The sequence below is a fragment of the Kluyvera sp. CRP genome, assembly GCF_019930565.1.
GTDB lineage: Bacteria > Pseudomonadota > Gammaproteobacteria > Enterobacterales > Enterobacteriaceae > Kluyvera > Kluyvera georgiana_A.
This window is the reverse complement of sequence record NZ_CP082841.1, coordinates 2,931,023-2,988,693: the sequence shown is the minus strand read 5'-3', so window position 1 is coordinate 2,988,693 and position 57,671 is coordinate 2,931,023. Positions and strand designations below refer to the sequence as shown.

The 57,671-nt window shown below is 55.5% G+C and carries 42 protein-coding genes and 1 tRNA gene (2 of these 43 running past the window's edge); 19 read left to right on the top strand and 24 right to left on the bottom strand.

Annotated elements, in window-relative coordinates:
* The 4 genes from K7B04_RS13905 to K7B04_RS13890 all read left to right on the top strand — a co-directional run.
* Window positions 1–183, top strand: partial view of a 3-ketoacyl-ACP reductase FabG2 gene (locus K7B04_RS13905; RefSeq protein WP_163447893.1) — the 3' portion only. It extends 549 nt beyond the left edge of the window; only the last 183 of its 732 coding nucleotides appear in the window; its start codon lies off the left edge, out of view; it ends in the stop codon at window positions 181–183.
* Complete coding sequence (locus K7B04_RS13900; RefSeq protein WP_163447892.1) at window positions 180–1,409, top strand: beta-ketoacyl-ACP synthase; 1,230 nt, start codon at window positions 180–182, stop codon at window positions 1,407–1,409. The genes K7B04_RS13905 and K7B04_RS13900 overlap by 4 nt, the downstream gene beginning before the upstream one ends.
* A 1-nt stretch (window position 1,410) precedes the next feature.
* On the top strand, window positions 1,411–1,995 hold the full coding sequence (gene acpT / locus K7B04_RS13895) for a 4'-phosphopantetheinyl transferase AcpT (RefSeq protein WP_223802271.1): 585 nt from the start codon (window positions 1,411–1,413) through the stop codon (window positions 1,993–1,995).
* 129 nt (window positions 1,996–2,124) lie between these two features.
* The gene (locus K7B04_RS13890) at window positions 2,125–2,361 is read left to right on the top strand and encodes a hypothetical protein (protein WP_064548925.1); all 237 of its coding nucleotides are present in this window, start codon (window positions 2,125–2,127) and stop codon (window positions 2,359–2,361) included.
* Between the two features lie 49 nt (window positions 2,362–2,410).
* Here the strand turns inward: K7B04_RS13890 and dsbG are convergent, their stop codons facing one another.
* Genes dsbG through K7B04_RS13870 form a run of 4 tightly spaced genes read right to left on the bottom strand, consistent with a single transcriptional unit; the run spans window position 2,411 to window position 6,373 of the window.
* Window positions 2,411–3,169 carry a thiol:disulfide interchange protein DsbG gene (dsbG, locus tag K7B04_RS13885; RefSeq protein ID WP_163447890.1) on the bottom strand — a complete coding sequence of 253 codons (759 nt, stop codon included), beginning with the start codon at window positions 3,167–3,169 and terminating at the stop codon, window positions 2,411–2,413.
* Between the two features lie 43 nt (window positions 3,170–3,212).
* Window positions 3,213–3,935: a DsbA family protein gene (locus tag K7B04_RS13880; protein ID WP_223802270.1), complete on the bottom strand. Its 723-nt coding sequence runs from the start codon at window positions 3,933–3,935 to the stop codon at window positions 3,213–3,215.
* A gap of 3 nt (window positions 3,936–3,938) precedes the next feature.
* Window positions 3,939–5,963 (bottom strand): protein-disulfide reductase DsbD domain-containing protein, encoded by a 2,025-nt coding sequence (locus K7B04_RS13875; protein ID WP_223802269.1) that lies wholly within the window; start codon window positions 5,961–5,963, stop codon window positions 3,939–3,941.
* A gap of 47 nt (window positions 5,964–6,010) precedes the next feature.
* Window positions 6,011–6,373 (bottom strand): hypothetical protein, encoded by a 363-nt coding sequence (locus tag K7B04_RS13870; RefSeq protein ID WP_223802268.1) that lies wholly within the window; start codon window positions 6,371–6,373, stop codon window positions 6,011–6,013.
* 154 nt (window positions 6,374–6,527) lie between these two features.
* Between K7B04_RS13870 and K7B04_RS13865 the strand changes: the two genes are divergently transcribed.
* Window positions 6,528–7,481: a hypothetical protein gene (locus K7B04_RS13865; RefSeq protein ID WP_223802267.1), complete on the top strand. Its 954-nt coding sequence runs from the start codon at window positions 6,528–6,530 to the stop codon at window positions 7,479–7,481.
* A gap of 23 nt (window positions 7,482–7,504) precedes the next feature.
* On the opposite strand, the gene surE is transcribed toward K7B04_RS13865, so the two are convergent.
* A complete protein-coding gene (surE, locus tag K7B04_RS13860; RefSeq protein WP_223802266.1) occupies window positions 7,505–8,380 on the bottom strand; it encodes a 5'/3'-nucleotidase SurE in 876 nt (291 codons plus the stop codon).
* Window positions 8,381–8,881: 501 nt separating this feature from the next.
* Between surE and K7B04_RS13855 the strand changes: the two genes are divergently transcribed.
* Together K7B04_RS13855 and K7B04_RS13850 are read left to right on the top strand one after the other, a co-directional pair.
* A complete protein-coding gene (locus K7B04_RS13855) occupies window positions 8,882–9,673 on the top strand; it encodes a histidine phosphatase family protein (protein WP_223802265.1) in 792 nt (263 codons plus the stop codon).
* Between the two features lie 60 nt (window positions 9,674–9,733).
* A complete protein-coding gene (locus tag K7B04_RS13850; protein ID WP_223802264.1) occupies window positions 9,734–11,062 on the top strand; it encodes an OprD family outer membrane porin in 1,329 nt (442 codons plus the stop codon).
* Window positions 11,063–11,106: 44 nt separating this feature from the next.
* Here K7B04_RS13850 and ansP read toward each other — a convergent pair whose 3' ends face one another.
* The 7 genes from ansP to K7B04_RS13815 form a co-directional block, all read right to left on the bottom strand.
* Window positions 11,107–12,549 carry an L-asparagine permease gene (gene ansP / locus K7B04_RS13845; protein WP_163448603.1) on the bottom strand — a complete coding sequence of 481 codons (1,443 nt, stop codon included), beginning with the start codon at window positions 12,547–12,549 and terminating at the stop codon, window positions 11,107–11,109.
* A 421-nt stretch (window positions 12,550–12,970) separates the two neighbouring features.
* A complete protein-coding gene (locus K7B04_RS13840; RefSeq protein ID WP_223802263.1) occupies window positions 12,971–13,564 on the bottom strand; it encodes a transporter in 594 nt (197 codons plus the stop codon).
* Between the two features lie 163 nt (window positions 13,565–13,727).
* Window positions 13,728–14,414: a hypothetical protein gene (locus tag K7B04_RS13835; protein ID WP_223802262.1), complete on the bottom strand. Its 687-nt coding sequence runs from the start codon at window positions 14,412–14,414 to the stop codon at window positions 13,728–13,730.
* A 120-nt stretch (window positions 14,415–14,534) separates the two neighbouring features.
* Entirely contained in the window at window positions 14,535–15,584 is a 1,050-nt protein-coding gene (locus K7B04_RS13830) for a DUF4056 domain-containing protein (protein WP_223802261.1), read from the bottom strand.
* Window positions 15,585–15,640: 56 nt separating this feature from the next.
* Window positions 15,641–16,771 (bottom strand): BamA/TamA family outer membrane protein, encoded by a 1,131-nt coding sequence (locus K7B04_RS13825; protein ID WP_223802260.1) that lies wholly within the window; start codon window positions 16,769–16,771, stop codon window positions 15,641–15,643.
* Window positions 16,771–17,709 carry a porin family protein gene (locus K7B04_RS13820; RefSeq protein ID WP_163448593.1) on the bottom strand — a complete coding sequence of 313 codons (939 nt, stop codon included), beginning with the start codon at window positions 17,707–17,709 and terminating at the stop codon, window positions 16,771–16,773. Before K7B04_RS13820 ends, K7B04_RS13825 begins: the two co-directional genes overlap by 1 nt.
* A gap of 33 nt (window positions 17,710–17,742) precedes the next feature.
* Window positions 17,743–18,876, bottom strand: a complete 1,134-nt coding sequence (locus tag K7B04_RS13815) for a BamA/TamA family outer membrane protein (protein ID WP_223802259.1) — start codon at window positions 18,874–18,876, stop codon at window positions 17,743–17,745.
* A gap of 293 nt (window positions 18,877–19,169) precedes the next feature.
* Between K7B04_RS13815 and K7B04_RS13810 the strand changes: the two genes are divergently transcribed.
* Window positions 19,170–20,231 carry a membrane-associated sensor domain-containing protein gene (locus K7B04_RS13810; protein WP_223802258.1) on the top strand — a complete coding sequence of 354 codons (1,062 nt, stop codon included), beginning with the start codon at window positions 19,170–19,172 and terminating at the stop codon, window positions 20,229–20,231.
* Window positions 20,232–20,430: 199 nt separating this feature from the next.
* Complete coding sequence (locus K7B04_RS13805) at window positions 20,431–20,820, top strand: hypothetical protein (protein ID WP_163448588.1); 390 nt, start codon at window positions 20,431–20,433, stop codon at window positions 20,818–20,820.
* Window positions 20,821–20,866: 46 nt separating this feature from the next.
* Here the strand turns inward: K7B04_RS13805 and ompA (K7B04_RS13800) are convergent, their stop codons facing one another.
* The 7 genes from ompA (K7B04_RS13800) to K7B04_RS13770 all read right to left on the bottom strand — a co-directional run bounded on the left by ompA (K7B04_RS13800) (window position 20,867) and on the right by K7B04_RS13770 (window position 43,579).
* Complete coding sequence (ompA, locus tag K7B04_RS13800) at window positions 20,867–21,886, bottom strand: porin OmpA (RefSeq protein WP_167576268.1); 1,020 nt, start codon at window positions 21,884–21,886, stop codon at window positions 20,867–20,869.
* A gap of 133 nt (window positions 21,887–22,019) precedes the next feature.
* Window positions 22,020–23,276 carry an HlyD family efflux transporter periplasmic adaptor subunit gene (locus tag K7B04_RS13795; protein WP_163448584.1) on the bottom strand — a complete coding sequence of 419 codons (1,257 nt, stop codon included), beginning with the start codon at window positions 23,274–23,276 and terminating at the stop codon, window positions 22,020–22,022.
* Window positions 23,257–25,434 (bottom strand): type I secretion system permease/ATPase, encoded by a 2,178-nt coding sequence (locus tag K7B04_RS13790; protein ID WP_223802257.1) that lies wholly within the window; start codon window positions 25,432–25,434, stop codon window positions 23,257–23,259. The genes K7B04_RS13795 and K7B04_RS13790 overlap by 20 nt, the downstream gene beginning before the upstream one ends.
* The gene (locus tag K7B04_RS13785) at window positions 25,431–26,876 is read right to left on the bottom strand and encodes a TolC family outer membrane protein (protein ID WP_163448580.1); all 1,446 of its coding nucleotides are present in this window, start codon (window positions 26,874–26,876) and stop codon (window positions 25,431–25,433) included. Before K7B04_RS13785 ends, K7B04_RS13790 begins: the two co-directional genes overlap by 4 nt.
* A 228-nt stretch (window positions 26,877–27,104) precedes the next feature.
* Complete coding sequence (locus K7B04_RS13780; RefSeq protein WP_223802256.1) at window positions 27,105–40,889, bottom strand: BapA/Bap/LapF family large adhesin; 13,785 nt, start codon at window positions 40,887–40,889, stop codon at window positions 27,105–27,107.
* 838 nt (window positions 40,890–41,727) lie between these two features.
* Window positions 41,728–41,815 (bottom strand) — tRNA-Ser (locus tag K7B04_RS13775).
* Window positions 41,816–41,959: 144 nt separating this feature from the next.
* Window positions 41,960–43,579, bottom strand: coding sequence for an ABC transporter substrate-binding protein (locus tag K7B04_RS13770; protein ID WP_223802255.1), 1,620 nt, complete (start codon window positions 43,577–43,579; stop codon window positions 41,960–41,962).
* Between the two features lie 224 nt (window positions 43,580–43,803).
* On the opposite strand from K7B04_RS13770, the gene yccA reads away from it, so the two are divergent.
* Together yccA and tusE are read left to right on the top strand one after the other, a co-directional pair.
* Window positions 43,804–44,463 (top strand): FtsH protease modulator YccA, encoded by a 660-nt coding sequence (gene yccA, locus K7B04_RS13765; protein ID WP_064548883.1) that lies wholly within the window; start codon window positions 43,804–43,806, stop codon window positions 44,461–44,463.
* Window positions 44,464–44,552: 89 nt separating this feature from the next.
* On the top strand, window positions 44,553–44,882 hold the full coding sequence (tusE, locus tag K7B04_RS13760) for a sulfurtransferase TusE (RefSeq protein WP_064548881.1): 330 nt from the start codon (window positions 44,553–44,555) through the stop codon (window positions 44,880–44,882).
* Here the strand turns inward: tusE and yccX are convergent.
* Window positions 44,879–45,157, bottom strand: coding sequence for an acylphosphatase (yccX, locus tag K7B04_RS13755; protein WP_163448574.1), 279 nt, complete (start codon window positions 45,155–45,157; stop codon window positions 44,879–44,881). The two genes, tusE and yccX, sit on opposite strands and share 4 nt — an antisense overlap.
* A gap of 129 nt (window positions 45,158–45,286) precedes the next feature.
* Between yccX and rlmI the strand changes: the two genes are divergently transcribed.
* The gene (gene rlmI / locus K7B04_RS13750; protein ID WP_163448573.1) at window positions 45,287–46,477 is read left to right on the top strand and encodes a 23S rRNA (cytosine(1962)-C(5))-methyltransferase RlmI; all 1,191 of its coding nucleotides are present in this window, start codon (window positions 45,287–45,289) and stop codon (window positions 46,475–46,477) included.
* A 71-nt stretch (window positions 46,478–46,548) separates the two neighbouring features.
* Window positions 46,549–46,866: a heat shock protein HspQ gene (gene hspQ, locus K7B04_RS13745; RefSeq protein ID WP_064548889.1), complete on the top strand. Its 318-nt coding sequence runs from the start codon at window positions 46,549–46,551 to the stop codon at window positions 46,864–46,866.
* Between the two features lie 58 nt (window positions 46,867–46,924).
* Here the strand turns inward: hspQ and K7B04_RS13740 are convergent, their stop codons facing one another.
* Entirely contained in the window at window positions 46,925–47,338 is a 414-nt protein-coding gene (locus K7B04_RS13740; RefSeq protein WP_064548875.1) for a CoA-binding protein, read from the bottom strand.
* Between the two features lie 133 nt (window positions 47,339–47,471).
* On the opposite strand from K7B04_RS13740, the gene mgsA reads away from it, so the two are divergent.
* Window positions 47,472–47,930, top strand: coding sequence for a methylglyoxal synthase (mgsA, locus tag K7B04_RS13735; RefSeq protein WP_064548873.1), 459 nt, complete (start codon window positions 47,472–47,474; stop codon window positions 47,928–47,930).
* Between the two features lie 46 nt (window positions 47,931–47,976).
* Here mgsA and helD read toward each other — a convergent pair whose 3' ends face one another.
* Complete coding sequence (helD, locus tag K7B04_RS13730) at window positions 47,977–50,031, bottom strand: DNA helicase IV (protein WP_223802254.1); 2,055 nt, start codon at window positions 50,029–50,031, stop codon at window positions 47,977–47,979.
* 122 nt (window positions 50,032–50,153) lie between these two features.
* Here helD and K7B04_RS13725 point away from each other — a divergent pair, with 122 nt between their 5' ends.
* Together K7B04_RS13725 and yccS are read left to right on the top strand one after the other, a co-directional pair.
* Window positions 50,154–50,600: a YccF domain-containing protein gene (locus K7B04_RS13725; protein WP_223802253.1), complete on the top strand. Its 447-nt coding sequence runs from the start codon at window positions 50,154–50,156 to the stop codon at window positions 50,598–50,600.
* Between the two features lie 18 nt (window positions 50,601–50,618).
* Complete coding sequence (gene yccS / locus K7B04_RS13720) at window positions 50,619–52,745, top strand: YccS family putative transporter (RefSeq protein WP_167576274.1); 2,127 nt, start codon at window positions 50,619–50,621, stop codon at window positions 52,743–52,745.
* Here yccS and K7B04_RS13715 read toward each other — a convergent pair whose 3' ends face one another.
* On the bottom strand, window positions 52,746–53,351 hold the full coding sequence (locus K7B04_RS13715) for a TfoX/Sxy family DNA transformation protein (protein ID WP_223802252.1): 606 nt from the start codon (window positions 53,349–53,351) through the stop codon (window positions 52,746–52,748).
* Window positions 53,352–53,569: 218 nt separating this feature from the next.
* On the opposite strand from K7B04_RS13715, the gene sulA reads away from it, so the two are divergent.
* Together sulA and ompA (K7B04_RS13705) are read left to right on the top strand one after the other, a co-directional pair.
* On the top strand, window positions 53,570–54,079 hold the full coding sequence (sulA, locus tag K7B04_RS13710; protein WP_163448561.1) for an SOS-induced cell division inhibitor SulA: 510 nt from the start codon (window positions 53,570–53,572) through the stop codon (window positions 54,077–54,079).
* 355 nt (window positions 54,080–54,434) lie between these two features.
* Window positions 54,435–55,490: a porin OmpA gene (ompA, locus tag K7B04_RS13705; protein WP_167576276.1), complete on the top strand. Its 1,056-nt coding sequence runs from the start codon at window positions 54,435–54,437 to the stop codon at window positions 55,488–55,490.
* Between the two features lie 90 nt (window positions 55,491–55,580).
* Here the strand turns inward: ompA (K7B04_RS13705) and matP are convergent, their stop codons facing one another.
* Entirely contained in the window at window positions 55,581–56,036 is a 456-nt protein-coding gene (matP, locus tag K7B04_RS13700) for a macrodomain Ter protein MatP (RefSeq protein ID WP_167576277.1), read from the bottom strand.
* Window positions 56,037–56,220: 184 nt separating this feature from the next.
* Between matP and K7B04_RS13695 the strand changes: the two genes are divergently transcribed.
* Window positions 56,221–57,671: the 5' portion of a Lon protease family protein gene (locus K7B04_RS13695; protein ID WP_223802251.1), read on the top strand. It continues 310 nt past the right edge of the window; only the first 1,451 of its 1,761 coding nucleotides appear in the window; its start codon is at window positions 56,221–56,223; its stop codon lies beyond the right edge, outside the window.

The window sequence follows — 57,671 nt, the reverse complement described above, 5'->3', positions numbered from 1 at the left end:
GGCCTTATCGATACCGGCATGCTGCAGATGGAAGAGACGGCGCTGAAAGAGGCCATGGCCGCTATCCCGATGAAACGCATGGGACAGGCGGACGAAGTGGCCGGGCTGGCCGCTTATCTGATGTCAGATATTGCCGGTTACGTGACTCGCCAGGTTATTTCCATTAATGGAGGGATGCTATGACGCGCCGCGTGGTGATTACCGGGATGGGCGGCGTCACCGCCTTTGGCGATAACTGGCAGGACGTTTCCACCCGGCTGCTGGCCTACGAAAACGCCGTACGGTATATGCCGGAATGGCAGGAATTCGACGGGCTGCAAACGCTGCTGGGCGCGCCGATAGAAGACTTCAGGCTGCCGGACCATTACACCCGTAAACGCATCCGCGCGATGGGCCGCGTGTCGCTGCTGTCGACGCGGGCCACCGAGCTGGCGCTGGAGCAGGCGGGTTTGCTCGACGATAAGGTGCTGACTAATGGTGAAACCGGGATTGCCTATGGTTCCTCAACCGGCAGCACCGGCCCGATGAGCGAATTCGCCACCATGCTGACCGAGAAGCACACCAATAACATTACCGCCACCACCTACGTGCAGATGATGCCGCACACCACCGCCGTGAATACCGGCCTGTTCTTTGGCCTGCGCGGGCGGGTTATCCCCACCTCCAGCGCCTGTACCTCGGGCAGCCAGGCGATTGGCTACGCGTGGGAAGCCATCCGCCACGGTTACCAGACCGTGATGGTCGCGGGTGGCGCAGAGGAACTGTGCCCCTCAGAAGCGGCGGTCTTTGATACGTTGTTCGCCACCAGCCAGCGCAATGACCAACCGAAAACAACTCCCTCCCCGTTCGACGAGAAACGCGACGGTCTGGTGGTGGGTGAAGGTGCCGGAACGCTCATTCTTGAAGAACTGGAGCACGCAAAAGCGCGCGGCGCGACCATCTTCGGCGAGATCGTCGGCTTTGCCACCAACTGCGATGCCGCCCATATCACCCAACCCCAGCGCGAAACCATGCAAATCTGTATGGCGCAGTCGCTGAAAGTGGCAGGCTTAAGTCCGCAGGATATCGGCTATATTTCGGCCCACGGCACCGCAACGGATCGCGGCGATCTTGCCGAAAGCCAGGCAACCGCCGCGCTGTTCGGCGACCGCGTCCCCTTTTCCTCGTTGAAAGGTTATTTTGGTCACACCCTCGGCGCCTGTGGCGCGCTGGAGGCCTGGATGAGTCTGCAGATGATGCGCGAAGGCTGGTTTGCGCCCACGCTCAACCTGCGGCATCCGGATGAAAACTGCGGTGCGCTGGACTACATCATGGCGAAGGCCCGCCGGGTGGATTGTGAGTTCCTGCAGAGTAATAACTTTGCCTTCGGCGGCATCAACACCTCGATGATTATTCAACGCTGGCCCTGAAATGTACCGGCTTTATCTGGGGAACATTCCGGCCTTAAGCGCCATTCCGCTCGCCGCAGAAATTATGGCGGCGGCACCGCCGGGCGCAAGACGCGCCGCCTGGCTGGCGGGTCGGGCGCTACTTTGCCACGTCTGCTCGCCGCTGCCGGAGATTATCTATGGCGAGCAGGGAAAACCGGCGTTTGGGGGGGAGCAGGCGCTGTGGTTCAACCTGAGCCACAGCGGCGACAACATCGCCCTGCTACTCAGCGATGAAGGGGAAGTGGGCTGCGATATTGAGGTTATCCGCCCGCGCCCGCGCTGGCCATCGCTGGTCAGCGCGTTTTACAGCGACCGCGAACAGGCGGAAATTGCCGCCGAACGCCCGGAACACCAGCTCGCCGCCTTCTGGCGCATCTGGACTCGGAAAGAGGCTATCGTGAAGCAGCGCGGCGGCGGCGTATGGCGGATGGCCGACATCGACAGTACGCAGCCTGCGACGCATTTTATTGCTCATTGCCAGCAAAATGCGCTCAGTCTGGCCGTCTGTACGCCAACACCGCTCAACATTCAGGACATAATTGTCGACATCAGCCCACAACGTTGATTTTGGTCAACTCCACGCCTACGCATAAGCTGCATTTTATGCGCACTTTATATTTACAGGGTGAATAGTTCATTGGTATTACGACTCGAACAAATGTTTGTCCGGCCCGCCAGCCTGTGGGGTTGGCTGATGTGCAACGCGCTTAACGGCATTGCTATCGTGCTCTGTTTTAGCGCCGTCAGCGCCTGTGTTGGCATCCGGGAATCGGTATGGCATATCGTCGTCACGCTGGCGATTATTGTCTCCACCTTTTACAGCGCCAACTATTTCTCCGCGCTGGAATCTCGCAACGACAAGCGGCGCTATTTTTTGTTAGCCTGGGTCATCGTGACCGTGTTACTGAATTTTATCCACGTCTGGGGCTAAATGGGCGCCGGAGGGGTCACCCCCGCCCCAGCGCGCATGTTGCTATGACTTAGGGGCGTGGGCCGAACATGTCAATCAGTTGCTTTTCATCCGGCATGCCGACCACCTGCTGCAGCTCATTTTTATCATTCATATAATAAATGGCCGGTGTCGCGCTCGCCCCCAGATCATCCATCAGCTTCTGGTGCTGCTGGAGCAAATTGAAGGTTTCACGCGGCGTGGTGCCCGTAAACGGCGGCAGTTTTTTGCCGCCAGAGAGCTCATACTCCCGCCAGGCCGCCACCGGGTCATCGGCGTTCAGAATGGCCGTGGCGTTACGCCCGCTTTGTGGGTTGAGGAACGCCACCAACAGCGTATTGAGCTGCACTTTACCCGCCGCCACCCAGGGCTGGGCCGCCGACCAGAACGTTTTGCAATACGGACAGAACGGATCGGCGAAGACCACCACCTTGCGTTCCGCCGTATCGGCCCCCTCTTTCAGCGCGTGAGCGCTGTTGAGCTTTTGCCACATCTCCCGGCCCATCGGGATATAAATTTCGCTTTTGAAATAGTCTTCACTCAGGTTTTTACCTTTATCGTCATAAAGATAACCGGACACCACGTGCTTGCCATCCGGCGTCAGAAACAGCGTCACGCCCATATCCTGATACTGACCGACCCAGCTTTTCATGCCGCCGGGGGCGTCTATCTCTTTGACTATCGTGATGTTCTGCTGCTCGCTAAAGCGTTTTACAATGTCGGGCAGCGGCGCGCTGGCAAAGGCCAGCGTCGGGATTAAGGATAACGCCATCAGCGCGATCGGTTTCATACTCGTCTCTCCTTAACGCGGGGGAGTCCCCCCGCGAGTCAATTTACTGTTTTTTCAGCGCTTCGCTGACCATTGCGTCAAATTGTTCATACGGGATCCAGCCCGACAGCAGTTCGCCGCCAATCAGCGTGGCGGGCGTGCCCTGAATCCCAAGCTGCTGCGCGACCGCCAGGCTTTTCTTCAGCGTTTCCAGGCTTTGTTCATCGGGCTTATCCACCACCACTGCGGCTTTCTTTTTCGCTTCAGCAATACTGGCATCATCGTGATAGCCCTTTCTCGCCATCAGGATATCGTTGAAGCGGAGGAACTGCTCAGGGTGCGTACGCCACACGGTCAGCGCATCGCGTGCCGAGGTGACCGAACTTTCAGCGCGGTAAGGCAGAAACTTAAACACCACCGCCACGTCGGGGTATTTCGCCACGATCTTTGCCAGATACGGGTCAAATTTCTTGCAGTAAGGGCAGTTGTAATCGGTAAACACGACCAGCGTCAACCGGGGATGCGTCGCCCCGAAGCGCGGAGAGTTCGGGTCATTGAAGAGAAAGTCCTGGTGTTGCTTAAGGACCGTCTGCAACTGCTCGCGATCGGCCTGCGCGCTCTGCTGGTCGAGCTTTTCCGCCGCCGCGGCGAGGATTTCCGGATGGTTAAGCAAGGTCTCCTGCACCAGTTCCTGGACGCGCGCTTCCTGTGCGGGCGTCAGCGGCGGCGCGGCGAAGGCGCGCAACGAAGCAAGGAGCAGTAAGCCAAAAATCAGCGTGTTTTTCATGGGTTATTCACCTTTAACAGGGTTCAGGGCGCTCAGCAGGATCTTTTTGTCCAGCAGCGGCGGGAGGATCTCGCCGGTGGTTTGCCCCGGCCTGTAGACTTCATTGAAGGGGATGGCGAAGCGGTTACGTTTTTGCAGGAAAGCAGCGATGGCATCTGAGGGTTGGCTCCAGTCACCGCGTAGGGCTACCACATCAGGCGCATTCAGCGCGGCGATAATCTCCGGCTGATTCAATACCCGTATTTCATTCACTTTGCAGGTCACGCACCAGTCTGCCGAGATATCGACAAAGACCCGCTTCCCGTCCGCGACGGCCTGTGCAATTGCCGCTTCACTCAAGGGTTGCCAGCGGATCGCCGTTTCAGCCCTGGCCGCAGGCGAAGCCTGGAGGATCCCATGCAGCTGGTAACCGCTTAAGGCCGCCAGCAAAACCAGAACCACAAAGAAACTCGCTCCCCGACGTTGGGTTACGAAGATAAAAGCGAACAGCGCCAGCAGCGTGAGCGTCAGCACCATAACCCCGCTGATTCTGTCGCCGATATGCTGGGCAAGCAGCGTCGCCAGCCAAAGGCTGGAGGCCAGCATCATCAATGCGAGCAGCGTTTTCACCCCGTTCATCCAGCGTCCTGGGCGCGGCAGCAGCAAGGCGATTTTCGGCACCATTGCCACCAGCAGCCACGGGAGGGCCATACCGATACCGAGCGCGATAAAAATAAGCCACAGCGTCGTCAGCGGTGCGCCCAGCGCAAAGGCGACAGCGGTACCGAGAAACGGTGCCGAACACGGCGTCGCCAGCAGCGTGGCAAAGACCCCTTCAAAGAAGCTGCCCAGCGTACCGTTGCCCCCTGCCGTCGCCATTCTGTCCGTCATCGTCGATGGCAACAGCACGTTGAACACGCCGAACAGATTGAGCGCAAACACAAAGGTGACGGCCACCATCAGGCCGATAAACCACGGGTTCTGGAACTGAATGCCCCAGCCGAGTGCCGCCCCCGTCAGCTTCAGCGCGGAGACCATCGCCGCCAGCAGCGCAAAGGAGAACAGGATCCCCGCGCTGGTCGCCAGAAAGCGTAGCCGGATCTTGCGCCTGTCCGTACCGGCATGCAGCACCGCGCTGAGCTTCATCCCCAGTACCGGCAGCACGCAGGGCATCAGATTGAGGATCAGACCACCGAGCAGCGCAAACAGCAGCATCTGGCTCAGGCCGGTCGCCGTGTCATCGTGCAATGCAGCGCTATCAGGGCCGACTGTGAGGGTCGTTTGCTGTGCCCGGTCATGATTGGTGAGCACAAAGGAGAGCGTTTTCCCCGCCAGCGTCGCGGGAACTTCACCCCATTCGTCGGTGACCGGTACGGTCACGGTCAACGCCTTGCCGCGCGTTTGCACCTGAGGCTCTCCGGGCAAAATGCCCCCGTCCAGCGGGTCGAAATAGATTTCCGGCGAGCGCCATTCGTCCGGCGTTGTTCCGCTAATCACCAGCTGCTTCCCTGCCAGATGTGCGCTGAGATCGGCGGAAACGCCGCTGCTGGCCGGAACCGTCCGCATCGCCTGTTCGAAGTCGTCCTGGAAGGTTTCGTCGGTAGGATGATTAAGATTAAGTTGCAGCGGGTAGTCTGTTAACAAGCAGACGTTGCTACAGGTGGACAGCGTGAGCGTTCCAGCCAGCGTATCCCCGAGGTTCCCGGTGATGATCATCGGAATCGCCACCCGCCGATGGTAGCCTTGCGTGGTGAGCCCGGAAATGTCAAAGCGCGACGGCACCGGCCAGTACCACTGCGCCTTCTCGCCGTTCTGCCAGACTATCTCGGGCGCAACGCCCCCTTCCCCCGGCGAGCGCCAGTAGGTTTTCCAGCCGGACTGAAGTTCAACGGTCAGCAGACCGTACACTCGGCCCTCGCCTCTTTCGGCCTGGAAACGAATGCGAGCGTGATCGTTTTGCGGGGAGGTTAACCACCCGCTATCCGCTGCGTGGGCAATGCCCGCGCAGCTGAGCAACAGGAGGAGGAATCCCCTGAAGATATTCAACATGTGTTTTCTCCGTAAATGAAAAATTAAATCGCTAAGACGACGATGTTTTATTCACGGAAAACGCAGTTTTTGAGGTGTATTCGTAAGGTTGGCGGTCGCCGTGGCACGTCGCGAAAGACAAACGCGCGCACTTCGACAAACAGCGGCATCAGGGCCAGGAAGAGGATAACGGCGGGGAGCGCGCCGTCAAAGAACATCGGCTGGGCGCACAGTAGCGAGCTGGCGCTCAGCTGACACGGCGACGGGCCAAGTTCCGCTTCCGGCGTCACCGGGCTGGAGAAGACCTGAACCGGGTTGCTGGCCTGCGCAAGAAAATGGTGCAGATAGACAGCCCGTTGGACCAGGCAGATAGCCATCGCCAGACAGGTCATCATCAACAGCCATTTTGCTACCAGCGGACGATTATGCATTATTCACCCAATCAATCAGGACCGACGAATCATAAACAATACTCAATGATCCGCAAGGGGGTGAGTGTAAGGTTTTGTCTGCTCCACCGCTGCGCTGAGCAAGAAATCCTGCTCTATAGTTAATCTATCTTCTCTGGTTGAGGCTGCTCGCACCATGATTGCAGCATATCCCGTCATCACCCTACTCCTGCTCGCGTCGCTGACATTCAGCCCGGATGCCGTAGCGGCGGAGGGCCAGCGGATCAAGCAGCGCGCCGACGCGGTGCTGACCTTAATGAGCTTTATGATCGTGCCAGATATCACCGCCAGCGATCTCAATATTGGCTCCGGTTCCGATGATAAAACCGAGCTCTCCATTACCCAGTTTGGCGGCGGCGCGACCATGGGGGAGTCCTTTCCATTGTATCTGGAAGGCGCATTGGGCTACAGCCGTTATGATCCGCAGTTTGTGATCAGCGACGGCGACCAGAGTCGACGTATTCCTACCAAATGGAACAGCCTGACCACCACCGGCGGTATCGGCTGGGATTTCAACCTGCACCGCGACCGCTGGGGAGGCAATCTGGTGCTGCGTCCCATCGCCAACGTCATGCTCGGCACCATGGCCAGCGATCTGCGCGTGGGCGCCTGGGCGCTGGAGCGGCATAAAAACGCCGATTACGATTTCCTCGACGGCGGCCGACTCAATGCCTACGGGCTGGGCGGTTCGTTGATGCTCGACTATGAACTTCTCTCCCCTGCGCAGGATATCGATGTGGAGTTGCGCTACACGGGAATGAATCTGCAAACCTTCGGCAGCACCTCTCGTGCCGTTGAAGGAAGCGCCACGGCGCAAAATCTGGGGCTGTATCTGCGCCGCCGTGCGCCATTGTTCGACTGGACGCTGCTGAAAAGCCCGGTGCGCTATGTGCTGGAGGGCGCGCACACCGAATACCTCGGCGAGCAGCGCGGCAAGCTCGGCTTCGATAGCCTGAGCTCGGTGGGACTGGGCATTGAAATGGACAGCAGCAAGTACCCGGTCTTTATTACCCGAACGCGGCTGGTGGCGCGCTATATGTTCGGCAACGGCACCAGCGGCTATGGCGTAGGGCTGGCAATGAGCTTTTAATGACCATCGCCACCCGCCACGTTTCAGGGATTCAGCAATGCCTTATATTGGGCTTCATACTGCGGCGCATTCCATGAACCATCGAAAATGGTGTAGGTGATATAACCTTTATTCAGCCAACCAGAATCACTGTCGTCGAGTACCGGTTTTAACGACTGCGGATTCATCGTCTGTTTCGCCGTACCGTCGGGCAGAATATCGTAGCCAATTTGGGCGACCGGGAAACGCTGATTATCGACATAGCGCACGCCTTTAATATCCGCCGACGCCAGCGCCGGATAGTTAATACTTAACCCGGTACCCACAGGTAATAACGGCTGCCCTTTCACACGCTGGCTATTCAGTTTATCCACAACGCCAACGACATAATCGACGGAGTCGGGCCAGTATTTATGTGTACTTGGCCATTTATTTTTCATCTCTTCGTCGGTAAATCGATAGCCAATACTGGCGGCAATGGCCGGGACGCCGTAGCGAACTGCGCGAGCGGCGGCGCTGACGGTTCCGGAATTCACCTGTGCCATCCCGGTATTCGGGCCGTCGTTGACGCCGGAAATCACTAAATCAGGCGCGGCCTCTTTCAGCAGGCCATGAAGTCCAAAGTCGACCGAGTCCGCTGGCGTGCCCGGGAAGCAATAGCGCTGCTCGGCGACCTTTTTCACATCAAAGATTTTTCCCGTTTTGAAGGTAATGGCCGAGCCAATACCGCTTTGATTCGTGGCCGGAGCGACCATCCAGACATCATAGCCTTTTGCCTTAAGTTTATCCTGAAGCGATGTACTGCCCGGCGATTCACAGCCATCATCGTTGACGACCAATATTTTCAGCGGTGCCGCTCCGGCCTGAGCAGAAAAAGCGCATATAGCGAACAACGGGGCAATAACTTTCAGTAAATTCATCGTAACTCCTCGGATAAGGGGAACAGGTGCTTATGACAAGCAAAAAAAAACCTAAGACACCCGCCGCCCATGCAGAGCAACAAGTGTCTTAGGTTTTGCCTTATTTCAGTAACAATCCTGAGATGGCTGTGAAAATACCGTCTAAGCCGCTCAAGATCCAGAGGGGCTATTCCTTTTCTGTGACCAGCATCATAATATCATGCCAGATGAAGCTGACATCCTCCCTGTTTTAATTTCACGCATAAGCCATTCTTTGGTTAAGCAGAGAAAAAATCACCTGACTAAATCATCCAAAAAAAAGACTTGAAGGCGATCACAAATATAAGCCCGAGATAAAATAATTACTGCCATTTAAAATTGATGGTGCTATTGTCCGGCAAAACTGGATTGTTACTGTTTGCAACAGGCAAAACCTGCGTCATTTCTCAAGCATGCTATTTTGATGATTGAGAAGGGGCGCGGGTTTTTTGTTTTTAATTAAAAATATAAAAAGGATACCCAATGAAAAAATGGCTGATTGCTTTAATGGCGCTTGCCAGCGCAGCGACCTGTTCTGCGGCAGATATTGCCCCCTCTGCCCACGATGATACCGTCACCCTCTATTTTGCCCGTCATGGTAAAACGCTGTTTAATACCTTCGATCGCGTTCAGGGCTGGGCCGATACGCCACTGACCGAAGATGGCGTCCGGGTCGCCCGTTATCTTGGCGAAGGGTTAAAAGGGATCGCATTTGACCGCTATTACTCCAGCGACGCGGGACGCCAGCGCGAAACCATGGCGGTCATTCTCAAGCAAATGGGGGTCGCAAACTACCAGCTCAATGAGCTTCCTGGCCTGCGTGAAGCCTTCTTTGGCGGTTTTGAGGGCGGCTTCAATAAAGATATGGCGGAAGCCGGCGCACATGCGCTCGGATTAGCCGATAGCGCCGCGCTGTTCCAGGCGATGAAGGCGGGAACCCTGCCCGTGAAGGATTCACAGGACGCGCTGGCGAAAGCCGACCCGAAAGGGCTGGCAGAAAACTATGCGCAGGTAAAAGCCCGCACCCAGGCCGCGCTGGCGACTATCGTCAAGCAGGCGCAGGCGAACGGCGATAAAACCGTGCTGGCTATCTCGTCGGGCACATCGATGCAAATTATGATCTCCGATCTCACCGATTCGCCAGACAAAAATAAGCCGCTGGCTAACGCCGCCGTGGTCAAAATTATCTATAAAAACGGTCACTACAGCGTGCCGGAAATTGGCACATTACACTACGTCGAAGCCGGTAAACAGCGTCTGAATAATCAAAAATAATAGCTACATTGATAATACCGCGGGGATTCTTGCCCCCGCGAATCTATTCTGGGATCACACATGAAAATAACACCATTAGCAACAGCATTGCTTATGCTGATGCAAGGCTGCGCCATCTCAGCATGGGCCGCCGACAATCAAAATGAATACGCGTATCTGGATAACGCTTTTTTTCGTGATTCGTCGATGACCCTGTCATTAAAGAATTACTGGAAATATCTGAAGGAGGAGAATGCAAACCCCACACACGTGCACAATGCCTGGGGCCAGGGCGTGGCGGTGGATTATCAATCGGGCTATTTTGCCGATTTCATTGGCGTTGATGCCGTTTATTATGGCGCGGTTAAGTTAGGCGCCAGTGATTATTTTAATTCCCGAGGCGTACTGTATAATAACGGCGAGGGTAATAAAAAAAGCAATGCTGAGGGATATTCTAAATTCGGCCAACGTAATATTAAGCTGAAATATAACGTTGCGGATACCCAGTTGAACGCCCGCTGGGGCTGGCAGGTACTGAAAAATTACGGCGTTATCTCCACCTCCAATCGCCTCTCGCCCACCACCTATTCGGGGATTAGCGGCGGCATCAGCGGTGAGCATTTGACGCTACGCGGCGCCTATATCGAGAATTCAATGGACCGTAACTCGCCGGATAAAAAACAGTTGCAGACCAATACCGGAGAGAAAATCAACCATCTGGCGAGCGGCGAACTGTTGTGGAACAGCCAGTTGTTCAGCGCGCAATATGGCTACGGTGAGAGCGAAAATTATCTGCGCCGGCATCTGTTGTTTACCCAACTGCGGCCCGTCGAGCGTTTGAATATCGGCACGCAAATCTATGCAACCGAAGCGCTGGATAACTATCTGGCGATGCCCGCCAGCAAACGCGACTTCGATCATAACGCCTGGCATTTCGCCATCGACGCCAGCTGGCAGGCCGACCGCTGGAGTACGAAATGGGGTGTGGGCTATACCAGCGCCAAAAAAGAGAATGAAGTCGGCTTCTATCCCCGCCATATGAGTAAAAACTCACGCGGCACATTTATCTCAATGGCCTATGCCGGCGATGACTATATGCGCGATGGCGAACTGGTGCTGGCAAATATTTCCGACTATAAACTGACGCCGGATCTGGCTGTCGGGCTGGCGGGAAATATCGCGCAGTTTAACTACAAGAATAACCACGTACGTACCGGCGAAATTAGCGCCTTTACCCGCTGGACGCCTTCCGCGCCGCCGCTGAAGAATTTAACGGTTTGGCTGATGTTTGGCCCCGGCTGGTCGTATAAAACCAGCGGTAAAACGCCGGTGCTCACTAACGGCCACTATACGCGCACGCAGACGCTGTCCTCTGAAGCCATTATTGAATACCGTTTTCGGATGTTCTGAGAAAAGCAGGCCTGATAGGTTCACTATCAGGCCTGCAGGAGAGATTACGGCGCGGTGCGGTGAATTTCCGCCACGCGCTTGCGAACGCCAAACCAACCGGCGACCAGCAGAATAGCAATCAGCGGCAGCGCGGCGATGGTGTAGGTACCGTTCGGGTAGTCAAACGCCATCAGCACCAGCACGCTCAGCAGGAACAACAGCGTCAGCCAGGAGGTAAACGGCGCTCCCGGCAGCTTAAAGCTGACGTCAGCGGCTTTGCCCTCTTTAATGGCTTTACGCAGACGCAGCTGGCAGACCATGATAAAGCCCCACGAAGCAATAATCCCCAGCGACGCGAAGTTCAGGACGATTTCAAACACCTGAGACGGCACCAGATAGTTGAGGAATACGCCCACCACGTAAACCACCAGCGTGGCCATAATCCCGGCATACGGCACCTGCTGACGGCTCATTTTGCTCATAAACTTCGGCGCGGATCCGCCCATCGCCATCGAGCGCAGAATACGCCCGGTGCAGTACAGGCCCGAGTTCAGGCTGGAGAGTGCGGCGGTCAGGACCACGATGTTCATAATGCTGCCGATGTACGGCACACCCAGCTTCGAGAAGAAGGTGACGAACGGGCTTTGCCCCGCCTGGTAGGCGGTCCACGGCAACAGCAGGACCAGCAGCACCACGGAGCCGACGTAGAACAGACCAATACGCCAGATCACGCTGTTGATGGCGCGCGGCACCATGGTCTGCGGATCTTTACATTCGCCGGCCGCGGTACCGACCAGTTCAATCGAGGCAAAGGCGAAAACCACGCCCTGTACCAACACCAACGCGGGCAGCAGGCCATGCGGGAAGAAACCGCCGTTGTCGGTAATCAGATGGAAACCGGTCGCATTGCCGTCCAGCGGCTTGCCGCTGCCCAGATAGACGGTACCCACCACGAGGAAGACAACAATGGCCAGCACTTTGATGAGCGCAAACCAGAACTCCATTTCGGCGAACCACTTAACGCCAATCATGTTCATGGTGCCCACCACCGCCAGCGCGCCAAGCGCGAAGACCCACTGCGGAACGTCGCCAAATGCGCCCCAGTAGTGCATATAGAGCGCCACGGCGGTGATATCAACGATGCCGGTCATCGCCCAGTTGACGAAATACATCCAGCCCGCCACGTAGGCGGCTTTTTCGCCGAGAAACTCACGGGCATAGGAGACGAAGCTGCCGCTGGAAGGACGATGCAGCACCAGTTCACCAAGGGCGCGAAGAATAAAGAATGAAAAAATACCGCATACCAGATACACCAGCGCCAACGCCGGGCCAGCCATCTGTAGGCGCGCGCCAGCCCCGAGAAACAGGCCGGTACCAATGGCCCCGCCGATCGCAATCATCTGCACCTGACGGTTTCCCATGGCCTTGTGGTACCCCTCTTCGTGGGCATTCAGCCAGCGTCGTTTCGCCGCGTGTTGCTCCGCGGCTTGAGTGTTTTGTGTTTCCATTTTCCCTGTTACCTGTCTGATTTAAGGAGATTTCAGGTCGTCGCGAACGGAACGCGAGCCACGACGATCAATGCGATTTTTCCCGTCATTCTGTGTAGAGATAAAATCGCCGCGAAGCATCCTACCTGCAATTAATAAGCGGTGCAAAACATACGCGGTCGTCAGAGCGCTCCGGGACGAACAAAGCGTCGTCATCAGCGGTCATGGCAGCGGTTTTAACTGTGCGAAAGAGAAAAACAGGAAAATATCGGGAAGGTAAACACTTCGTGCTTAACAATGAAGGGAAATATTGATTCCGCCTGCTTCCGCCTGTCGGTAAGGCGAAACGGCCTCGTCATCGAGGCCGTTGCATAAAAGAGATGAATCACATCATTGAGTTAATTTCGTGACAGGTAATTTTTACGGAAAGAAATATTCCGCATCAGGATTTGCGACGTTCAGGAAGAATATTTACCGATGCCATCAGACAGATAATATAACCAAACAGCTCGCTCCCCTCTTCCACCATATTTTTGACAATACGGACGTAGCCATCCTGCAAAATAGACAGCCAGAGTATCGACATACCGAACAAACGGGAAAAGACGAGAATCGCCAGTAGACCGGCAATCATTAATCCATATGACGGCGTCGTGGTATATTCAGCCAGCTGTGCCAGCACCCGTTGCGGCTGACGAAATGCGTAGTAGAGGGTCGCCAGGCTTACCGCCAGCGCGAACCACAGCCAGCTCCCATGCCGGATGAGGTCAAACACCGCGTCAAGCTCACGGATCAGCATGGCAAGGAAAAAACCGGCGATCAGAATATTGCACTGACGCATTGCGCTGTGTTTCCACCCGCGTACAAGGTGCACCATGATAATGATAAAGAGAATACTTTCCTGAACAATTTCAGTGAATGAGTCTTCGGTCAGACCGTTTTTGATTATATTCACATCAACATGCAGGCACAGTACGACAACGACTACCGCCAGGGCTAAAAATACAACACGAAAAAGTAAGCTAACTAAAATCATAAAAGTCACTGCATCTTACCAAAACTTTATTTTACAGTGAGGTTTATCTGACAACTTGTCCATCTGTGCCACATAGCCGCGATATTTAACAATTATTGCGCTATTGCCGGCGAACGTTTATTTCCCGACCTTGTTAAAATAATAGCCGACGCGCGGCCCGGCATTATATTGCGCTATTTTCGTACTCGTAGCGGCAGATGGTGTTAATCCCACGTTCGGGGCTTTTGACTCCCGTGTGCAGGTACAGCGCTTTTGCTTCGTGTACCCAGAAGCTGCCGCCGGCTCGCGCCTGCGCGTTAAACAGCGTTGCCTGCGGATACATCGTACGCAAATAGCCTTTACTGAAACCAAACCATTTACGGGACACGTCCCTCAGTTCGCGAGTGGTAAGCAGCCGCCCGCCCTGGCGCGCGCAGCGCTCACGAGCCTGCACAAAGTTATCATCCACCGCGCCGTCGCCCATAAGCCAGGTGGAGACCGTAAAGTCGTAGCGCTGGGAATTGCCGCTCTTACGGTTATGCAGCGTCAACGTCCCCGCCCTTTCATGCGCCAGCGGCTGTCGTACCATCCGCAGCGTAACCCGCCCTTCATGATGGGGGTCGATTTTCAGCCAACTGTGATTAAAGCTGAAGACCACGTCATTAAGATTCAACGCCTCGTGGTTGCTGCTCATGGTCACGATCGCACCGGTAAATCCGGCGCTCAGTATGCTGGCCGTGCGAAAACCTGGCGTGCTGGGGGCATGAAAGCTGATACGCTGAAAATAATCCGTCTGCGCTTCAGGCGCGGCATAACCGGCGAGCGGCGATATCAGCGAGATAAGGGCCGAAGCCCGAAACAGGGTTTTCATCTGCATTCTTACCTTTGTCACGGATGGCAGTGGCAACGTTGCAGAAAGAATAATGTGAGCAATTGATAAATAAAGAAAATTTACACATTCTGACGGTAATGCGCGGTGTTTATCGCCGGATTACTTCTGAATGCGCTCAAGTTGCACTTTATCCGCCGCCTGCGCCTTATCGGCCAGCCCCTGGAACTGAGACGGATCGTAGTAGGAGGCGGGGGCCGGAAGTTGCTGCATATCATCACCGGGGTAGATTTGCAGCGCCCCCAGACGCGACAGCTGATACCCCTCAACCACTTTCGGCATCGTTAGCTGGTACGGCGCGGTTTTCTCAGCTGGCACAGGCGTGGGTAATCGGTTGTTCTCCAGGTTGTAGTTGCGCTTCAGCACCAGGAATTTATCCGGTACCCGCCGTTTACTGTTCCACCAGTAACCATCGAGTTCACGGAATTTCTGCTCCGTTTCGCTTTGCGTCGCCACATCTAACGCCAACAGGGCGCGATGCAGCTCATCGGTCATGGCGGCGTTGAACGCCTCCACGGAATGGCCCTTGCCCTGTAATATCACCGTGATCGCCATTCGCGCGCCCAGGAGATTCGAGTAGAGATCCTCCGGCGAGAATGCCGAAATTTCTTCCGGAAACCCGGGGACAGACTCAAAACCGTACCACTGGGCGATCTCATGCCACTGTGCCAGCTCGAAGGCCAGATGAGCGGATAGCCACGCCGCCAGGGTATACCGCGAGATCATTGAGGCCGGAGGGGTGAACGCGTTCAACTGCAACCGGCGAACTCCCAGTTCGTTGCTATAAAAATAGCGCCAGCGCTGGCCCAGCTTGGGGTAGAGCTGGCTGAAGATGAAGAAAGTGTTATCCGCCGTATCGCGCACGTGGGCAATATCAATAAACCCACCGCGATGAGTATAGATAAGCCCATTTTGCTCATCGCTCAGCCCGACCAGATTTTTCACCGCCCCCAGCGCGCTGTCGTTGTAACGGTGCTCGCCCAGCGTGTCTAACGTCAGCACGTTGCCAATCTGATAAAACGGCACCGGTACACCAACGGCTCTGACGTGCAGGTCATGACCAAAAGCGCAGCACGGGCGCAGTGACTCCGGCGGCGAAAGGCTTGCGGCAACCGGAGCGATTTTCCTCGCCTGCTGGACAGGAAAAAGCATGTCATTCGCCTGCGCGCCCGTAACCGCAAGCGTAAGAAGAAGTAGCCATTTCATCATCAGAATGCCTCCGCCACCTGGAAATAAAACCCGGCGCTCTCTTTGCCAAAACCGAGATCCAGCCGAATGTTCATGGCGGGTTTCACCTCAAAACGATAGCCCACGCCCGCGGTCGGCAGCAGCGGATGGTGGCTTAAATCACCAATATCGCTGCCCAGCGCGCCAGCGCCCAGCCACACCACGTACCCGTGACGCCAGTTCAGCTTTCGTCGGTATTCTACCTGCCCGCTCACAACATCATTGTCGCGATAACGCCCCTGATAATAGCCGCGCAGTCGGCGATCATCGCCGGCCATCGACAGCATATCCCAGGGAACATTACCGCGAGTAAAGCGCCCCCAAACGTCAAATGCCAGCACCGCTTTTTCATTCAACAGGTGATAGACGTTATATTGCAGCTCGGTGGCGGTAAAGTGGCTGTCTGAGCCAACGGAAGGATCGAACCAGGTATACTCGGCTTTAAAAAACTGCCCGTGCTCCGGGCGCGTCACCACATCCCGCGAGTCGTAGTTAACGCTGACGCTCCCCCCCGAAGAGAGCGGCGAGGTTGATGCATCGTAATGAGAAAATCGGTCGCCTTCGTGCGGCGAGTCAACGCTGGCCTGCATCGAAGAAAAATCCCACCCGGCGCCAATATAGAAATTGTCGATCACTTCGCGCATCAGTACCGGACGCAAACGTACCGAATTATTGGTGTAATCCTGCGCGCTCCCCTGCGCCGCGTCGTAGCCAATGCCCCAGAACCCCGTCGGAACTTTGGTTATCGCCCCATCGACAAACAGTCGCCAGCGATCATCGGTAAAAAAGGTATAATTGTTGACCCCCATACCCAGTGCGCCGCTGGCGCTGATAAAACCGGTGAAGGAAAGCGAGGAGTTCTGCGTGCGGCTATCGTGGGGATCCACGCGGTAAAGCCCCGCGACGGCCATTCCCAGGCCCAGTTTCAGTTCAGGCGTATAAAAGGGGCCGGGTAGCACGCTCCAGTTAATGCCTTTGGCAGGATCGTATTGGTTATCCGCGCCAAGCGATGAAAGCAATTCATCCACTGATTTTTGGTCGAGCGATACCGCGCCTGCTGGCAGAGCCATCAGCATCAGCGTGCTGGTCAGCAACAGGCGGCAGCTGTTCATCAGAAGCGATATTCACCGGCAATGAAAAAACTATTGCGCTCGTTAAAGCCAATCTCGGTCAGGAGATTGAAGTGCGGCGTCATTTCATACTGCGTGCCGACCAGCATATTCCATGGCGAAGTGAGGCGCTGCTTGACGCGAAATCGTCCCTCCCCGTTCTGGTTCACCGCGTTAATCAGCGGCTGAAGCGTGGCGGGCATCTTCAGGTCTTCCAGGCTGCCTTTAAACTCCTGCTGGACATCCTGATACATGCTGCCCAACCAGAGACTCAGATGTGATGGCCCCACCGGCCCTTCGAAACTAAAGCGATAACCTACGCGCGGAGAAACCGTCAGGGCAGAGATCTTACCGTCCAGAATATCGAAATCGGTGCGCGTATAGTTGGTATCCACCAGCGCGAACCAGTTCTGGTAGCCACCGGCCAGGGTAATTCCGGTTCCCCAGGTGGTGCCTTTGAAATCGAGGGTGAAATCAATATTCTGCAACTGACCGCTCTCGTAAAGCTGATGCACAGACCCGGCGATAAGGCGATCCAGTCCGCGGTAACGCGAGGGATCCGCATTGACGGAAACGTTCGAGACCGACGAGCCGCGTGAGTGCCCCACCAGCCCATAAACGTTGAGGAATGGGAATACCCACATATCCAGACGCAGCGTTTCCGTTTTACTTTGCTCACGCGTGTGCCCGGCATCAATATCGAACATGTCGACAGGAATGGGGTGATCGCCTAACGCCAGTCCCGAAAAACTGATGCTCTGGACATCAATATTCTGCCGCATATTCATATAGTTGAGGTTGACGCCAAACGGCAACGGAATCGCATAGCCTCGCGCCCGCGCCTCGTCGCCCCAGATAGGAAAAGTTCGCTCCTCGCTTTCGGCTGCGGCGGCCAGGCCGGAGAACAAGATTAGCGGCACTACGGTGTTTATCCATCTCATCGGTCTTCTTCCCATTTGTTCAAAGGCCCCCATTTACAGACCCGAGCCCACGTTGAAATAGACGGCCTGCTCGCTATCGCTAAAGGCCACATCAATACCGGTGTGCAAACCATATTCACGCGCAATCAGATAGCGGAACCCGGTGCCCCACGCCACCTCGGCGCTGCGGTACAGGTCAGCACTGCTACTGGCGGCGCTGCCCGCGCCGATAAAACCCTGCACTATCCAGCGCGGCGTAACCCGCCAGGCAAGCTGCGTCTGTACGGTACTGACGTCATTGCCCTGATAGCGATAGCGGGAAATGCCGCGCAGCGCGATGTAGGGTCGCGCCATCGGCGGCAGGTGGTTATCCTGAGGTGAGAGTGTTTGATAGTTTCCCGCCAGAGAGAGCGTCCATTCCGGGTTAAGCGGAATAAAAAACTTGCCATCCAGAGTCAATAAGTCGTAACGATAATCGCCGCCAAGCGCGCTACCGTAAAATTGATACTCGCCGTTCAGCGAGACGCCCTCTGACGGCCAGAAGAAGTTGTCGGTGGTATCATATTCCGCGACCACGCCAAAGCTCGATGAGATACTGCTGTCACCCAACACGCGCTGCCAGGCACGATCAATCAGGGGATTATTTTTGGCGGAAATGTCCATTCTGGCCCAAAATTGCGATGCGCCGAGAAACATCGGCGTATCGCCGAGTCGAAACAGCAGTTTCTGCATACCACCGTAGCCTTGAGTGGCGGTGTTGATCGCGCGATGCGAGTCAAAACCCGCAACGTCGCCAGTATAAATATCAAGATTGATATCAGCGTACCCACCGGCAACAAGGTAGCGAATATGGTCATCCTGCCAGGTGCGTCGGTGCCCACCGCCGACAAACCAGCTGCCGTTTTGCGTTCCGCCGCCGCCAAAGGCGCTTATCGCCGGTGGCGTATAGCGGCCATTATTCACCTTGCCTTTCCCGTGTAAAAACAGGCCGAATAGTCCGCCGCCGTAGCCGACGGCCGGTTCAGTAATCACCACGGGGACCGGAAGAAAACCATAGGGGTTATCCTGCAGATAGCGGCTCATATCGAGCATGCCATCTTCGGAATCGAAAAGAGTGCTGGCTTCAGCCGGGCAAAGCGCCAAAGACAATAGCAATATTATCCATCGCCGCAATTGCGCCATAGCCATCACCCAGAAGAAATAATTATTGTTATTTTTCAGCGCAGAAGACAGCCAGAGCCCTCTGCTCTTCTGAGCTTAGACCAGACTTTGGTTAATTCAAGCAGGGCCAACAGAAGAGATGAACCCAGGGGGAATATAGCGTTCATCTTATATGTAGAAGGTTCATCGCCCGAACTGTGGACACGCTATTTTATGTTTATTATTGGATTCATAATAAAATCAAAAGGTAGCGATTACGCAGTAAGATGTTTATATTTCTATAATTCAATAAGTCCCCTTATCCAGGCAGAGAACGGAACATGACGAAAACCCTTTCAGGGGATAAGCAAAACCTCGACATCGTTAACTCGTGGGGCTATATCTGGTTTCTTACGCTGAACGTCGTGTTCTGTCTGTGGCTGCTCGCCAGCGATACGCTCAACTCTCTGTGTATGGCGACGATTTTTTTCTCCGTCATCGGGCTAGTACTCAGGCAGGTCATTCACCGCGAGCAACTGGCGACGATACTGCCGCTCCATGTGCTGACTTTAGGCCTGTTGTGGGCCGGTATGTTTTACCTGATGGTGAAGCAGAACAACACGCCGGCGCTGTCGCTCTCACTGCTGATCATCATACTGCTCCCGGCGACCATATCATTTTACATTTCTGGTAAGATACTGTTGTTATTCAGTATTCCTATCGCCACTTCCATGTTGTTGAGCGAGCTTGCGACATTTGAGAAATTCAATATGCTGCAAATTGCAGGCTCCATTATTATTTTTATCGTCGTGATCACCGCACGCTACATTCTGCTGGAATGGTATCTGCGTACCCAAAGAAGCGAGTACGCAAAAAATCTGTTAATCAAGAAGCTCACCCGCCTGGCACATCGTGACGCATTAACAGGGTTGTTTAATAAAGGCAGCCTGGCTGTTCATTTCGCCGACCACGCGAAACGGCTCTCTTTATCCGATGAGAAGCTGTTCATGATCATTATGGATATTGATTTTTTCAAACAGTACAACGATCTGTACGGCCATATTGCGGGTGATGCCTGCTTAATCAAGACGGCAAAATGCATTAGCCAGTCCTTACGTCAATCTTCAGATACCGCATTTCGTTTTGGCGGCGAGGAGTTTGTTATCCTGGCCCGTTGCCATCATGCAGACGATGCCGTCAATATTGCAGAACGTATCCGCAACGCTATTTCCGCAGCAAAAATCCCGCATAAGGGATCACAGATTTCGGCGTATCTGACCGCCAGCTTTGGTGTCGCGCAATGGTCTGCGCAGGATTCACTGGAGACGTTAACGGAACATGCCGATAAGGAACTCTACAAAGCCAAAAAGGCCGGGAGAAACCGCGTGTCGTTTGCTCGTTAAATCAGTTGATACTCCAGACGCACCAGGCAAGATAATCATGGGGAAATGCTCCCCACATCTTTTCTTATTTCAGAAGAAACTCATGCCTATTCCCAAAAGTATAAAATTACGACGTTATTTTTTTATAAACAATAAAAGACTCGAAGCCATTACGCATCAATGATAATAAATTGCGCATTGTAGCAATAAAGGTAATACGATGCGAAAACTCCACAAACTCATACTCTCCGGCGCGCTTATCCCACGAAAGAAGTCAGGCCATAGCCTGTTGCGAACGATTGATTTACTCCAGGTGCCCATCGTTCAAAATCAACCGCAAGAACTTCCGGCAAACAAAATCAGCTTTGGCTATTTACATTATGACAACAGATGTACTCTCGACGACCTTTCTTTCTATTTGAAACAAACGTTTTTACAGGATGTTAATATTCAAGATATGTTTGACAGCAGTAGCCAGACATATCGGGTTTATACTTCCCTGAGCAAACTGGATAAAATTAAACTGATTAATAACTACTACCTGGAAGAGCGCAATATTTCAGGTTTAAGACAGTTGAGAGACTCGTTAAATACCATCATCTATGAATAAAAAAAGCCTCCTCATAGCGATATGAGGAGGCTTTTGGCTGTTGTTATTAGTGCTTATCGGTTATCTCAATCACAACATGACGGTCCGGCGCCAGGCAGCTAATCAACTGCGCTCCCGACTGGCTGTCACACTGAGAACCGGTCACCGAGTCACTGGCGCCACGACCTTCCGCGCGAATGTTGGCCGCGGGCATACCTAACGCCACCAGTTCATCCGCCACCGCCTGCGCGCGCTGCGCTGACAGCTGCTGGTTATAGTCCGCTGCGCCAAGGCGATCGCTGTAGCCAATCACCACGGTAGCCTTCGCAGAGGCTGGCTGTAGGCCCGGATTTTGATACAGCTGCGCGATGGCCGCTTTCCCCTCGGGGGTTAACGCGGCGGAGTCATAGCCAAACATCACGTCAGATTTCAGATTAAAACGCTGCGGCGCGGGCTGTGGCGCCGGGGCGGCAATCGGCGCCACGGCTGGCGTATCGTCGTGCTGGCCGAAACGATAAGAGATGCCTGCGGTAACGGAACTGATGTCGCTGCTGACGCCAATCTGATTTTCGTTACCCACGTTGCTAACCCACTGATACTCCAGGCGGCCTGCCCAGTTTTTATTAAAGGCATACTCGGTGCCCACGGCGACCAGCGGACGAACGCCGGTTTCAAAGCGGTTATGACCCTGAATATCCGACTCCGCACGATAGCCCATTGCCCCAGCGCGGCCATACAGATCCCAGCTGTCGGTTAAACCGTAGCTGGCTTTCAGCGACAGCTGCAAACCCTGGCTCTTCATCTGTGAACCTGAGGCACCGTTTTTACCGTTGATCTGCATATTACCTAAATAATCGTAGCCGCCTTCAACCGCCAGCCAGGGATTAATCTGGTAGCCGGTGAATACACCGCCGCCAACGTTATCGCTGTCATAACCGACATTAGCGCGTGGCGTGGTGCTGGTGTCAAAATAATGCGACCAACCCAGTTTCCCGCCGGTATACCAGGTGCCAGCATCTGCCGCCGCAAAAGCGGTGGTGGCGGTCAGCGCATTCGCAATAATTAAAGTGATCAGCGTCTTCTTCATAATTTTCCTATTATTAGCGTCCCATCAATCGACGGGTTGGATGCAAAGTGGCGCTACAATAGGTTTTTTACTCGACGCTGATAATCGTTTTTTTGTTTATTTTTGGATAGCCATCGGCCATCGCTGTAATAGCTTACCGCTCTCGTAGTGCCTCTTTCACCTTGTTAAACGGCTTCACCAGATAATCCATAACCGTCTTCTCGCCAGTTTTAATATCAACGTTAGCAATCATCCCTGGGACAATATTGAAGCGTTTCCCGGCTTTATTTTGCAGATAATCATTCTCAGTACGGATAAACACGCGATAATAATAGACTTCAGGCTTAGCCTCATCCTGAATGGTATCGGGCGAAATACTGTCTACCACCCCTTTCAGACTGCCGTAAATGGCATAATCATAGGCCGTTATCTTCACCAGCGCCGACTGGTCCGGATGGATAAAGGCAATATCGCGGGGCGACAGGCGCGTTTCAATCAGCAGATGGTCATCGCGCGGCACAATTTCCATCAATTCGCCGTTGGGTGGGATCACGCCGCCCAAAGTATTGACCTTGATTTTTTTGACAATACCTTTCACCGGCGAGCGCACCGTCATACGCGTGACGCTGTCGGTACGGCCACGAATAATCTCGGCCAGCGAAGCCGCCTCGGCGGTGGCTTTAGCCAGTTCTTCGCGAGCCTGAACCAGGTACTGCGAACGCAGGTCGAGAATTTTGAGCTGAAGATCGGAACGCTGGCGCTCAAGACGGAGCACTTCCACGTTGCTGGCCGCACCGGTTTTCGCCAGGCGACGGGTTATCGCCAGTTCACGATCCACCGCCGACAGTGAATCAGCCACCCTTGCCTTTGAGTCGGAGAATTGGCTCCGGCGCAGGTTGTACAACCGGGTTTCGGAGGCCACCAGTTGCGGCGCATCGTTGAGCGCAGGCGGGAAAGTCAGCGGTAACTCGTTCACTTCGGCAGACAGACGCGCGCTGGCCGCGAGCGCTGCCTGATAGCGCGCCACGCTCTCACCGACGTTAGACTGTGAACGCGTTGGGTCAAGACGAGCAACCACTTCCCCCGCTTCAACTCGCTGCCCTTCGCGGACATTCAGCGCCACCAGAATGCCGCCGTCCAGCGATTGCAGCACCTGCTCGCGCGAGCTGGGGATCACTTTGCCGGTCCCTGTTGAAACCTCATCCAACGTGCTAAATGACGCCCATCCCCAGGCCACCAGTAATAGCGCGCCGCATAAGGTCACGATTCGCCCGGAACGCGCCAGGCTCTCGTTATCCAGATCGTTTTCCCCATGATCGCCGTTCCAGTTCAGCGGCTGGGCATTCGCTGGTGTCGGTATCGGAGCCTGTTCTGCAAGCGCAATATCGGTCTCAGGCTGGTCGTCTTTCATCGTTCACCTCCGCTGCCTCGGCGTTTCTGCGCGCCATCGCCTTCTCTTTCGGCATATCCATCACCAGCGCGCCGTCCTTGAGTACCAGCACGCGGTCGACCACGGAGAGCACCGCGCTGCGATGAGTGGCGATAATCAAGGTCCGGCCCGCCAGCCAGTGGCTGAGACGGTCAAGAAAGTCACGCTCGGTGTGTTCATCCAGCGAGGCGGTCGGTTCGTCCAGCAGCACGATATTGGGATCGCGTAACATCAGGCGCGCCAGCAGGATCGATTGCCGCTGGCCGCCGGACAGACCGAGCCCGCCCTCCATGACCACATGATCCAGCCCGTGGGGCAATTTGCTGACTAACACATCCGCGCCGCACATCTCCAGCGCGGCATAGATTTCGTCATCGCGTGCCTGCGGCGCGCCCAGCGTCAGGTTGTCGCGCAGCGAACCGTGAAATAGCCTGGCATTTTGCGTCATCAGCCCGGTATTACGCCGTAGATCGGCCACATCGATATGCGGCAGGCTCAGGGAGTCGAGCCGCAGCTCGCCCTGTTCCAACGGCACGCCGCCGATGAGCGCCTGTAGAAAGGTCGATTTCCCGGCACCGTTGCGTCCCAGCACAGCGATGCGTTCCCCGGCGCTAATATCTAATTTTGCGACCCGCAGCGGGACGATGGGCGAGTCCTGGCGATAGCGAAACGCAGTATCGGCAAAGTGGTAATTGCCGTGCAGCACTTCACGATGCAGCCGCTGGGAATCCCCCCCGTTTTCCACCGGCAACTGCATAATGCTGTCGATGCCGCCCTTTGCCGCTTTGGCCTGCTGCCAACGGGCCAGCACCCCGCACAATGCCGCCATTGGGGCAATCATGCGTGACGACAGCTGTGAGGCAGCAACAATCGCCCCGGTGGTAATGTCGCCATCGATGACCAGCGGCGCGCCCACGACGATTACCACCGCGTACACCAGCCCCTGGATTGTGTTACCCCAGGCCAGGAGCCCTTGCGTGAGCCGTCGGCTTTTCATCCCGGTTTGGGCGGTAATGCGGATATAGCTGTTCCACTGTTGCAGGAAGCGATTTTCAGCCTGCATCAGCTTGATATCCTCCAGCCCCTGCACGCTTTCAACCAGCACGGCATTACGCAGGGTCGACTCTTTCACGTTCTCCTGCGCCAGGTCGGCCAGTTTCTTCTGTAGCAGAATACCTGGCGCGATCATGATCAGCGCCGCCACCGGCGGGATCCATGCCAGCTGCGGCGCGATGATCGCCATGACCAGTAAAAACAGAAAAAAGAACGGCAGATCGGCGATCACCGAAACCGTGGTCGAGGTGACCATTTCACGAATCGATTCCAGCTCTCGCAGTTGGGAGATAAAGCTGCCGGTGGATCGCGGTACCACGTGCGTGCGCAGCCGCAGCGCATGGCCAAACACCCGGTCTGAGATGCGCATGTCGGCCTGTTTACCGAGAATGTCGCTCACGTGGCTGCGCATCAGCCGCATCGCCAGACCAAAAAACGCGGCAATCAGCACGCCAATAAACAGCACGTATAGCGTTGGGTAAGACTGGGCGGGAATAACCCGGTCGTAGACCTGCATCGAAAAAAGGATCCCGGCCATCGAAAGGACGTTGATAACCAGCGAAGCCAGCATCACGTGCCAGTAGGGTTTCATTTTGGTCATTGCCAGCTGACGTAACCAGCCGGGGTTAAAATCAGCCAGATACTCCTCAGTCCGGCTATCGCGCGCCATCGCCGCCGGACGAAACGCCACCACGACCTGTATCATCTCAAGCAGTTCAGGCAGCGGCTGGCTGGCTATCAGGCTGGCGTCACGGGGAAAGCTAATGCCGACGCTGGCGTTACCGTCAAAGCTGTGAATGATGCCTATTTGCCCCGTTTTAAGCTGTACCACCAGCGGCAAACGCCAGCCGGAAACATCGTCCTTTTTTTCGTGCAGCCGCCGTGCCGTCAACCCAACGTGGCGCGCCATATTATTGAGCGCCACGCTCAACGGTTTAGCCAACTGCCAACGAGCCATCGCCTGCAGCCCACCGGGTGAAAACGGCAAGCGATAGTGCGTCGCCACCTGACTGATAACGGTAATCCAGTCGTTGAGCGCGTGGGCTTCCAGCGTTTCCTGTTCGGCAATCCGGGCTTTTCCCGTCATGGTTGAATCTCCACGCCCTGAATGGACTGATTATTGAGCGTAAACTGCTGGCGGGTTCGCCCGGTGTTGTACAGACAATCAAGCTGGAGGGTACGCAGCTGGCTTTCGGTTTCCTGCTGTGTAAAGCGCGCCTGATAAACTTCCTGCTCAGCGTTCAGCACATCCAGAAACGGGCGCGATCCGAGGTCGAGGTACTGCTGCTGATACAGTTCACGGGTCTTTTGCGTCAGAATCTGCTGGCGAGCCTGGATTTGCAGCGCCTGCTGGAGGCTGACCGACGCGTTCTGCGCGGCGCTAAGCTGCTGTCGAACCTGCAACTGGGCGCTACGTACCGCCGTGGTCGCGGCATCAAGACTGTACTGCGCGGCATCGCGATTGGCGGTCAGCCCACCGCCCTGATAAATCGGCATTTTCACCCGCACATAGGCCGAATACTGGGTACGATCCAGCTGTTCGCTGTTGGCGTAGCGATCGTTAAGATAGCGGGTCACGTCTGACTCCAGCGAGATGGTCGGCTTCATCTGCGCTTCCGCCCCCGCCAGTTGGGCCGCCGCCTGGTTTACCCGCGCGCGCGCTTCCAGCACCGACGGTACGAGCTGGTCGTCCACTGTCGCCACGCCGCAGGATTTACCCAGCGTTTGCGGAAATTCGTTACTCACCACATCAATCTTATTCCAGCCCAGATAGGTCGACAGCGTGGCGCGCCAGCGTTCGAGATTGGCCTGATACTGCGCAAGCGTCGCCCGTGCGCCTTCAATACGCGCATCGGTTTGCACCACGTCAGAAAGCGAGCTGGCCCCTTCGCTGTTGCGTTCGTTGGCGAGCTTGCCTAGCTGTTGTAACGAGCGCAGCTGTTCTTCGGCGATCGCCACCAGCTCCTGATAGCCCTGCACCTGAACCAACGCCGCGGCGGTATCGTGGGCGACTTTATCAATGCTCAGCAGTACGACAGCCTGCTGAGCGGCCACCGCCGCGTTGGCTTCCCGCACCGCGCTGTCGGTCAGACCAAAGTCGTAGAGCATCTGGGACAGCGACAGCACAACCGAGGGAACGTTGCCGTGGTTGGAATAGCTGTTGGTCACGCCATTATTCAGGCCACCGCTGATTTGCGGGTAGTATTTGGCGCGGGCGACATCAATCTTTTGCGCGGTGCTGAACAGTTTGCCGGCCTCAGTACCAATATCGGGATACCACTGTACGGCGCGCTGTACCGCCTGGTTGATGGTTAAATTGGCGGGCGGCTTTGCGCTGGCGGCAAGGCCCGGGTCGCGCCCCCTGAGATTGGGCAATTCATCGTCAGCGGCAATGTTTTGCGGATTGATCTGCCTCGCGATGTCACTATCTGAACGCCCCCACGCCGCCCCGGCATCGGGCAGCAGCAGCGGCTGGATGCACACCGTTAACCAAAAAAATATCTTACCTTTACCGCTGCGTTTCCCCATACAACATCCCCAATATAATCAATATCTTGACCTAAGTGGCCGTTTATATTTTTTGATGACTATTGATGAATATCCGCCCCGCAGCGATGTCCCTTCCGTAGGGAAATAAGCGGGTCGGAGGGTACAGCTCCTGAGGTGATGCCGTCCTGATGCGAGGACCGTTAACCCGCCTGACGACGGGCTAACGGCTCGCGAGGTACTCTTTCGGGCCTGTCGCCTTGCAGAAGGCTATCCGTGGCTTGCCGATGAATCCTGATGTAACAGTTCTTCGAGCGTCGGCTGCACGCCCTCCAGAGTGATAAGTTGTGTCGATTGATACTGTGTCCCGGCACCGTCACGGTCAATGGACACCACCGTGTCTCCCGATGCCGTGTGCTCTATAGATAAATATTGGCCGAGATCTTCAGATTTACCACTCCAGTCCGTCAGTAGCTTGCTGATATCTATATGATCGCCGTCACTAACTGAGAAATCTGTCCAGTGATTGTTATGACCGTTACCGCCGGTGGCATCGTGGCTATCGAGCAGATTAAAGATCACCGTATCCCCCCCGCCGCCAAGCGTATAGGTATCGTCATATGCGCTACTTGTGGCGGCATCGTTCTTGTCGCTGCCTTCGACATGCGGATGCAGATCAATGGTCAGGCTGCCGTGACTGAGTGTGCCGTCCGGGGCCTTGAGGGTGTAGTCGAACTGCTCGCGTTGGGTCAGGTCGACCACGCTAACCCCTTCACGCAGGGTATAGCTGTAGCTGCCGTCCGCGTGCAGCGTCAGCGTACCGTACAGTCCTTCCAGGGTTTGCGACTGCGTACTGCCTGCGACTTCGCTAATCTGCTGGCCGCTCTCGTTGCTGAGGGTAATGCTGGCCCACAGCGCGCCGGACGCAATTTCGGCGATCTGCCCTTCGGCGGTAACGCCCGCGGCGGCGGCTTCCGGCGTTACGGCGACGCTGGTAAGAATCGTGCTGAATTCGCTGTTCAGGGTGTTGCCTGCGTTATCGAGCAGCACGACGTTATACGGACCGCCGGACGATACCGTGTTATCCAGTGGGATGCTGGCGGTCAGCGTCGTCGCATCGGTGGTCAGCGTGCCGCTGGCTATCAGATGTCCTTGATCGTCGAGGATCTGATAATCCGCTTTACCGCTGGCAGTCGGCAGCGCCGTAAACTCCAGCACCAAGGCCGTATGCATGAGGGTTTCGCTAGCCGTCTCCTGAACTGCTGTGCTTTGCACCGAGGCGTGCATCAGGGTTGTCTCCTGCACCACGCTTTCGTCTGCCAGTAGCGCACTGGTCAACATCATTGACTGCGCGGTCACCGCTGAACCGACCGGCGGCAGCGAAATAGTCAACGTGGCGGTACTCACCGACGTGCCATTGCGAATAGCGTAGGTAAAGGTCTCCTGCCCCAACGCGGTCGCTGGCTGACCCGTTTTCAGGGTATAGGTGTAAACGCCCTGTGCGTTGATAACCAGGTTGCCGTACTGACCGACAATCGTGGTATTGCCAGTGGCGGCAATCGTCTGACCATTCACGTTGCTGACAACCGTGCCTGCTGGCGCCACATCTACGCCGCCGCTGGTGTTGCCTGCCCCGGTAATGACGTTACCCGTGACTGACTCGACCGCCGCCTGGTAGGTGTGAGTGACATCTTTGCTGGTCTTCAGGGTGGCAACGGTTCCTGCAGCGATTAGGCCATCCGCTTTTAGCAGGAACAGGTAGTGCCCGGTCCCCAGGGTAAAGGTATCGGTGGTCGAGCCCACCAGCAGCGGGGCGCTGATCCAGTTATTGAAGAACTGGTCCTGCACGTACTGCCCGGTGGTTGTGTTGTATTTGTAGATATAGAGGTCAAACGTCGCCCCAATAGCCAGCCCGGCAGCGGTTCCGTCGAGAGTAAAGGTGCGCGTTGAGTTAGCGCCCACATCAATCTGCAACTGTTTTGTGAGGTCGAGATTAAGTCCCAGAATCGACCCTGAATCACCCAAACTGACGTTGGCCAGGATAAGCGAGGAACTCGTCACCCCCGGTGTCGTCACATCTGCCGGTATCGGATCCACTTCCAGCGTCACCACATCGTTATTCGCATGCAGGTTCGGCAGGTTGAGATCAATAGTCAGTTTCGCGCTGCTGATCGAGCCATTCGGCGCTTTAATCTGATAGTTAAAAACATCCGGCCCGGTGATACTGTATGGCGATAGCCCGGCTTTCAAGGTATAGGTGTAGTCACCCTGGGCGTTAATGGTCAGCGTGCCGTAAGTTCCGGAGATCACGGTATTACCGCTAACCGCCGTAAAGTTACTTGACGATCCAATGCTAACCCCGCTGACTACCGTGTCTTTCGGTGTACTATCTACCCCACCGCCACCAACACCGGTCATCACGTTACCGGTAGTGGTACCGCTAGCCGTATCGACAAATACGCCAGTAGTCACGTCCGATGTCACTTTAAGTTGGCTACCCGTCAACAGCGACAGACCGTCATCCGCCCGCAGCAGTAACGCGTAATCACCCGCTGGCAACGTGACATTGCGCGAGGCCGAGATACTCGCCAATGCCAGTACCCGCAAGAAGTCGTCATAACGCTGGTACATACTGTAGGTACCGTCGCCATTGGACTTGTAAATATACAGATCGAAGGTCGACAGCAGTGTCACCCCTACCGCGCTGGCCTGTAGCGAGAGCGCGCGGGACGCGCCTTCATCAACATGGAAAGTCGGCAACTGGTTGGCCTGGATCAGGTTAACTGTCAGCAGGTCACCAACGCCTAGATTCAGCACATTCAGGTTCTGCGCTGTGGTGTTAGTCGGCGTGGTGATCTGCTGGATCGAGGTGGTCAGCGACAGCCCGGCTTCATCATTCACCGCCGCCAGCACCTGGGTGCCGATAGTCGGATCGATGGTCAGGGTGAACGTTGGGGTCTTCGGCCCTTCGTTACCTGCCGCATCGCTGGCGCTGAAGGTGAAGCTATGGGTGGTGCTGGTCAGCGCGGCCGTCGGCGTCCAGGTCCACTGACCATTCGCTCCGGCGGTGACCGAGATGACAAACGTCCCACCGTCATAAATATTCACCGTGCTGTTAGCTTCCGCGACGCCGGTAAAGGTCGGTCGTGTATCGTTGGTGATGCTGCCAGAGGTCAGGTTGCCCAGATCTGGTGCCACGTCATCGGTCACCGTCAGGCCGGTAATCGCCCCGGGCGCTACGGTATCGATATTCAGGGTGAACACTGGCGAAGTCCCGCTGACGTTGCCCGCCGCATCGGTCGCGATGGCCGTAAAGGTGTGGACACCATCCGCCAGCGCAACCGTCGGCGTGAAGCTCCACGCGCCGCCAGCCACCGCCGTGGTGGTTCCCAGAACCTTCGTGCCGTCGTAAACCGTGATGGTGGCCCCGGCTTCCGAGACGCCGCTAATGGCGGGAAGGTTGTCGTTGCTGCGACCATTGTTGCCAATCGTACTGGTACCCGGGGCGACATCGTCGGTGACCGTCAGCGCCCCCATGGTTGCTGGCGCCACCGTATCCACGGTCAGTACAAAGTCCGGTGAACGCGGCCCAACGTTGCCGACCTGGTCTGTCACGGTGGTGGACAGCGTGTAGGTGCCGTCAGTCAGCTCGGTTGGGGTGAAGCTCCACGCGCCGGTCGCACCAGCCAGAGTCGTCCCGAGTACCGTGTTACCGTTATAAATAGTCACCGTACTATTCGCTTCCGCCGTTCCGTTAAGCGTTGGCATATTGTCATTGGTTGCCCCGCCGTTCGCCACCAGCCCGGTGACAGGGCCTACGTTGTCGGTAACCGTAATATTGGTCGCCGCCACCGGAGCCGTGGTGTCGATATTCAAGGTAAAGACCGGAGACGCGCCGCTGACGTTACCCGCCGCATCGCTGATCGTCGTGCTGAAGCGGTGGATACCATCACTCAGCGCCGACTGTGTGGACGGTGTGAAGGTCCACGCACCGGAACCGTTCGCCTGTACCGTCGCCAGCAGCGTGCTGCCGTCATAGATATTGACGAAGGCATTCGGCTCTACCGTACCACGCAGCGTCGGCGTGTTGTCGTCAGACAGCGCGCCGCTCACCAAATCGCCAGTGACTGCGCCTGCGTTATCGCTGACAATCGGCAGTGCCCCCACCGCTGGTGTGACCGTATCCACCGTCAGGGTGAAGGCCGACGTCGCCGCGCTGGTATTACCCGCCGCATCCGACACCAGCAGCGTCAGGCTATGCGGCCCTTCCGCCAGCGGCGCGGTCGCTGCCGGGGTAAATGACCAGCCGCCCAGGGCATTCACCTCAGTCCGGCCTATCTCGTTTGTACCGTCCATGATGATGACCGTCGCACCCGGCGTCGCGCCGGTGCCGGAAATCGTTGGTCGGTTATCGTTGGTCGCACTGCCGCTCGTGAGCGTACCAATCACCGGTGATACATCGTCGGTGACGGTAAAATTGCTAATCGGCGGCGGTGCGGTGGTATCCACCGTTACCGCGAAGACAGGCGACGGCAGGCTGACGTTACCGGCGGCATCGGTCGCCGTCACGGTAAAGCTGTGCGCCCCCTGCGTCAGTGCCGTCGAGATCTGGAATGTCCACTGTCCTGTTGTGCTATCGGAAACGATCGGCGTTGTGGTCAACAGAACGCCGTTATCGTAGACTTTCACCGTCGCGCCTGGTTCTACGGTGCCGCTCAGTTGCGGCAGAGTATCATCCGTTACGCCGTTATTGGTCAGGTTTCCGGTAATCGGGCCGACATTGTCGTTGACGGTAATCGCGCTCGGGATTGCCGGAGCGACAGTATCCACCGTGACGTTAAACGCAGGTGAGTTCGCGCTAACGTTACCCGCCGCGTCAGTCGCAGTGATCGACAGCGCGTGGGAGGTATTACCCAACGCAGTCAGTGGCGTAAAGGTCCATGAACCATTGGCCTCCGCCCGGGTAGTGCCCAGCAGAGTCGTTCCATCGTAAACCGAGACTAGCGCATTGCCCTCTACGCTCCCGGCAGCCCCCCTGAGAACCGGGCGGGTATCGTTGATGGCGCTGCCCTCAGTAACATTTCCTGTTATCGGCGCGGTGTTGTCGGTTAAGGTAAACACACCCGGTGTCGCGGGTGCTGCGGTGTCGATATTCAGAGTAAAGGCTGGAGACGGCAGGCTAACGTTGCCCGCCGCATCGGTGGCGGTTGCCGTCAGAGAATAAGTGCCATCTCCCAGCGTGGATGGTGCAAGGCTCCAGTTGCCGCTGCTGTCTGCCGTTGTTGTCCCGACCAGCGTCGTGCCGTTGTACACACTAACTGAACTGTTCGCTTCGGCTCTGCCGCTGATAATCGGTGTATTGTCATTGGTGATCGCACCGTTCGCCAGCGCCGGAGAATCCACGTTGTTCGAAACCGTCAGCGCCAGAATTGGCGTGGGTGCCACGGTATCCACCGTGAAGTTGAAGGCTGGGGAAGCCAGACTCACGTTGCCAAGCGCATCGGTCGCGGTAACCGTCAAACTATGGCGACCGTTCAGCAGAGTCGGTGTTTCGAACGTCCATGAACCGTCTGCCTGCGCGGTAGTGGAACCCAGCAGAACAGTGCCGTCATAGACCCGAATCGTGCTGCCAGCCTCCGCGCTACCCGCAGCACCGTTTAGTGTCGGCGTGGTATCGTTGGTGAAGCCATTCTGGGCGATATTGGCGATAACAGGTAGTGCGTCGTCAGATACGGTAAAGGCGGTAATCTGAGCCGGCGGCGTGGTGTCGATTGTCAGATTAAAGACGGTCACCGGGCTTTCATTCCCCGCCAAATCCACCATCTTAATAACAAAACTATGCGGACCATCGCCCAGCGGCGTGGTTGGCGTGATAGTCCATACCCCCAGCGCCCCAACCGTCGCCCGGCCAATTTCAGTAGAGCCTTCGGTGATGATAACGGTGCTACCCACTTCTTGCGGCTCTATACCACTGAAGGTCGGAGTCCTGTCATTAGTGGTATCGCCGCTGGTGATGGGCCCTACTCCCGGGGTGACATCATCGGTGACAACCACGTCGGTAATTTTGTCCGGCAATTTGGTATCGACGGTGAACTGGAACAGCGGTGTAATCCCGGTGAGTGGGAGCGGATTCCTGACAACAGCCGAAATAAGATGCACACCATCGCCTAGCGCCACGGTCGGTGTAAATGTCCAGTTTCCACCAGAATCAACGGTTGCTGTACCAATAGGCGTGACAAGATTGGTGTTATCGTAGAAGGCAATAGTGCTACCCACCGGCGCTTTACCGGTAAAGGTCGGCTGGCTATCATCAGTTACTCCACCACTAGTGATAGCCCCCTGAATTGGACCGATATTATCGCTTACCACCAGGTCGGTAATACCACCGTTCAGCAAGTGGGTATCAATGTTTAGCGTCACCCCAACGATGAGTGGGCTTTCGTTACCCGCCTGGTCAACGACTTTTGTGGTGAACTTATGTTCACCATCAGCCAGCGGCGCATCGGGTCTGAAACTCCAGGCTCCAAACGCATCAATGGTCGTGCTGCCTATCAGTTTTCCATTGTCGTAAATATTCACCGTCGAACCGACCTCATCAGTCAGAGCCACGCTGCTAAAGTACGGTCGATTATTATCACCAACAACAGGTATCAGCCCAGCAGAATCTTGCGTCACCACCAACACAGCGATACCCAGCGGCGCGGTACCGTCAATTCTCAGAACCAGGTCCTCAGAATTCACACTGACATTTCCTGCCGCATCAGTGGCTGTGACGTGGAAGGTATAAGTCCCATCAGTATCAATTGAAGGTACGGTATAGCTCCACTTGCCTGCCGCATCAGCGGATACCGTTCCAAGCACATTGCTCCCTTGATAAATCGTCACCAGCGCATTCGGTTCCACCACGCCGCTCAAAGTGGGTGTTCGGTCGTTAGTCAGTCCACTGGTGATTGTTCCTTCATACAGAGGAACGTTGTCAGAAGCGGTGATATTCCCCGGTTTATCAGGCTCTTTCGTATCGACAGTTACCGTAAACGATGCTGATGGCGAGCCGACATTGCCGGCTTTATCGGTGACGGTGGTGATAAAGTTATAGGTCGCGTCTGTCAGTACGTCGGTGGTCAGGCTCCAGGAACCATCAGCATCCGAGGCGGTAACGGTAGCCACAGGCGTTGAACCGTTATAAATCGTCACGGTGCTGCCTTTCTCTGCCGTACCGTTCAGGGTTAGCGTGTCATCATTGGTGATACCAATAGTCTTACTGCCGTTGATAGCGAGGTCGGTCACCGGCCCCGGCGCGGTGGTATCGACGGTCAGACTGAAAACTGGCGAGGCAGGTCCTTCATTGCCTGCTGCATCGGTCGCCGTCGCCTTGATAGCGTAAGTTTTTTCATCCAGCGGCGTAGTCGGAGTAAAACTCCAGCTACCATCAATCGTTGATGCAGTGGTGGTGCCCAGCGGCGTACTGCCGTCATAAACGGTAACCGTACTCCCTTTCTCCGCGGTCCCGCTAAAGGTTGGCGTGGTGTCGTTGGTAAAGCCATTAGTAATGGCTCCAGTTTGCGGAGCCACGTTGTCCGTGGCGGTTATCGTGCTGACGGCGGCTGGTGCAAGCGTGTCAATGTTCAGCGTGAACACCGGGTTATTCGTCGAGACGTTACCTGCCGCATCGGTCACAACAACCGTTAGCGTGTGCTCTCCTTCACCCGTTATGGCCTCTGATTCAATGCGCCACTCCCCGGTCGGCCCAACCAGCACTTCACCCAGTAGTGTCGCCCCTTCATAGAGGGCGACAGTGGTCCCGGCTTCCGCATGACCGCTAAAGACCGGCGTCGTATCGTTGGTGCTGGCACCGTCAGCCAGTGGCCCGGTGGCCGGAGAAGCGTTATCGCTCACCAGCAGCCCGGTTACGGCATCCGGCGCAATACTGTCGACGATAATGACGTACGGATCGGAAGCATCGCTCTGGTTGCCCGCCGCATCCTCCACGATGGTGGTGTAGCTGTGCGAGCCCTGAGTCAGAGCCGTCGTCGGCTGATAGCTCCAGTCCCCGACGCCGTTGACCTCAATGGTCGCGACCCATTTATCGTTGTCGAAAAGAATCACATTGCTGTTCGGCTCGGCGGTACCGCGGATCACCGGAAGGGTATCGTTGGTGGCGCCGCCATTACCCACATTAGTGGTCACTGGCGTCACGCTATCAGTGACCACAAAGCTGCCGATAGGCTCCGGCTTAACGGTATCAACCTTCAGTTCAAAGGCCGGAGAAATACTGGTGCTAACGTTACCCGCTTTATCGGTAACGGTGGTGGTGATGCTGTAATCGCCATTGTCCAGAGTTGGCTCAAAAATCCATACCCCGTTGCCATCGGCGACAGCAGTGCCCAACAGCTGAGTGCCGTTGTTATAGAACGTCACCGTGGTGCCTGCTTCGGCGTGCCCGCTAAAGGTTGGCGTGCTGTCGTTGGTGCTGTCGCCGCTGTTCAGTAGTGCGATGACTGGCGAAACGTTATCACTCACGGTCAGGTTAGTAATATTATCTGGTGGCACCGTGTCGATAAACAGCGTAAAGGCCGGTGATGATGCCGGGCCGACGTTACCGGCAGCATCCGTCGCCGTCGCCGTCAGATTGTATTCCCCATCTTTCAGGTCAACCGTCGGCGTAAAGCTCCAGCGACCGTCAGTCGGTGATGCCTTTGCGGTACCAAGCACCGTCGTTCCATTATAGATGGTCACGATAGCGCCAAATTCTGCGGTGCCCGTCAGGGTTGGCGTCGGATCGTTGGTGCTATCGCCGTTAAGGATCGGCTCTTGTTTCGGATCGACGTTATCCGACACGGTAAACGTCGGCGCTGCGGTCGGTGCAGCGGTATCCAGTATCAGAACAAATTCTGCCGATGCCTTGCTAACGTTACCCGCAAGGTCTGTTACCGTGGCCGTGATGCGATAAGTTCCCTGGTCGAGTGGAGCCGGGGTAAAGCTCCAGCTGCCACTCGTGTCCGCCTTAATGGTAGCCAGTATATCCGAACCGTTATACAGAATGACGGTTGCGCCCGGCTCCACTTTACCGCTAAAGGTTGGCGTGGTGTCGTTGGTGCTGCCGCCGTTCGGCACGATACCGATATCCGGTACCTCATTATCGGTCACAATCAGCGTCGTAATCGGGTCCGGCCTGGTGGTATCAACGCTAAATGTAAAGGCAGGAGACGGCGTGCTGACGTTGCCCGCGGCATCGGTCGCCGTCGCCGTCAGGCTGTAGTTACCGTCCAGCAGCGGAACGGTAGGCGCAAAGCTCCAGTAGCCGTTACCATCTGCCTGACCGAAGCCAATCAGCGTCGCGCCGTTGTACACATTAATAAAGCTATTCGGATCTGCGGTACCGCTGAGACGAGGTGACGGATCGTTAATCTCCGTGCCAGCAGTCACGGTGCCGGTTGTCGGTGTCAGGTTATCCGTGACGGTAACTCCGGTTATCTGCGCTGGAGGCACGGTATCGATCACCACCACCACTGACGTCTTCGGCCCTTCGTTGCCCGCCACATCGGTGGCCGTCGCGGTCAACGTATGCGAACCTTCGCCAAGAACAGGCAGATTAATCGACCATGTGCCGCCGCTACCGGCTACCGTCGTACCCAGCACCGTGGTGCCGTTAGTATCGTAAACAGTGATCGTCGCCCCTTCTTCACCCACGCCGCTGATCGTCGGCGTGGTGTCATTGGTACTGGCCCCTCCCGCCAGAGGCGTGCCATCGGCAGCAACCGTCAGGCCAGTGACCAATCCCGGAGCCCTGGTATCCACGGTGAAACTAAAGCCCGGCGAGGCGATGCTGGTGTTACCCGCCCGGTCAGTGGCAGTGGCGGTCAACGTATAGTCGCCATCACCCAGCGCGGTCGTCGGTTTCACGCTCCAGTTGCCGCTGGCATCCGCCTGCGTCGTCGCGACCAGCGTGGTGCCGTTGTAGATATTCACGGTGCTGTTGGCTTCGGCGCTGCCGCTCAGTGTTGGCCGATTATCGTTGATCCGATCATTAGCATTAATAATACCGGTACCCGGCAGTAGCGTATCGGTAACGGTAATTCCGGCAATTGGCGGAGGTAGCGTCAGATCGATAACCACCACCGTAGGCAGTGACGCTGGGCCGACGTTGCCAGCCGCATCGGTGGCGGTAGCGGTTATCACATGGGGACCTTCATCCGGCAGAGTAACTCCCAGAGACCAACTACCGGTTGGACCTGCCTGAATAGTGCCCAGCACCGTGGCGCCATCGGTATCGTAAACGGTGATAAGCGCATTTGGTTCACTGGAGCCACTTACCGTCAGGGTGGTGTCATTGGTGCTGGTTCCCGGTGCCAGTACACCGCTGTCTGCCGTTATTGTGACACCAGTAACCCGTTCTGGTGGTGCGATATCTACCGTCAGGTTAAAGGCCGGAGAGTGTGGACTGGTGTTACCCGCCATATCGGTTACCGTGGCGGTCAGGCTGTGCGGCCCGTCACCCAACGGCGTATCCGGCGTGAAGTTCCACTCTCCGGAACCATTCGCCTGAGTAGTTCCCAACACGGTAGTCCCGTCATAAATCGTGACCGTCGCGTTAATTTCCGCCATTCCGTTGAGAGTTGGCGTATTGTCATTGGTGACGCCACCATCGGAAATTGGCCCCACCTTAAGATCCACATTATCCGACACCACCAGCCCCGTAATTGTCGCGGGCGCGCTGGAGTCAACCTCCAGAACAAACGGCGGCGAGAGCGGGCTGGTATTGCCTGCGGCATCAACCACCGCTGTGGTTATCTGATGCGTACCATCGAGTAACGGAGAATCCGGGATAAAACCCCACAGCCCATCATCGTCTGCCTGGACAGTGCCGATAATGGTGCTGCCATCATAGATAGTTACAGTGCTGCCAGCCTCGGCAGTGCCGCTGATAATCGGCGTACTGTCGTTAGTGACTCCGCCGCTTGCCAGTTGTCCAACGCCCAGTGCTTGATCGTCAACGACAATCAGGTTAGCCACCGGGTCGGGCGCTGTCGTATCTACCGTCACCATAAACGGTTCTGACGGTGCAGATGGGCCGCTGCCGTTGTCTACGGTGAAGGTCACACTGTGCGTCCCTTCACCCAGAGCCGATGATGGCGTATAGCTCCAGTTGCCGCTGCCATCCACCGGTACAGTCGCGACTGGCGCGCCGTTATCGTAGACCGTCAGCGTACTGTTTGGGTCGGCTTTGCCGCTAAAGGTCGGTGTGTCATCATTGGTAGCAGCACCATTAGCTAGCGGGCCCTGAACAGGAGCGACATTATCGGTCACCACCAGACCGCTTATCGGCCCGGCGATTGGTGTAATGGTCAGATCAAACTGCAGCGACGACGGGCTGGCGTTGCCCGCCGCATCGGTGACCACCGTGGTGAAGTGATGCAGTCCATCGGCCAGCGGCGCGTCCGGAGTAAAGCTCCAGTGCCCGCTCGTATCCGTTGTCGCCTGGCCCAGCAAGGTCGCACCATCATAGATACTAACGGTGGTCCCCGGCGCAGCGAGGCCAGAAAAGCCCGGTGTGGTATCGTCGGTCGTGCCACCGCTGGTCAATTGACCTTGAACCGGCCCGACATTGTCGGTCACCACAATACTCAATGCGCTCAGCGGAGCAGAGGTATCAACGCTAAACACCAGCTCATCCGTTGGCTGGCTGGCGTTGCCCGCCGCATCCACTGCCACAACGGTCAGTCCGTGCGGCCCGTCACTCAGCGGAGTGGTCAGTTCCAGCCCCCAGTTTCCCTTAGTATCTGTAACCGTACGGGCAATCTCTACGCCTGCGTCGTAAATAATGATTTCGCTGCCAGGTTCCGCCTTCCCGCTAAGGATCGGCGTGCTGTCGTTAGTCACATCACCAGACACAATGGTGCCGACGTTCGGATCCACATTATCGGTGGCAATAAACGCCGTCACCGGAGCGGGCGCTGTAGTATCAACCACCAGCACAAAATCAGGCGATGCGGCGCTGGCATTGCCGGCCGCATCGGTCACGACAGTGGAAATCGCGTGCGTGCCTTCGCTGAGCGCGGGGGCCGGTGTAAAGCCCCATTGCCCGTCTGCGCCGACTAACGCGGTACCAATCAGCTTGCCACCGTCATAAATGCTGACTGTCGCTCCCGGTTCAGCGCTCCCGCTGATAACAGGCGTACCGTCGTTGGTTGAATCCCCGCTATGCAGTTGGCCAATACCAGGGTTGAGATCGTCAACGATCGTCAAGTCGCTACCCCCATCAGGGGCCTGCGTATCTACAGTCAGCACAAACGGTTCTGACAGCGTCGCGCCGCCATCGGAAGAGAACGTAAAGCGATAATGATCGTCCGCCAGCGCAGGCGGGGTAAAATGCCAAATACCCTGAGCATCAGCGGTCACCGTGCCGCTGTCGATGCCATTGATATAAACCGTTATCGTGCCAGACGCGGGGCCAGTGCCGGTGAAGGCTGGCGTTGTATCGTTGGTTGACGCGCCGTTAGCCAGCGCGCCGGTTCCAGGATTAACGTCATCATCGACCGACGTCACGGTAACGCTACTTGCCGGCGGGGCGATAGTCAGGTTGAAGGAAGGGGAATCTCCGCTGTTATTCCCTGCGGCGTCGGTGACGACGGTGTGGAAACTGTAATTACCCGCAGGCAACGGCGCATCAGGAGTAAAATGCCAGCTGCCGTCAGATGCGACGGTGGCCGTTCCCAGAAGCGTTGTTCCCTGATAGACGCTCACCGTTGTCCCGTCTTGTACACTCCCCGCCGCGCCGCTAAAGGTGGGCGTAGTGTCTGTCGTCGTCCCTTTTTCTGGCAACGTAACGACGGTCCCACCCGTATCATCACTCACCGTAAAAGCGCCCATCGTGACCGGTTTTTCGGTATCCACATCGAACACCAGCGGCGCGGTGGAGGGCCCGATGTTTCCGGCAAGATCGGTGGCATTTGCGCTCAGGCTGTGTTTGCCTTCTCCCAATACCGTGCTTAACTCAAGCCCCCAGTTGCCGTGCACGTCAGCCTGCGCACTGCCAACCAGTTTGCCAAAATCATAAATATTAACGGTGCTGCCCGGCTCGGCTTTGCCGCTGATGACCGGCGTATTATCGTTCGTCGTTTCGTTAGCCGAGATGGTACCCAGCACCGGGGTCTGATTATCGGTGGCAATGAATAGCGTGACCTCTCCCGGCGCGTGAGTATCAATCGTCACCACGTAGGCTCCACTCTTCCCGCTGCTGATATCTCCCTTGCTCACCGTAGTCGTGAAACTGTGCACCCCATCGTCTAGCGCGGCTGGGGTAAAACTCCACAGTCCTTTGGCATCTGCTGTCACGGAACCTAACCGGGTTTCGCCGTCATAAATCGTGACCGTTGAATTTGCCAGCGCCTTACCGCTTAAGGTTGGCGTATTGTCGTTCGTGAACCCGCCTTTCGCGATCGATCCAGTGTACTGTTCGACATTATCAGTGATTGTCAGCTCTGTGACGTTGTCAACCTGAGTCAGGTTATTCTCGGTGGGGAGAGTGGGAATGCCAGGAAGGGTATTGTCATCCGGGTCATTATCCTTACTGCCCTCCGGGCCGCCGTTCTGATTGTCTGCCGGGTCATCATCTGCGTTGTGGTGATGGTTACCTGAACTACCAATACTGGCAGCCGCAGCAGCCATCCCAGCGCCAATACCCAGCGCTCCCAGGATCCACGGCATGGCGCCTTCGGTGCTACTTTGGGTAATCAGCAGAGCATCAATATCGGCCAGTGGCGCAAAATGCAGACCGTCAGTCGGTTCTTCGACCCACCACAGCGCGCCATTCTGATCCTCAAGCACCAGTTCACTGCGGTGCCCTTCAGTATCGAGCACGAAATAGTTTTCGATGGTTATTTTTTCGCCATTTCTCAGCGAGATAACGAGGTCGTTGCCACTGCGCTCCAGCCCGGCAACGTCACGAGGGCTAATGTTGATTTTGACAATGCTGGGTGAAATGAGGCTTGCGGTTTCACCTGATACGGTAGAGGTGGTTGCGCCACTCCGGGCAATAATAGAGATATTAGCCATATGATTAGAACCTCGTCACAAACAATTATGAACTGGTTATTGTTAGCAATCACATAAATATATCCCGGCACACAAACACCTAAAAAAACAAAGCACGATGAAAATCTTTTGCTGAGTTTAAAAAACAGTAAAACCACCATGGTTAATATCAGCTTAAGTATTTAATGATTTACCATGGAAATTATTAACAGGATATACTTAAAAATATATTCCCTTGATGAATAGTTAATGCAATCCCAACAACCGCGCACCACAAGGGTCTCAGGCTGGTAGCACAGTAATCATTGAATGTTGCGTGAATTGTTTTTTATTTATAATTAAATAGCCTTATCAAGAAGAATATATCCTGTATTTCCTTACACCTCTTTTTTATCATTAACTACTTCCGTGATTAACATCATGTTTTACTCTCGATGATATTCACCAACCCGTCATTCATCGCTGCAATTAAATACAGAGGACGCAACGCATCGGTTAATACGAGTGTAGACACTAATACTTCCGTTGTAGTAATGGCATCAATTAATACGCCACATAAATGGCATGAAATCGACAGGTAAAAAATTAATACTTTGATTTTAATGCTAAAAAAAATAGCAAAATACAGACTATTCCTACTCCTCAACCGAAAGACTTAACTGAAATTTCTCTCCCTCCCCCTTGCGAATGACGCTCCACTCCGCGCGCATTGCGCTTCCCGACGATAAAAGACACCGCATTTATTGGTGGTAGATCGACGCCTTATTGCTCAAGGCCGATGGCGGGCACAGGAAAAACTGAAGAGAAAATCGCAGGAACGAAAAAGCCCCGAACAACAAAGTTGCTCGGGGCTAGTATTTGGCGGAAGCGTAGAGATTCGAACTCTAGAACCCTTTCGGGTCGCCGGTTTTCAAGACCGGTGCCTTCAACCGCTCGGCCACGCTTCCAATGAGGCGCACTATAAACATCCCGAACGGACCTGTAAAGCACCAAAACGTTCGTTTGCCTGAAAAACAGCCAAAAAGTTGTTATTCGTCTGAAAAAACAACAAAATGGCTAGTTTTAAAACGCTTTTCCCGCCCTCATCCTGCTTAATGTTTTTTGATAAACATATCTTTGGTGTAGTAATACCCCAGGCGGTCAGGGGTAAAACCGCCTACCCACGGTTTCACCAGATGCGTGCGCACATAGTGATAGACCGGAATGGCCGGCACATCGCGCGCCAATAGATCTTCTGCTTTCTGGTAGTCACGGGCGCGCTGGGCAGCGTCCTGTGTTTTCGCTGCATCGAGCAGCGCGGCGTCATAATCCGGGTTGCTGTACTTTGCGGTATTCTCACTGTCGCCGGTACGGAAGGTGTTCAGGAAAGTGGAAGCGTCATCGTAGTCGGCGATCCACGCGTAGCGCACAACGTCAAAGTTACCCGTATGCATCGCATCCAGCATGGTTTTCCACTCCTGGTTTTGCAGCTTAGCTTCGACGCCGAGATTTTTCTTCCACATTGAAGAAGCCGCAATCGCCACCCGCTGGTGTGATTCAGAGGTGTTGTAGAGCAAATTGAATGATAATGGATGCGCGTCGTTAAACCCGGCCTCCGCCAACAGTTTTTTCGCTTCAGCAATTCGCTTATCGCGCGGCCATGATGCGTAATCCGGGCCCTTCAGATTCACGCCGCCAATCTCCGGCTGGCTGATTACCCACGCCGGCCGCTGCCCCTGCCCCATGACCTTATCGGCGATGATGTCTTTATCCAGCGCCATGTTCAACGCACGGCGTACGCGGGCATCGTTAAACGGCGCTTTGGTGGTATTGAACTCGTAGTAATAGGTTGCCAGCTGCGGCGACACGTCCACCTCGCTGCCTAAGGTTTTTTTCAACTGGCTAAACTGGTTGATCGGCAGCGTATACACAATATCGACCTCTCCCGCCTTGTAGCGGTTAACGTCGGCCGCTTCGGAGCGGATAGGCAGATAGGTCACCTTATTAATCACCGTCTGCTTATCATTCCAGTAGCGCGGATTACGCTCGGCTACGATCCGCTCATTCACCACCCACTGAGATAAATGATACGCGCCGCTGCCAACAAAGTGTTCCGGCTTCACCCATTTATCGCCGTAGCGACCAATCAGCACTTTATCAAGCGGCACCATGGACGGGTGCGCCAGCATGGCAAGAAACGCGGAAGTGGGCTGCGTCAGCGTCACTTCCAACGTGGTGTCGTTAATCGCCTTCACGCCAAGCGTATCCGGCGTTTTCTTACCCAACGCAATATCGGCAGCGTTCATAATATGCATGTTGCCCGGATAGCTGGCGTACGGCGACGCGGTGGCTGGCGTCACCAGACGCTGCCAGCTCCAGACGACATCCTGCGCGGTGATGGGCGAACCGTCAGACCATGTAATGCCCGGGCGTAAATGGAAAGTCCAGACGGTGTTGTCCTTATTCTCCCAGGATTCCGCCAGCCGCGGCTCAATGCTGCCGTCTGGTTTCACCGCCACCAGCCCGTCGAACAGGTCGCTGATGATATTAAACTCAACGTCGCTTTCAACCTTATGCGGGTCGAGCGAAGCAGGCTCATTGCCGTTGCTGCGCACCAGCTCCTGTTTGTCAGCAAGCTGCGTTCCTTCCGGCACGGTCGCGGCCTGCGCCGCCCCTGCCAGACCCATTGCCAGTAGAACCATCGTGATGTTGTTATGTTTGTATAATTTCATTTCCATTGCCTTGTTGTTAGAACCCTGTTCACTCTTGGCACAGACGGTTGATAACGCAAGTGCTTTCAATAACCTATAAGAGATTGATCTCGCTCTTTCGTGCTTTATATTGTGTTTCTGTGACGAGCCAGAAGTCTGAGTAAAGATGGGTAAAAAGATTTGGGAATAAAAGAGAGATTTCTTATGCTGTGCCACTAATAACATCTGTCATAAGAGAGTGACTCATGGATCGCATAATTACTTCATCGCGTGACCGCTCATCGCTGCTGAGCACACATAAAGTCCTGCGTAACACCTATTTCCTGCTGAGCCTGACGCTGGCGTTTTCCGCCATCACCGCGACCGCCAGCACCGTGCTGGGGCTGCCGTCTCCGGGCTTAATTCTGACGCTGGTCGGCATGTACGGCCTGATGTTCCTGACCTATAAAACGGCGGATAAACCGGTTGGTATTCTGTCTGCCTTCGCCTTTACCGGCTTCCTGGGCTATATCCTCGGGCCGATTCTTAACGCCTACCTGTCCGCGGGTATGGGCGATGTGATTGGTATGGCGCTGGGCGGCACCGCGCTGGTGTTCTTCAGCTGTTCTGCCTATGTGCTGACCACTCGCAAAGATATGTCCTTCCTCGGCGGAATGCTGATGGCCGGTATCGTCGTGGTGCTGATTGGCATGGTGGCTAATATCTTCCTGCAACTGCCGGCGCTGCACCTGGCCATTAGCGCGGTGTTTATCCTGATCTCTTCCGGTGCCATCCTGTTTGAGACCAGCAACATCATTCGCGGCGGGGAAACCAACTATATCCGCGCGACCGTTAGCCTGTACGTCTCGCTGTACAACATCTTTGTCAGCCTGCTGAGCATCCTCGGTTTCGCCAGCCGCGACTAACCTACCTGCTCATCAACATCAGGGCCTCGCTTATGCGGGGCCTTTTTATTTGCTACACTTCCCGCCATCTGTTTGTTGTGTGAAATATTATGCTTATCTATCAGAACACCGAAATTGAGACCGATAGCGAAGGCTATCTGAAAGACACCACTCTGTGGAGCGAAGGATTGGCCGAGGCCATTGCCGCGAACGAAGGCATTGAACTCAGCCCTGAACATTGGGAAGTGGTGCGCTTTGTGCGCGAATTTTACCTGGAATTCAACACCTCGCCGGCAATCCGCATGCTGGTGAAAGCCATGGCCAACACCTTTGGCGAAGAGAAAGGCAACAGCCGCTATTTATACCGCCTGTTCCCGAAAGGCCCGGCTAAACAGGCAACGAAAATCGCCGGCCTGCCAAAACCGGTGAAGTGCATTTAATAGCGAATACTGAAGTTGCTCCACGCTTTTTCGGGTTGATGTGGTTCCGCCAGAACTTTATCAACCCGCGCGCTACGCGGCCCGCCTGCCTTGAGCCATGCCAGCAGCTTTTCGACCTGTTCATCGTTACCGCAGGCAACCACTTCGACGCTGCCATCATCAAGATTGAGCGCATAGCCGCGTAGGCCAAGGCGCTGCGCTTCCTGTTGAGTAAAGAAGCGGAAGCCGACCCCCTGCACCTTACCGTAAACCCAACAAATCACACACTTATCCATCTTTATTCCTCCTCTGTCTGTCTCAACTGTAGCGCCATTTCTCCCGACATTCTGCCCTCGCGCGTTGCAATTGTGCAGGGAAGTCGGGAAAATGCAGCCTGATTCCATCAAACAGCCAGAAAATTAACTATGAGTGTACGTTTAGTGTTAGCCAAAGGGCGCGAAAAATCATTGCTGCGCCGTCATCCCTGGGTCTTTTCCGGCGCGGTTGCCCGCATGGAAGGCAAAGCCAGCCTTGGAGAGACCATTGATATTGTCGACCATCAGGGTAAATGGTTAGCCCGCGGCGCGTATTCCCCCGCCTCGCAGATCCGCGCTCGCGTCTGGACGTTTGACGCTAATGAAAGCATCGATATCGATTTCTTCGTCCGCCGCCTTCAGCAGGCGCAAAGCTGGCGCGACTGGCTGGCGAAAAAAGATGGGCTGGATAGCTACCGTCTGATCGCCGGTGAATCTGACGGTCTGCCGGGCGTCACCATTGACCGTTTCGGCAACTTCCTGGTGCTGCAATTGCTGAGCGCCGGTGCCGAATACCAGCGCGCCGCGCTGATTAGCGCCCTGCAAACCCTCTACCCGGAATGCGCCATCTACGATCGTAGCGATGTTGCGGTGCGTAAAAAAGAAGGCATGGAGCTGACCCAAGGGCCAGTGACCGGTGAATTGCCGCCAGCGCTGCTGCCGATTGAAGAACACGGCATGAAGCTGCTGGTCGATATTCAGGGCGGCCATAAAACCGGTTATTACCTCGATCAGCGCGATAGCCGCCTGGCGACCCGCCGCTATGTTGAAGACAAACGCGTCCTGAACTGCTTCTCCTACACCGGCGGTTTTGCCGTTTCGGCGCTGATGGGCGGCTGCCGCCAGGTCACCAGCGTCGATACGTCTCAGGAAGCGCTGGACGTTGCGCGCCAGAACGTTGAGCTGAACAAACTCGACCTGAGCAAAGCGGAGTTCGTGCGCGACGACGTGTTTAAACTGCTGCGTAAATATCGCGATCAGGGCGAGAAATTCGATGTTATCGTGATGGACCCGCCGAAATTCGTCGAAAACAAAAGCCAGCTGATGGGCGCCTGCCGCGGCTATAAAGACATCAACATGCTGGCTATTCAGTTACTGAATCCGGGCGGCGTGTTGCTAACTTTCTCCTGTTCTGGCCTGATGACCGCAGATTTATTCCAGAAAATCATTGCCGACGCCGCTGTAGATGCCGGTCGTGATGTACAATTTATAGAGCAGTTCCGTCAGGCAGCCGATCACCCGGTGATTGCGACGTACCCGGAAGGACTGTACTTGAAAGGATTTGCCTGCCGCGTCATGTAACTTGAAAAGCGAAATGGTGTCTATATATATAGTAGAAGTAGAGAGAGGCCATTTCCCGGGAGGTGAGTATGATGATTACCAGCAAATTCGGTATCGGCCAGCAGGTGCGTCACTCCCTGCTGGGCTATCTGGGCGTGGTGGTAGATATCGACCCGGTTTACTCGCTTGACGATCCTGATCCCGACGATCTGGCGGCTAACGACGAACTACGCGCGTTGCCGTGGTATCACGTGGTGATGGAGGATGACGAAGGTCAGCCGGTGCATACCTATCTGGCCGAAGCCCAGTTGAGCAGTGAGCCGAGCGAGGATCATCCCGAACAACCGACGATGGATGAACTGGCGCGTACCATCCGCCGACAGCTACAGGCACCGCGGCTGCGTAACTGATTGCCGCGTTAATAAAAAACCCGCTATGCGGGTTTTTTTGTATTCTCAGCACGCGCGTTTATTTCGCGAGGCCCAGACGAGGGATCTCAATCGCCGGGCACCGATCCATCACCACCTGCATCCCCGCATTGCGCGCCAGCACAGCCGCCTGTTCGTTAATCACGCCAAGCTGCAGCCACAGCGTCTTCGCCCCGATGGCTATCGCCTCTTGCGCTACGCCCCACGCGGCTTCCGAATTGCGGAATACGTCAACCATATCGACCTTCTCTGGCACTTCGGCAAGGGTGGCATAGCCTTGCTGCCCGAGCAGCGTTTTGCCGCCAACCTTCGGCGAAACAGGGATCACGTGATAGCCCTGATCCAACAGGTATTTCATCACCCGGTAGCTTGGGCGGTCCGGCTTGTCGCTGGCGCCCACCAGCGCGATGGTTCGCGTGGTCGTCAAAATGCTGGCAATCTCGTTTTCAGTCATCATTATCCTCCTGGCCAATCACTTAAGTGTACGCTAGTCCGCTAATGTCGGGCGTCAAATTTTTGCCAATCAGGGCTTGCAGCCTGATTCGCATGCAGTAATCTGTCTGGATTCAACACTCAGGGAAAGACACATGGAACTGACAACACGCACCTTACCGGCGCGTAAACACATCGCGCTGGTCGCGCACGACCACTGCAAAGATATGCTGATGAAATGGGTACAGCGCCATCAGGCCTGCCTGGCAAACCACACGCTGTCAGCGACCGGCACCACCGGTAACCTGGTACAACGCGCAACAGGCCTGGAAGTCCAGGCGATGCTCAGCGGCCCGATGGGCGGCGACCAGCAGGTTGGCGCGCTGATCTCCGAAGGGAAAATCGACGTGCTGATCTTCTTCTGGGATCCGCTCAACGCCGTACCCCATGACCCGGACGTGAAGGCCCTGCTGCGTCTGGCAACCGTCTGGAATATTCCGGTAGCCACCAATGCCGCCACCGCCGACTTTATTATTCAGTCGCCGAACTTCAGCGAACCCGTGGATATTCTGATCCCAGACTATCAGCGCTATCTGGCAGAACGCCTGAAATAATTCCTCACGTTCCCGGAGCCGACGCGGTGTCGGCTCCGTTCTTCGATTACGGTTTTCTCGCCACCGGCACCGACAGTTGTTTTAACACCTCCACGAACGGCGACGGCTGCGCCTTATTGAACAGCAGCCAGACGCGCAGTCGTGCGCGAGTCATCGCCACGTACAACAAGCGCCGTTCTTCAGCATCGGGGAAATCTTCCGGCTCAGGCAGCAACGCCTGCTCCATAATCGACTCACGCGCAGGGGCCGGAAAACCGTCAAAACCTTCCTGTAGCCCGAGTACAATCACATAATCCGCCTGCTGGCCCTTACTGGCGTGCACGGTCATGAAATCAATATTCAGCTTCGGCCAGCGCGTGGCCGCTTTCTCGAGGGCGGCAGGCTTGAGGTGGTGATAGCGAGCCAGCACCAGTATACGCTGGTCCGGCGTCACGTAGCCGCTGAGCTTATCAAACAGCGCATCAAGCTTATCGTCCTCCAGCAGAGTGACAGCATTTTTGTCGCCCGTGGTCAGACTGTTCAGCGGTTTATTCAGCTGGTGCGGGTTTTGCTGAATAAAGCGGTTAGCAATTTCACCGATGCGGTTGTTGAAGCGATAGGTGGTATCCAGCGCGCAGTTATCCCCTTCACCAAAATAGTGGTTGAAGGCGGTGGTCAACGACAGCTGCGCGCCGCTAAAGCGGTAAATCGCCTGCCAGTCATCGCCAACGGCATACAGTGAAGTCTGCGAGTTTTGTTTACGTAACGCCGCCAGCAGCGCCGCACGCTGCGGGGAGATATCCTGAAATTCGTCGACCAGAATATGCTTCCACGGGCTGACGAAGCGCCCCTTGTCGAGGATGATAATCGCCTGGTGAATCAGACCGGAGAAATCGACGGCATTTTCGGCTTTCAGCGCGGCTTTCCACGCCTTCAACATCGGCGCCATCAGCTTAACCCGCTTGCCGAACAGATCCCGAATCTCCTCCGGCGCACCGGCAATCATCTCGGCCTGGGAACCGCCATGCATACGCATCAGGCTGACCCAGCGGTCAAGACGGCTGCCCATTCGCTTGATGATTTTTTCATCTTCCCAGAAGCTGTCTTCCTCTACATCCCAGCCCAGCTCTTCCTGTAACCACAAGCGCCAACCTTTGGCCTGCGCTTTTTTCTCCCGGCACTGCTGCTGCCAACACGTGATAAACAATTTAGCGCGAGCAGCAGCATCGTTCTCCAACTTACTGACGACCGGCACCTTCTTACTGCCTTGCTGAATGATTGACAGCGCCAGCGCATGGAAAGTACGCGCGGTGATGGCATCGGTATGCAGGCGCGTTTGCAGGCGCTCGTCCATCTCTTCAGCCGCCTTACGGCCAAAGGCCAGCAGCAAAATCTGTTCCGCCGAGGCTTCGCCGCGCTCAAGCAACCAGCCTGCACGCGCCACCAGCACCGACGTTTTACCACTACCGGCTCCCGCCAGCACCAGTAACGAACGCTCGCCGTTGACCACTGCACGCGCCTGGGACGGGTTCAGCGGTGACGATTCTATACGCGCAAAGAAGTCGCTGTACTGTTCCAGCATTGCTTCGGTGTAACGCTGATTATGTAGCGCGCGCCCGCTTTCTTTATCTGCCAACCATGCCTGACACTGCCGCCAGGCCTCGCGGCAGTTATCAAATTCTGCCAGTCGGTTTGTCGGCAGCGGCAGACCCTCCAGCGCCTTAACGATCCGCTGACGAATGTCCTGCGCCTGCTGGCGAGTCAACCAGCGATTCTCTTCGCGGCTCCCGGCAATAACCGCCAGCTGTTCATCCAACAGCCCGGCGGCGATGTCACTCATCTCCGCGCTCCACTGCTGCCACAGCCCCAACAGATGACGGTGAAAGCGCTGCGTCTCGCCCCATTCTGTCCCGTGCAGGCGCACAACTTTATTCTCGGGCAGCACGAACTCCAGCTCTCCCCACACCAGGCCACGCTTGCAGTTAATCGCCAGTAACTGATTAAAAGGAATGAGATATTCATGCTGAGGGCCGGACACCCGTACGCCCGCGTTGAGGATCTCAACCCGGTCATAAGGATGCTGCGCCATGCGCTTACCCAGCGTCGTTGCTTTTAATTCCATGTCGTGCCGAATCCTGACTTTTTCGATATCTCACAGTGTAACCGCCAGAGAATAGGTGCTCCAGCCTAAAAAAACGTTACAATCAGCAGGTCTTATTATTCACAGCGCTGCAGTGAGGATTTATGCGTACTGTTCTGAATATTTTGAATTTTGTATTAGGTGGTTTTCTGACAACTTTCGGCTGGCTGCTGGCAACGCTCGTCAGCATCGTTCTGATTATTACGCTGCCGCTGACTCGCTCATGCTGGGAGATCACTAAGCTGTCGCTGGTGCCGTACGGCAACGAAGCGGTGCACGTCGATGAACTTGAACCGGGGGCCAAAAGTAGCGTAATGAATGCGGGCGGCACCCTGCTCAATATTCTGTGGCTTGTGCTATTTGGCTGGTGGCTGTGCCTGACGCACATTATGGCCGGCATCGCCCAATGCATCAGCATTATCGGTATCCCGGTCGGGATTGCGAACTTTAAAATAGCCGCTATTGCCCTGTGGCCAGTTGGGCGTCGGGTGGTGCCCGTCGAAGTGGCGCGCGCTGCGCGCGAAGCAAATGCCCGTCGCCGTTTTCAGTAATCAGGACTCTTAACCGCTATGCTAAGCCCGCTGCTTCGCCGCTATACATGGAACAGTACCTGGCTGTACAACGCCAGAATATTTATTGCGCTCATTGGCACAACCGCCCTGCCCTGGTGGCTGGGCGATGCAAAGCTGACCATCCCGCTCACCCTTGGGGTGGTCGCCGCTGCGCTAACGGATCTCGACGACCGTCTGACCGGGCGGCTACGTAACCTGGTTATTACCCTGATTTGCTTTTTTATCGCTTCAGCATCGGTTGAAGTGCTGTTTCCCTGGCCTTGGTTGTTTGCGCTGGGGCTCACCGTGTCGACCATCGGGTTTATTCTGCTGGGCGGGCTGGGGCAGCGCTATGCCACCATCGCCTTTGGCGCGCTGCTGATTGCCATTTACACGATGCTCGGCGTATCGCTCTACGCGCACTGGTATCAGCAGCCGCTGCTGCTGATTGCAGGGGCCGTATGGTATAACGTCCTGACGCTGACCGGGCACCTGATATTTCCTATTCGCCCATTGCAGGATAACCTCGCCCGCAGCTACGAGCAGCTTGCCCGCTATCTGGAGCTGAAGTCGCGCCTGTTCGATCCCGATCTTGATGACGATAATCAGGCGCCGCTGTATGAGCTGGCGCTGGCAAACGGGCAACTGGTGTCGACGCTCAATCAGACGAAAGCGTCTTTATTAACGCGTCTGCGCGGCGACCGCGGCCAACGCAGCACCCGTCGTACGCTGCACTATTATTTTGTCGCCCAGGATATCCACGAGCGGGCCAGCTCATCGCATATACAATATCAGGCGCTACGCGACCAGTTCCGCTACAGCGATGTGATGTTCCGCTTCCAGCGCCTGCTTTCAATGCAGTCTATCGCCTGTCAGGATCTGGCTAAGGCCATTTTGCTGCGCACGCCTTATCAGCATGACGCCCGTTTTGAGCGCGCCTTTACCCATCTGGACGCCGCGCTGGATCGCGTGCGCGCCAGCGGTACCGCGCCGGAGCAGATGAAAGCGCTGGGTTTTCTGCTCAACAACCTGCGAGCCATCGACGCCCAACTCGCCACTATTGAGTCTGAACAGTCGCCGTCGCAGACGAACAGCGAAACGGAGAATGTTCTTGCCGATGATAGCCTGCACGGTTTCGACGATATTCTTTCACGCCTGAGTCGTAATATGTCGCCGGAGTCCGCGCTGTTCCGCCACGCGGTGCGCATGTCGGTGGTGCTGTGCGTTGGCTATGCCTTTATCCAGTTGACCGGATTACAGCACGGCTACTGGATTTTGCTCACCAGCCTGTTCGTCTGCCAGCCGAACTACAACGCCACTCGCCATCGCCTGGCGCTGCGTATTATCGGCACGCTAGTCGGCGTAGCGTTGGGCCTGCCGATTCTCTGGCTGGTGCCCTCGCTGGAAGGGCAACTTATACTGATTGTGGTCACAGGCGTGCTGTTCTTCGCTTTTCGCAACGTACAATACGCTCACGCGACGATGTTTATTACCCTGCTCGTGCTCCTGTGCTTTAACCTGCTGGGCGAAGGGTTCGAAGTGGCGTTGCCGCGCGTGGTGGATACGTTGATTGGCTGCGGTATTGCCTGGCTGGCGGTGAGTTTTATCTGGCCAGACTGGAAATTCCGTAACCTGCCGCGCGTTCTGGAGCGAGCCGTGGACGCTAACTGTCGCTATCTGGATGCAATTCTCGAGCAGTATCATCAGGGCCGCGATAACCGTCTGGCCTACCGTATTGCGCGCCGCGATGCGCATAATCGGGATGCTGAGCTGGCCTCGGTGGTATCCAACATGTCTACCGAACCGAAGGTCACCGCCGAAATGCGGGAAACCGCGTTCCGCTTACTGTGCCTGAACCACACGCTCACCAGCTACATCTCGGCGTTGGGTGCCCATCGCGAAAAACTGACCACCGCAGAGATTCTGGCGCTTCTGGACGACGCCGTCTGCTACGTCGACGATGCGCTGCATCATCAGCCCGCAGATGAACAACGGGTTCAGCAGGCGTTAAGTGGGCTCGCGGCGAGGATCCATCATCTCGATCCTCGTCCGGACAGCAAAGAGCCACTGGTTCTGCAACAAATCGGCCTGATGATTTCTCTGCTGCCTGAAATCTGCCGTCTGCAGAAGCAGGTGATGCGCTAATTACCTTTTCTGGGTGTAATTTTGCACCCACGTTTCCAGCTCCTGGCGCGTTTTCGCCGGGAGCGCCGCGGCGTGAACACCGATGATAGCCCCTTCCAGCGAATACAACACATTCACACTCAGCTGTTTACGTAACTGCCGAAGCCGCATCCACGCCGTTTTAGAACCCATTTGCCGCAGCGTACGGACGTCCTTAATACCTGCTTCATGCAACAGCAGTTCCATATGAAAAGAGAGATTGGGAAGATCTTTGAGCCGTAAATGCCGCCGTCGACGCTTCTCACTTTGCGCATCTTCAAGCGCGAACTGACCAAGCAAAAGCAGTTCTGCTCTATTCGACCACAGCCGTTCATCGACGCGAAAATAGTTAAGCTGCTGCGCATGCCCTCGTTTACGTACCGTTAACAGTGGCGGTGAGTGCTGGGCCTGATAGGTGGCGTTTTTTTCGCACGCCCTCAGATACAGCTCACCTTCTGCGACCATAGCAAAGACGGTATTGTCGACGGCCAGACTATAGCCGCCAAACAGTGCCCGAGACTTCACTTTCCCCAACACCGAGAAATATTCCTGGGATTGGTAAATCCGTTTATAAGAGATAATCTTCATGATTAATCCTTAATAATCATGCACATGAATACATTAAATTTATTAATCGTTCATATAACAAGCAACATAGGGAAGTTCTACCGGTACGGCAAGATGAATTTGTCATCATGAGTATTTCTTGTGCAATTTTGCGAGATGCTTTCAGAAAATGAGGTTGATCTTTAGACTTTGGGGTAGTACTGTATATTCATACAGTAACCCACAAGGTTGGATTAGCTATGTATACTTCTGGTGTCGTAAATCGTTCTTCTGTCACAGCCGCCACAACGGCTTCCCATGCTTTTACTCCGGTAAACAGCACCCCTGCCGCTTTAATTAGTGAAGTGCTCTATCGCGAAGATCAACCGATGATGGCACAGCTGTTACTGCTGCCATTGTTACAGCAGTTAGGTCAGCAGTCTCGCTGGCAGCTGTGGCTCACGCCGCAGCAGAAGTTAAGCCGCCAGTGGGTACAGGCCTCTGGTCTGCCGCTCACAAAAGTCATGCAGCTTCGCCAGATGTCACCCTGCGATATGCTCGACTCGATGGTTCGCGCATCACGTACCGGTAATTATAGTGTCGTTATTGGTTGGCTGAGCGAAGAATTGTCCGTAGAAGAACATGCTCGTTTACAAAACGCGGCGGAAGAAGGTAACGCAATGGTGTTCATTATGCGACCAGTTCAGACCGCATTACATCCAACAGGACAATTTAATGGGCTAAAAATTCACTCGAATTTGTACCATTAAGCGAAATTAAGAATTTTCCTGGGATTTTTTTTGCATTTTTTTTATCTGTCCGTTTTTATGGATGATTACAGGCAGAATGCTGGTCTGATGCGGTTTCCCGAATTTTATGTCGATTATTTTTTCGACACATTTGTTAAATATTGCGTATACAAGTCTTTTTTTTTCATAAGCCTGACGGAGTTCACACTTGTAAGTTTCCAACGACGTTGTAGACTTTACATCGCCAGGGGTGCTCAGCTTAACACCGCAGAGTTCTGCTAAGTATTTAACTAAGCCCCGCCCCCGGTGGAAGGATTTAACCGTGAGTCTATTTAGAACTTCATGGCAAATTTTGGATGATAACGAGGCGCAAAAAATGAAAAAGACAGCTATCGCGATTGCAGTGGCACTGGCAGGCTTCGCTTCCGTAGCGCAGGCCGCTCCGCAAGACAACACCTGGTATGCTGGTGGTAAACTGGGTTGGTCCCAGTTCCATGACACCGGTTGGTACCAGAGTGACCTGAACAACAACGGTTCTACCCACAACAGCCAGCTGGGCGCAGGCGCGTTCGGTGGTTACCAGGTTAACCCGTACGTTGGTTTCGAAATGGGTTACGACTGGCTGGGCCGTATGGAATACACCGGCAGCCAGACCAATGGCGCTCTGAAAGCTCAAGGCGTTCAGCTGACTGCTAAACTGGGCTACCCAGTTACTGACGATCTGGACATCTACACTCGTCTGGGTGGTATGGTTTGGCGTGCAGACTCCAACAACAACCAGATTGGTAAAAACCACGACACCGGCGTTTCCCCAGTATTCGCTGGCGGCGTTGAGTGGGCTGTCACTCGTGACATCGCTACCCGTCTGGAATACCAGTGGGTTAACAACATCGGCGACGCAAACACTGTAGGTGTACGTCCTGATAACGGCATGCTGAGCGTAGGCGTTTCCTACCGCTTCGGCCAGCAGGATGCTGCTGCTCCGGTAGTTGCACCGGCTCCGGCTCCGGCTCCAGAAGTACAGACCAAACACTTCACTCTGAAGTCTGACGTTCTGTTCAACTTCAACAAAGCAACCCTGAAACCGGAAGGTAAACAGGCTCTGGATCAGATGTACTCCCAGCTGAGCAACCTGGATCCGAAAGACGGTTCCGTAGTTGTTCTGGGCTTCACTGACCGCATCGGTTCTGACGCTTACAACCAGGGTCTGTCCGAGAAACGTGCTCAGTCCGTTGTTGATTACCTGATCTCCAAAGGTATCCCGTCTGACAAAATCTCTGCACGTGGCATGGGCGAATCCAACCCGGTTACCGGCAACACCTGTGACAACGTGAAAGCTCGCGCTGCACTGATCGACTGCCTGGCACCGGATCGTCGCGTAGAGATCGAAGTTAAAGGCGTTAAAGACGTTGTAACTCAGCCAGCGGCTTAAGTTCTCGTCTCATAAAAAAACCCCGCGCTGCGGGGTTTTTTTTCGGCCATTTTCTGCTGTCAGCAAAGAGGAGCCCGACCGCAGCCAGGGCTATTTGTCTTTCCCTAGCATGGCCTCGAGATCCTGCTTCAGGCTGGACATCTTACTCGCGTATTTCTCTTTATTTTCTGCATCTTCAATCAGCTGAACGATCGTCTCCGACAGCGTCTTACCGCGACGCTGCGCCAGCCCTGCCAGCCTCTGCCAGACGGCAAATTCCAGGTCGATAGATTTCTTACGGGTATGCTGATGCTCGGCGTTAAAATGACGCTTACGGCGCGCACGTATCGTCTGCTTCATACGGTTCACCAGTTGCGGATTAATATGCTGAGCAATCCAGCTATTAACCTGAACCGGTTCATGTTCCAGTGTCAGCAAAACATCGACGGCCTCTTGCGCGGCGCTGGCTTCAATGTAGCGGGTGACAGGCTCACCTTCCCGGTGTTTTTTCACCAGGTATTTCCACTTCCAGCCGCTTTCAAGATTTTCCAGTTGTTGATATTTCATGGCGATCTCAGTGTGACCGTGTAACTCTTTTCAGGATAACAGTTTTTTCTCAATGTGCTGAGAAGAAATCTGCAACTGTGATAGGGATAAAAGCCATCGCAGAAGATACTTCTGTATTCTCCGTGAGCTTCCCCGCGGCATCAGGTATAATCACGCACTTTACATCTGACTAAAAATAGCGACATTGACTATAAATACTCTTTCCCGGCGCTTTCTCGCCCCCGCGACTGAAGCATTCCAGGCGCTATTTGCCCAGCCTGATTTAGCCTCAGAAAACGACTCTTTATTCAGCGAGCTGCAGGCTCGTTTACATTACGCACTTGAGCAGTTTCTGCACCCTCAGGGCGTCTCCCCTTTCTTGCTGGTCAAAGCACCAGAAGAAAAAGAGTATCTGCACCTGCTGACGCAAACAACACGCTCTCTGCGCGATAGCGATGAATCGCCCCTGACGGGCGTCGATTATCAGGTTACCGGCGGCAAGGTCACGATGACGCCTGCGCGCAGCGCCGATGATACGTTTGCCAGCCAGGGGCCTGTTATCTTCGCCGACTGGGTTGAAGCTGAACAGCTCTTTGGCTGCGTACGCCAGTTTAACGGCGAAATCAGTTTACAGCCTGGCCTGGTGCATCAAGCAAACGGCGGCATCCTCGTGCTGCCGTTGCGCACGCTGATGTCGCAGCCGCTGCTGTGGATGCGTTTAAAGAATCAGGTCGTTCAGCAGCGTTTTGACTGGCTGACCTTCGATGACGCCCGTCCGCTGCCGATCAGCATTCCTTCCATGCCAATCAACCTGAAAGTCATCCTCGTGGGCGAACGAGAATCACTGGCCGACTTCCAGGAGATGGAGCCCGAATTGACTGAATCCTCGCTGTACAGCGAGTTCGAAGACAGTCTGCAGCTCGCCGACGAAGCGACCCTGCGCCAGTGGTGCCAGTGGGTGTGGCAGGTAGCGCGTGAGAAATCCCTGCCGGGCCTGGCCGCCGATGCCTGGCCGCTGCTGATGCAGGAAGGCGCACGCTATACCGGCGATCAGGAGATTATGCCGCTCTGTCCGCTGTGGATTAGCCGCCAGCTACGTGAAGCCGCGCCGTTTACCTCTGACGCCGTTATCAACGCCGAGCAGCTGAGAACCATGCTCACCCAGCGTCAGTGGCGTGAAGGTTTCCTCGCCGAGCGCATGCAGGATGAAATCCTGCTTGAACAAATTCTGATTGAAACCGAAGGCGAATGCATTGGGCAGATAAATGCCCTGTCGGTGATCGATTTCCCGGGGCACCCGCGCCCGTTTGGCGAGCCTTCACGCATTAGCTGCGTCGTGCATATTGGTGATGGCGAATTTACCGACGTTGAACGTAAGGCCGAGCTTGGCGGTAACATCCATGCCAAAGGCATGATGCTGATGCAGGCATTCCTGATGGCCGAGCTCGATCTGGATCAGCAGATCCCCTTCTCCGCTTCACTCACCTTTGAGCAGTCATACAGCGAGGTCGATGGCGATAGCGCCTCAATGGCCGAGCTGTGCGCGCTGATTAGCGCATTGGCTAACGTGCCAATCAATCAGAGCATTGCCATGACCGGTTCCGTTGACCAGTTTGGCCGCGCTCAGCCGGTCGGCGGGCTGAACGAAAAAATTGA

Excerpts from the sequence above, each read along its gene's own strand:
- K7B04_RS13805 (WP_163448588.1), top strand. The coding sequence starts at position 20,431 with ATGCGAAAACTCCACAAACTCATACTCTCCGGCGCGCTTATCCCACGA.
- K7B04_RS13770 (WP_223802255.1), bottom strand. The coding sequence starts at position 43,579 with ATGAAATTATACAAACATAACAACATCACGATGGTTCTACTGGCAATG.
- K7B04_RS13870 (WP_223802268.1), bottom strand. The coding sequence starts at position 6,373 with ATGCATAATCGTCCGCTGGTAGCAAAATGGCTGTTGATGATGACCTGT.
- K7B04_RS13890 (WP_064548925.1), top strand. The coding sequence starts at position 2,125 with ATGTGCAACGCGCTTAACGGCATTGCTATCGTGCTCTGTTTTAGCGCC.
- sulA (WP_163448561.1), top strand. The coding sequence starts at position 53,570 with ATGTATACTTCTGGTGTCGTAAATCGTTCTTCTGTCACAGCCGCCACA.
- K7B04_RS13780 (WP_223802256.1), bottom strand. The coding sequence starts at position 40,889 with ATGGCTAATATCTCTATTATTGCCCGGAGTGGCGCAACCACCTCTACC.
- K7B04_RS13815 (WP_223802259.1), bottom strand. The coding sequence starts at position 18,876 with ATGGCTATGGCGCAATTGCGGCGATGGATAATATTGCTATTGTCTTTG.
- helD (WP_223802254.1), bottom strand. The coding sequence starts at position 50,031 with ATGGAATTAAAAGCAACGACGCTGGGTAAGCGCATGGCGCAGCATCCT.
- K7B04_RS13900 (WP_163447892.1), top strand. The coding sequence starts at position 180 with ATGACGCGCCGCGTGGTGATTACCGGGATGGGCGGCGTCACCGCCTTT.
- dsbG (WP_163447890.1), bottom strand. The coding sequence starts at position 3,169 with ATGAAACCGATCGCGCTGATGGCGTTATCCTTAATCCCGACGCTGGCC.
- K7B04_RS13795 (WP_163448584.1), bottom strand. The coding sequence starts at position 23,276 with ATGAAAGACGACCAGCCTGAGACCGATATTGCGCTTGCAGAACAGGCT.
- K7B04_RS13740 (WP_064548875.1), bottom strand. The coding sequence starts at position 47,338 with ATGACTGAAAACGAGATTGCCAGCATTTTGACGACCACGCGAACCATC.
- K7B04_RS13725 (WP_223802253.1), top strand. The coding sequence starts at position 50,154 with ATGCGTACTGTTCTGAATATTTTGAATTTTGTATTAGGTGGTTTTCTG.
- ompA (WP_167576268.1), bottom strand. The coding sequence starts at position 21,886 with ATGAAGAAGACGCTGATCACTTTAATTATTGCGAATGCGCTGACCGCC.
- K7B04_RS13785 (WP_163448580.1), bottom strand. The coding sequence starts at position 26,876 with ATGGGGAAACGCAGCGGTAAAGGTAAGATATTTTTTTGGTTAACGGTG.
- ansP (WP_163448603.1), bottom strand. The coding sequence starts at position 12,549 with ATGGAAACACAAAACACTCAAGCCGCGGAGCAACACGCGGCGAAACGA.
- K7B04_RS13835 (WP_223802262.1), bottom strand. The coding sequence starts at position 14,414 with ATGAAAACCCTGTTTCGGGCTTCGGCCCTTATCTCGCTGATATCGCCG.
- hspQ (WP_064548889.1), top strand. The coding sequence starts at position 46,549 with ATGATTACCAGCAAATTCGGTATCGGCCAGCAGGTGCGTCACTCCCTG.
- K7B04_RS13855 (WP_223802265.1), top strand. The coding sequence starts at position 8,882 with ATGAAAAAATGGCTGATTGCTTTAATGGCGCTTGCCAGCGCAGCGACC.
- K7B04_RS13825 (WP_223802260.1), bottom strand. The coding sequence starts at position 16,771 with ATGAACAGCTGCCGCCTGTTGCTGACCAGCACGCTGATGCTGATGGCT.
- K7B04_RS13820 (WP_163448593.1), bottom strand. The coding sequence starts at position 17,709 with ATGAGATGGATAAACACCGTAGTGCCGCTAATCTTGTTCTCCGGCCTG.
- acpT (WP_223802271.1), top strand. The coding sequence starts at position 1,411 with ATGTACCGGCTTTATCTGGGGAACATTCCGGCCTTAAGCGCCATTCCG.
- yccS (WP_167576274.1), top strand. The coding sequence starts at position 50,619 with ATGCTAAGCCCGCTGCTTCGCCGCTATACATGGAACAGTACCTGGCTG.
- yccX (WP_163448574.1), bottom strand. The coding sequence starts at position 45,157 with ATGGATAAGTGTGTGATTTGTTGGGTTTACGGTAAGGTGCAGGGGGTC.
- rlmI (WP_163448573.1), top strand. The coding sequence starts at position 45,287 with ATGAGTGTACGTTTAGTGTTAGCCAAAGGGCGCGAAAAATCATTGCTG.
- K7B04_RS13830 (WP_223802261.1), bottom strand. The coding sequence starts at position 15,584 with ATGCTTTTTCCTGTCCAGCAGGCGAGGAAAATCGCTCCGGTTGCCGCA.
- K7B04_RS13875 (WP_223802269.1), bottom strand. The coding sequence starts at position 5,963 with ATGTTGAATATCTTCAGGGGATTCCTCCTCCTGTTGCTCAGCTGCGCG.
- tusE (WP_064548881.1), top strand. The coding sequence starts at position 44,553 with ATGCTTATCTATCAGAACACCGAAATTGAGACCGATAGCGAAGGCTAT.
- yccA (WP_064548883.1), top strand. The coding sequence starts at position 43,804 with ATGGATCGCATAATTACTTCATCGCGTGACCGCTCATCGCTGCTGAGC.
- surE (WP_223802266.1), bottom strand. The coding sequence starts at position 8,380 with ATGAATTTACTGAAAGTTATTGCCCCGTTGTTCGCTATATGCGCTTTT.
- K7B04_RS13865 (WP_223802267.1), top strand. The coding sequence starts at position 6,528 with ATGATTGCAGCATATCCCGTCATCACCCTACTCCTGCTCGCGTCGCTG.
- K7B04_RS13850 (WP_223802264.1), top strand. The coding sequence starts at position 9,734 with ATGAAAATAACACCATTAGCAACAGCATTGCTTATGCTGATGCAAGGC.
- K7B04_RS13790 (WP_223802257.1), bottom strand. The coding sequence starts at position 25,434 with ATGACGGGAAAAGCCCGGATTGCCGAACAGGAAACGCTGGAAGCCCAC.
- K7B04_RS13880 (WP_223802270.1), bottom strand. The coding sequence starts at position 3,935 with ATGAAAAACACGCTGATTTTTGGCTTACTGCTCCTTGCTTCGTTGCGC.
- mgsA (WP_064548873.1), top strand. The coding sequence starts at position 47,472 with ATGGAACTGACAACACGCACCTTACCGGCGCGTAAACACATCGCGCTG.
- K7B04_RS13840 (WP_223802263.1), bottom strand. The coding sequence starts at position 13,564 with ATGATTTTAGTTAGCTTACTTTTTCGTGTTGTATTTTTAGCCCTGGCG.
- K7B04_RS13810 (WP_223802258.1), top strand. The coding sequence starts at position 19,170 with ATGACGAAAACCCTTTCAGGGGATAAGCAAAACCTCGACATCGTTAAC.
- ompA (WP_167576276.1), top strand. The coding sequence starts at position 54,435 with ATGAAAAAGACAGCTATCGCGATTGCAGTGGCACTGGCAGGCTTCGCT.
- K7B04_RS13715 (WP_223802252.1), bottom strand. The coding sequence starts at position 53,351 with ATGAAGATTATCTCTTATAAACGGATTTACCAATCCCAGGAATATTTC.
- matP (WP_167576277.1), bottom strand. The coding sequence starts at position 56,036 with ATGAAATATCAACAACTGGAAAATCTTGAAAGCGGCTGGAAGTGGAAA.